We start from the raw sequence: 57671 nt of genomic DNA, 5'->3' as shown, positions 1-57671 counted from the left end.
AGGCGCATCAGGTTGCGCGCCCTCGTAGAGGGCCGCTTCCATTGACGCCAGACGACACATCGAAGCTTACGTCTTACCCAACCGTCCAATTCTTCGAGTGGTTTCCTGCTCTGGCTGAGCTTGAAGTAACCCGCCCAACCACGCAGCACCGGGTTGATCCGCTCAATGACGTTAGCCATCTTGTGGCCCCGGGCTTTACGCAGCAGTGCTCTGAGCCGATCGCGTAGGCGATCCAGGCTCATCGTCGCCACTCTTAGTCTCGGCTGTTGGTGCCAGCTCATCCCATAACCCAAGTAGTCACAGGCCCAGGGCCGTGCCACACGGCTCTTTTCCTGATTCAACGTCAATTTCAGGTGTTGATTCAGGAAGCGTTCAACCCCGGCCAGCACACGCTCGCCTGCGCGACGACTACGCACATAAATGTTCGCGTCGTCGGCATAGCGTACAAAGCGGTGGCCCCGTCGTTCCAGTTCACGGTCGAGTTCGTTGAGCAGGATATTCGACAACAACGGCGAGAGCGGACCGCCTTGCGGCGTCCCCTCCTGCCGTCGGCTGGCGATCCCACCCGACATGACTCCAGCCTCGAGGTAGCGACGGATCAGCCTGAGCACTCGCTTGTCTTCGACTTGACGTTCGATGCAGGCCATCAATACATCGTGGTTGACTCGATCAAAGAACTTCTCAAGATCAAGCTCCACGCACCAGCGGTTCCCCGCCGCCACATGGGCGCGAGCTGTTTCGATAGCTTGGTGAGCGCTTCTGCCCGGACGAAAGCCGTAGCTGTAATCCGAGAACAGAGGGTCGAAGATCGGTGTGAGCTGTTGCAGCAAAGCCTGCTGGATCAGGCGGTCCACTACACTGGGAATGCCCAGCTGTCGCGTTCCTCCCTTGGGCTTGGGGATTTCAACGGCGCGTACACCTTGCGGGTGATACTCACCGGCCAGCAACCGAGCCTTGAGGATCGGCCAATACTGATTCGTGTAGTCCGCCAATTGCTCGACCGTCATGCCATCGGCACCCGGCGCGCCCTTGTTGCTGACCACACGGTGATACGCACGCTTGAGGTTGACGGGTGCGAGCACCCGCGCCATCAGCGTGTCCGGCTCCGCTTTCGTCCGCGCCACAGACGCCGCCGATACCTCTGCGCTGTCAGCCGTCATCCTCGGATACTGTCCGGAACTCGGAGTAACAGTTTTCTCTGGGAGAAATTTCTGCATTTCGGTATTCAACGAGACTCTGACGCCTACCGGCGGCATAACCTGTTCAGCCCTTGATGACGTGGTTATTCGTCACTTACTACGGCCTCGGCTGACTTCTGCAGGTTCATCCCGTCGCCTCTCGACGCCCGGTAGCACAGTGGCAAACCTACAGATCTCCCAGGGTAATTCGCGCGACCTTCCTGCTTATGCCTGTCGGATCTACGTCGTAGCGTTCCGTGCAAGTATTGGGCTTTAACGATTTGCGCCGTCTTACCCCGCTACGCCGCCTCTATCCGCTTCCTGTTCGTCAGGCCAGCATTTTGCCTCGGGCTTCCTTCAGATTCGCAGTCACCCGCGACACCCTTGCCTCTGGCTAACACTTCCCCTTGCCGGGTGTGTAGAGGACTTTCACCTCCAAGTCACCAGCGTGGCCACCACAGCCAAGCTGGTTGCGCTTACGCGCAACGCGCCATGCCTGGCGCACGCAAAAAAAGCCCGCTGGGGCGGCGGGCTTGATATGCAACATTTGTAACGGATGAGGCTTCACCTTACGGATGGGGATGTGAATAAAGCGTGAAAAATATGTAAGAGAAAGTGTGAATTACACGGTGTCTCTTATTTGCGCGTGCATAAGGCATTTTTTCGGCGGATACCATCCGTCAGCACTGTCAATTCTGACAGGTACCACGTCTCTCCATTTGTTGTTTGATCAGCTCTGGCGCGTGCTTTGTTCGCATGCGGTTCAACACGGAGCTCAATCATGTCAACTCACCCCACCGATGCCGCACCTGAGTCAATCAAGCAGGCTGCCAGCCACGTTGTTGTTGGCAGGCCTCAGCCCGTAGTAAGAAAGCCCGCCGAGCCAAAGGAATCGGCCACCCAGCCCGGTGTCATGATTCTGGAAGACTTGGATTCTCCCTATACATCCCCGCTCCAGGTCGTGCCTGTGGAAGGTGCGAATTACGGCCTGGGCATTCGTCATCTTGAAGAAGGGCTGGATTTCGTCTTTGAACGCTGGTCGAGGCCCGTCAGTGTCGGCGACGAGTACCGATTGCGGATGAACGACGTCATTGTCGCCAACGACTTCGTGAAGGTTGGCGAAGAGGGTAATCAACGTTTCTATCTGAATGTTCCCCGAACCACCGTTGAGTTGGGTTTCGTCCATGATGTGTACGGTGAAGTCTTGAGAGTCGGTTCGGTAAATCCGAGCACCTCTGTTCCTCAAGTGGTATTTATCAAAGACACCCGTCCAGGTGGGGCTGATGATCGTCCTCATGAGCATTGGCACTCCAAGCTGATTCTGACGTTGTCAGATACGCTGATTGGCGCTGGTATGGATGTCACCGCCACGATCAAGGAATGGGAGCACATGCGGGTTAACGATCTGGTGATGTTCTCTTGGGGCCCAGAGCGGTTTGACGTGCCACCGATCACCGACGATCAGGTCGGCAAGGACCTGACTTTTACGATTGACAAAACGTTCATAGAGAAGGTCGGCAGCGGCAGTTATGTCGTGCAGTTCTACCTGTACGACGAGGTGCGAAATCGTTCCGGTGAGGTGGAGCCCTGGTGTAAACCGGTGCCGGTTCAGGTGGACCTGGACCTGAGGTTGCTGCAGCGACCGATCATCGTTGAAGCCGATGAGGCCACCGGGGTACTGGACGCTGATGCACTGGGGCAGGACCCTGCGACGGTGTTGGTGGAGGTGCCGTTCAGGAGCCCTAATTTCGCTGTGGGAGACTCTATTCTGCTTACCGTTTCCGGTACCACGCCGGACGGGAAATTTGTCAGTGAGTCGTTAGAGCTGCCAGTGGACAAGATCCCGAAATACTACGAATTTCCCGTCCGCAACGAATTGGTCAGGTCGCTGATCCAGAGCACGCTGACCGCTTTTTATGTGCGGCGAAGAACCAATGCGAATGACCTGCCCTCCAGAAAAAACACCGTGCAGGTCGGCGGCACGCGTTACGAATTGCCACGGCCGCTGGTGCGCGAAGCGAAGGGGCCATTCATTGAACCGGACTTGACGCGCATTACCGTGGAAATGCCGGACTACCAACCGCCAGGCAGTACGGCGGACCTGCTGACGGTCAACATTCTGGGGTTTCATCCGGATAATACTCAGGAACTGGTCAGTTCACGGAAGCTGGCCGGTTTACATGTACGCACCCGAGACTTTCTGAATGCCGAATACATGCGCTTTGATGGGCTGCGTGATACCAATGTCCATTACATCGTCACCGGCGCGACCGGCATCCGGGAGTCGGATCGCCGATACGTACAGATAGGGCGCCCGTCCCAAACCTTGATGCCGCCGATTATCCATGAAGCGATCAATGGCAATGTCGACCCAGCCACTGTCGGCAGTGTGGGCACCCTTGAGCTGCGTGCGCAGTTTCAGGCAGGGGACAAGCTGACCGTGCATTACCTGGGGTCTCTCAGCGGGAAGCAGGAATTCTATTACGACCTGTTCGTGGCGGCCGATAAGCTGCTGATAGACATTCCTCTTGAATTGTTTACCGACAATCTGGACGGAACGCTTACCGTGCTTTTCTGGATTGATCGTTACGGTGTCTTTGAATATTCCCAGGACCTGGTGGTGACGGTCGGCACCGCGCTGGGCGAATTGTTCCCGCCGCGGGTGTTGCAAGCCACTCAGGATCCGGATGAGCTGGACCCGGCGCTGGCCTGGCCGGGAGGGGCGACCGTCCGGGTCCGCTATGAACACATAAAAATTCGCGACAAAGTCGAGGTGTTCTGGACGGGGCTTCCAGGGCTTGGCACCCACAGTGAAATCAAGGAGGACCAGGTCGGAGACTTTATCGACTTTACGATCCCGACCGACGTCATTGGCTTTAACATCCATCCGGACGGCCGTGATGTTGAAGTGTCTTTCAACGTGATTCGCAACGGTTTCTCAACCCCATCACCGGTACTGGTCCTGCGCTTGCTGACCTTGTCAGACCTGCCTGGCCCATTGATCGACAGTATCGGCGACAACGCGGTGCTCGAAATTCCATTGCTTGAGGATTTCGACGAAACCCGCGTCGCTCCCTGGATGTATGCAGACAAGGGGCAGCGCATGTGGTTGCATTATCAGGGCACGCGCAACACTGGGGGCCCTTACGATAATTATGTGTACAGGGGCCGCGAGATTGACGACAGCGAGGTCACCAACGGCATCACCAGTGAAACGCCGGTCCTCGCGTTGCGTAACCTGGAAGATTTTTCTGATTTGTCTATCAGTTTTCTGACCACGTTCGACCACAGTGGCGACCTTCTCAACGCCGTGCCGTTTAATGTCCGTCATCATATCGTCCAGAAGGAAAAAAACACTTACCCGCATCCGGAAATCAAAGATTCCACGCCAGCCACCGGACCTGAGGTGTCGATCGACCCGCTGGTAGTGGAGAACAAATGCCAGGTGCTGGTCAGTTATCCCAATATGAATGCCGGAGGCACCGACAAGATAGAGTTACGCTGGATTCGTCCTGATGGCTCCATGCCCTACATCGCTCCTCAGGACGGCCTTGATGGCGGGACGGTGACCTTCAATATCAACAACGATATTCTGGCCTCCAGCGTGAACAGCACCATCACCCTGCAATACCGGGTGGAGTTGGGCAGGGGCGGAACGGCCTGTTCCGAAGAGCAAACGGTGAAGGTCGGTACGATTGCCGCAGCCAATTTGCCGAGGGCGCTGATCAATAACATCGCCAATGGCGGCACGCTCAACCCGCCAAACCTGACCGCCAATGCAAATGTCTCCGCGCAGAAATGGCGCTTGAGCATGAAGGGGCAACGCGTCTGGCTGAGAGTGTCCAGCCCGGGTCTCGCGACTCAGGTTTTGCTGGATGCGCACGCGTTGACGCCCGTTGAACAGGCTAATGGTCTGGCAAACATACAGCTCTCGCGTGCGTGGTTACTGGGTGTGCCCAATAACGGCAGTGTCACGGTTTCGCTGAAGGTGACATTTGACGGAAGCGAGGACGAGGCCCGAGCGATCAGTTTCCCCAGCACCGTATATACCGTACGGCTGACCAGCCCGTTGGTCTTTGATACGAGCGCCGTCTCCCTGAATGGACGTACTTACCTAATACCTGGAAATCCGAATGTCTTGCCGGCGTTTCACTCCGGTAACTCTATTCGCCGAACGGCATCCGGAGGCACACCGGATTACAGCTACTCTTCGAGTAACACTGGCGTTGCAGTCGTGGACAGCAGTGGGTATGTCACGGTGAGAGGCAACGGGGCGGCGATGATTACCGTACGCGACTCCTCTGTACCGGCGCAAACGAGGAGCTATTACGTGTATGTCGGCGGTGTCGTGCTGTGTTATGGCCTCGGGGCGGGATCCAAAACCGACATTAATGCGAGGGCTGCAAGTCAAGGCTTGCGCGTGGCTTCCCTGGGTGAGTTGCGCGAGTTAAGCGCTGCTTACGGTTCCAGGTGGCCGATGGGTAACGGGCAATATTGGTCCAGTACCTGGTCCCATAACTTCCTGTTTTTCGATTACTGGTGGACGAGAAATATCAATACGGGAGGGGAGGCTGTCTACAAGCAGTGGATAGGTAATAGCTCACTCTTGGGGGTTGGGTTCAGATAAAGGCATCATTCGCCAATGAACGGGACAACCTGTTGTTTAAGAAGGCTGTCCCGTTTTTTTACGTATGTATTCAGATCCTCCAGTACTTGGACGTCTTGACCAGCCTCTGGCGCATGCCTTCGGTGTTTTCCTTCAATTGCTGGGTCAGCAGTCGATACCCATCCAGCGTATCGCTGATGGGCGCTGCTAGCGCCAACTGAGGCGGCGGCATTTCACTGGTGCGCTCAAGACGCTCTGTCACCCCCGACTTCAACGCCCGCGCCATTCCCACCAACTGCACCCGAATCTGCCGATGCTCGGCCTTCAACATCACCTGCATGCGCGCCATCGCCTGCGCATCGCGCGGGTCCGGGCGGGTATTGCCGAGAATTTCCAGGGTACTGATGCACAGGCGCAAGTGCCGTTGGATCGCGTCCAGTTCGGTCATGGAGATCCGCACTTCCTTGGACACCGAAGGCATCAGCGAGCGCAGTTGCACCATCGCGGCATTCAGCCGGTTGAGCAGCTTGAGGTGTTCGTCGTCGGTAACCGACTGGCCGCTGATGATGCGGCTGTAGATCGCCGCGCAGTCACGCAAGGCGCTGGCCAGGTTGTAGCGCCACGAGTACACGGCGTACAGCGGCAGGGCGAAGGAAAACGCCAGGGCCAGCACGATGCCGATCAGGATATCCACGGTGCGCCACAAGCCATCCGAGATCGGATTGTCACCGTGGCCGGCGACGATAAACACCGTGATCGCCGACAGCAGCGCGATGTAGCCGCCCTTGCCGATGGCGTGATAGGAAAAGAACCCGCAGACCACCGACATCAACAAATAGGTCAGCAGGGGCAGGCCGAAGTAGGCCTGCTGCACCACCAGCAACAAACCGACACTGGCGCCGATCAAGGTGCCGTAGGCGCGCTCCACGGCCTTTTTGCCGATATTGCCGTGGTGCTGCAAGCCGCCGATGACGATCAGCATGGTCACCGAAGCCCATTCGCCATGGGGCAGGTTGATGCCGGTGGTCAGCAGGATCGTCGCCAGCAAGCCGATGGACACGCGCACGGCGTGGATCAGCTTGGCATGGCGATAGCGGCGGTACGGGTCGAGCAGCGGGCGCAACAGGCGCCTGGCGAAGAGTGGCAGATTCATCAGTACTAAAGTGGCCTCGGTTCAGGAGATGTACACAATCCAAATGTGGGAGGCATTGTGCTTAGAAGATGTAATCGGTGGTCAAAAAGCTCGAATCGCGGTTGCGCAGAATCTCGCTGACCAGTGCCTTGTTGCTCTCCTGGAACTTGGTCGCTACCAGTGTGCGGATCGAGAACACGCGCAGCGCGTCATGCACCGACAGCGTACCCTCGGCCGAGTTCTTGCGCCCGTTGAACGGGAAGGTATCCGGCCCGCGCTGGCACTGGGCGTTGATATTGATGCGGCCGACCTGGTTGGCGAAGGTATCCACCAGGCGCCCGACTTCCACGGCGTTGGTGCCGAAAATACTCAGCTGCTGGCCGAAATCCGAGTCGAGCACGTAATCGATCACCGTCTCCAGGTCACGGTAGGGCACGATCGGCACCACCGGACCGAATTGCTCCTCATGGTACACACGCATCCGCGGGTTCACCGGGTACAGCACCGCCGGGTAGAAGAACGAGCCCCGGCTGCTGCCGCCGTCGGCATTGACCACCTTGGCGCCATGCCGCGCCGCATCGGCCACCAGCTCGTTGAGGTAATCGACCTTGCCCACCTCCGGCAACGGCGTCAGTGCCACACCGTCCTCCCAAGGCATGCCGGGCTTGAGCGACGCCAGCTTGGCGTTGAATTTCTCGATAAAAGGGGCGACCACATCCTCGTGCACAAACAGGATCTTCAACGCGGTGCAGCGCTGGCCATTGAAGGACAGCGAGCCGGTGAGCGCTTCGCTGACAGCATTGTCCAGGTCCACCTCGGGCAATACGATGCCGGGGTTTTTCGCATCCAGGCCCAGCGCGGCGCGCAAGCGGTGCGGCTTGGGGTGCAGCTTTTTCAGGTCGCTGGCGGCCTTGTTGGTGCCAATGAACGCAAAGATATCGATCTTGCCGCTGGCCATCAGTGCGCTGACGGTTTCGCGACCGCTGCCGTAGATCACGTTGATCACCCCGGCCGGGAAGCTGTCGCGAAACGCCTCCAGCAAGGGGCGAATCAGCAGCACGCCGAGCTTGGCCGGCTTGAACACCACGGTGTTGCCCATGATCAGCGCCGGGATCAGCGTGGTGAACGTTTCGTTGAGCGGGTAGTTGTAAGGGCCCATGCACAGTGCCACGCCCAGCGGCACGCGGCGGATCTGGCCGAGGGTGTCCTGTTCCAGCTCGAAGCGGCTGCTGCGACGGTCCAGTTCCTTGAGGGCGTTGATGGTGTCGGTGATGTAGTCGCAGGTGCGGTCGAATTCTTTCTGCGAGTCCTTGAGGTTCTTGCCGATCTCCCACATCAGCAGCTTGACCACCGCGTCGCGTTGTTCGCGCATGCGCCGTAGGAACGCTTCGACGTGCTGGATGCGCTCGACCACGCGCAGGGTCGGCCAGGCGCCCTGGCCACGGTTGTAGGCACGCACGGCGGCGTCAAGGGCGGTGAGGGCGGTGTCGGCATCCAGCAGCGGCGTGCTGCCGATCACCACGCGCTGGTCACCCAGTTGCACCGGGCTCTGCACCTGGGCCAATGGGCCGTTCCAGACCTGCAACTGCCCATCGACCAGGTAATCACATTGTTCAATCGGGGCTTCGAGGCGAAATTGCTCGGGAATATCGGCCTCGACGGTGGGAAACAGCTGGGCGAGCAGGTTACTGGTGGTCATGTCGCTACCCCTGAAATAGTTGCAAAACATGACTAAAGAGTCACCCATCCCAGTGCTCTATGGCAAGGCTTGCGCGCTTTCTCCTACGCACGGTGGCGTGCGCCGGGTAAACTGCGCGCCTTTCTTGAAGGAGTTCACATGAGTCAGTACCAGCCGGGCATTCTTGCCGCACCGGTGCCTTTGCAGGCACGCCATCTGTTTTTTGCCGTGGATACGCTGGCAGCCGTGCCCGCTGCGCTGGACGCGCTGGTACAGATGACGGATTCGTCGGCGGTGGTCGGTTTGGGTGAGCCGCTGGTACACGCCCTGGGCGCGCACATTGACGGCCTGCGCGCCTTCCCGGCGCTCAGCGCTCCGGGCGCCCATAACCCGTCGACCCAGCAGGCGCTGTGGGTGTGGTTGCATGGCGTGGATCGCGGTGAACTGCTGTTGCGCAGCCGCGCCGTGGAAAAGGTCCTGGCCCCGGCGTTTCGCCTGGTGCAGTCGACCGAAGGCTTCCGCTACAAGACCGGTTTTGACCTCACCGACTACGAAGACGGCACCGAAAACCCCCACGACGACGCCGCCGTCGAGGCCGCCACCACCGACAGCGGCGCCAGCTTCGCCGCGATCCAGCAGTGGCAGCACGACCTGGATGGCTTCGCCGCGTTGCCCGCCCAGGAGCGCGACCACATCATCGGTCGCCGCCATGGCGACAACGAAGAGCTGGAAGACGCCCCCGAATCCGCACATACCAAACGCACCGCGCAGGAGAGTTTCACGCCCGAAGCCTTCGTGGTGCGCCGCTCCATGCCGTGGGCCGAGAACGGTCAGGCGGGCTTGATGTTCCTCGCTTTCGGCCATTCCTTCGATGCGTTCGAAGCGCAACTGCGCCGTATGAGTGGGCTGGAAGACGGGATTGTGGATGGCTTGTATCGCATCAGTACGCCGCTGACCGGGGGGTACTACTGGTGTCCGCCGGTCATCGAGGGGCGTCTGGACCTCAGTGCCCTGGCAAATATGAAATTGTCGTCAGCCGGATGATCGCCGGCTGAAATAAATCTGCGTTGGCCTTAATCTGGCGGCCTTTTCACCCGAGCGGATTACTCATGTCTTCAGTTGCCGATGGGCTGCCCCTCAGTAAACGCCTGCCTGCGGTGATCGCGATTTCCCTGGGGATCGGCATGGCGACCCTGGACACGGCCATCGTCAACACCGCATTGCCGACCCTGGCCGAGGGCATTGGCACCGATTCGGCCTCGGTGATCTGGGTGGTCAATGCCTACCAGCTGGCGATCATCGCCACGGTGCTGCCGTTCGCCTCGCTGAGCGATGTGTGGGGGCATCGGCGTGTGTACCTCGGCGGGTTGCTGCTGTTTATCGTCTCGTCGCTGTTGTGCGGGCTGGCCGGTTCGCTGGTCACGCTCACCGCCGCCCGTGTGGCGCAGGGATTGGGTGCGGCGGCGATCATGAGCGTGAATACGGCGTTGCTGCGGCATATCTACCCGTCGAAGATGCTCGGGCGTGGGCTGGGCTATAACTCGCTGGTGGTGGGGCTGGCCTTTACGCTGGGGCCGACGGCGGCGTCGGCGATTCTGTCGGTGGCGACCTGGCACTGGCTGTACCTGATCAATGTGCCGCTGGGGCTGTTGGCCCTGGCGCTGGGCCTGCGCTCATTGCCGACCCTGCCGATGACCGGGCATGCGTTTGACCGCCTGGCCGCCTTGCTGTGTGCCGGGCTGTTCGCCCTGCTGGTGCTGGGCCTGGGCACGGCAGTGCACGGCGCCCAAGGCCTGCTGACGCTGGGCCTGGTCTTCGTCGCCCTGGTGTGCGGTGCGTTGTTGCTGCGCCGCCAGGCCGGACACCCGGCACCGATGCTGGCCCTGGACCTGTTCAAGCGCCCGGTGTTTGCGTTGTCGTCCGTGACCGCGATCTGCGCCTTCAGTGCCCAGGGCCTGGCCTTTGTGTCGTTGCCCTTCCTGTTACAGGCGCGGCTGGGCCATAGCCAGGTGGAAACCGGTTTTCTGATGACGCCCTGGCCGGCGGTGGTCGCCGTGATGGCGCTGGTTGCCGGACGCCTGGCGGACCGCGTGTCCCTGGGTTTGCTGTGTGGCCTCGGTTTGTTGATGCTCAGTGTGGGCATGGCCGCGTTGGCGACATTGGACGCGGGTGCATCAACGTTCGATATCGGCTGGCGCATGGCCTTGTGCGGTGCCGGTTTCGGTTTCTTTCAGTCCCCCAATTTAAAGGCCTTGATGACCAGCGCACCGTTGGCGCGCAGCGGTGGTGCCAGTGGCATTGTGGCCATATCGCGGTTGTTGGGGCAGACGCTGGGGGCGTCGCTGGTCGCGTTGTGTTTCCACTTGTCGATGAGCAGCGGTCCGCATGCAGCGCTGTGGCTGGGCTGTATGTTTGCACTGGTGGGCAGTGTGGCCAGCGGTTTGCGTTTGCTGCCCTACGGGAAAAAGTCGTGATGGGACGTTGTAAAATCGGGCGCGGAAGGGCTACCGTGGCGACCTGAATATTTCGGGATGTTTCAGATTTATGACGAGCCAGGCCCAACGCACCGCCGACACCACCTCGCGCCGTGCCGCGCTGACCCTGGCGCTGTGCCTGCCCAGCGACGTGCTGCTTTATCTGCTGTTGCCCATGGAATCCCAGGCATTCGGCATCACCTTGGCCCAGGCCGGGGTATTGCTGGCGGCCAACCGGCTGGTGCGGATTTTCGGCTACCGGCATGTGCTCAATTTCTACGCGCGCAACGGCGACCGCCTGACCTGCATGATCGCTGCCGGCGCTGCGACGCTGTGCGCCCTGGGCAACTCGATGCTGTCTGGGTTCGCGGCGCTGTTGGGGCTGCGGCTGGTGTGGGGGCTGTGTTTCGCCGCATTGAACCTGTCCACCCAAGTCCTGGCCACCGCCGAGCCCGCCGGTGCCGCGCGCCGCGCCGGGCGTTCTCGGGCCCTGATCGCCTGGGGCCCGATGCTCGCGTTACCCCTGGGCGGCTGGCTGACGTTGTGGGCCGGGCCGCGTCCGATCTTTCTGATTTTGGCCGGTTGCTGTCTGGCGGGCTTGTGGGTCGCGCGCGGATTGCCGTCGGTCGGCCATGATTTGCACGGCACGCCGGGGCGGCGTTTCAAGTGGCCCGACAGTGTGGCGATGTGGTCGTTTATCGAAGGCGTGGCCTTGGATGGGCTGTTTATTTTTGGCCTGTCGATTCAGGCGCAGAAGCTGCTCGGGGGTGATGCGGTGCTGATTGCCGGCGGCTTGATGGCGCTGCGTTATGTCTCGGAAATGCTGTTGAGCCCACTGGGCGGTCACGCCGCGCAACGCTTTGGTGCCACCTCGATGCTGCTGCTGTTTTCGTTCCTGAGTGCTGTGGCCCTGACGGCCTTCGGCAGCTACTGGGTGATCGTCGGTGCGGCCGCGGTACTGGTGCTGCGCGCGCTGCAGCTGCCGCTGGTGACTACCCTGGTTGCCGAACGCAACCCAGGCTCGATGCGCGTATCGGCGCTGGCGTCGAATGCGGTATGGCGTGATATCGGTGCCGGCCTTGGCCCCTTGCTGGCGGGCCTGCTGTTGCCGGTGGCCTCGGCGCCCCTGGTATTTGGCGTGGCGGGGGCGGCGATTGCGGTGAGTGCGCTGTTCTGCTGGCGCGTTCGATGACTTACGCGCCTTTAAGGCCTTCCAGCCAGGCGGGGTCAAAGCGGGTTTGCTGCGTGTCGATCCCTTGCGCCTGCAGCTGTTCCTTGTGCGCCTGCATTTCTCCCTGCAGTTGCCCCTGTGCGCTGGAGTTGGCGTCCAGTTCGTGCATCTGCGTCAGCCCCAGGTGATAAAAGCGCAGCACCTTCATTGCGCCAGGGTCATTCGCCCGCACTCGCTCAGTGACCTTGTGCATCACATTTGTCACGCGCATCAGGTTGCGCTTGAGCTGCCAGCCATACACCGCCGCCGCCAGCCAGGGTTGCGTCCAGAAGGGGCCGCGCACCAGGGCGACGGTGATCAACGCCCCGGCGAACACACCGCCGACGTTGAAGCGAACATTGTCGCCGCCGGGCGAACCGAACAGCAGTACCGCCAGGCTTGAAAGCAACATGGCCAGGGCCAGAAACAGCACGGCCACGATCAGCGTGCTGCGCCGGGTCTGCTGGCGGTAGGTGATGGGGTCGCAGGGTTTGAGCTCGAACATCCGGGTAACGTCTCCAGGAGATGGCGGGGTGGCATCATCGCACGCTTGGGCAAACAAGTTGAACGATGGTGGTGGTGGCTTTCTCTAAAACCCTGTAGGCCGCCAACCCCCGTGAGGTGAACCATCATGCCCGAGTATAAACAACCGCCGCCCGGTACTCCGAACCCCAACCGCACACCCGGCGAAGAAGAGCGCGACAACGACGCGTTGCGTCCCAATGACCCGGCTGATCGCAACGAAGATGACGACGTGGATCGGGTCGAGCAGGACCTGGAAAACCTTCACGACAAAGCCCGTCCGCTTTAGCAGAGGCCATCGACATGAATCATTCGCCTAAAGGCCCGACGTCCAGCGAGCATGCCAGCGCCAAGGACGAGCTGGGTTTCGACCCGGACTCACCGGATGTTGCCGACCCGCAGGTCGACCCCATCGGCCCCGCCATTGCGCCGTTGGACAAAGACAAAAAACAGCAGACAGAAAAAAAGCCGCCCTACGATCCGTTGGGCGACTTGAAGAAGAAGTAGTGCGGGCCCCGCCATCGAGCGGGGCCTTGGTTTATTTGGGCGGCGTCCAGCTGACGTCGGTAATGCCGAACTTTTCCGCCCAGGGACGGGTGGTTTTCTTGACCTGCTCGTGGCCGACGCGGCCGATACGGCTGACATGGGCAATATCGGCATCGACCGCCGCCCAATGCCAGGCTTCGGCGTTGTTCATCACATCGGCGCGTACTACAAAGGACTTGGCCTTGCCGTGCAACTGATAGTGAATGGTGTAGATTTTAGCGGTACTCATGGTGCCTCCCTGTCTTGTTATAAGTGGATAGGGATGCGTTCTAAAAGGTTCATTCAAAATGACAACCTGCCCACCGAGCGGCATAGTGACGCCTTCGCCACGCGCTCAAGGATCGCGCCATGTCCCGGTTGACCCATAGCCATCTCTATCTGCAACGCCTGGGTTACGCTTGCGCGCCAGCGCCTACGCTGCAAACCCTGCAGGCGCTGCAACTGCGCCACGTGTGCACGTTCCCCTTCGAAAACCTGTCGACGCTGCTGCGCCTGCCGGTGCCGATCGACCTGCCCAGCGTCGAGCAAAAGGTCTTGTTCGACGGGCGCGGAGGCTATTGTTATGAGTTGAACCAGATGTTCCTGGCGCTGTTGCAGGCGCTGGGTTTCGAAGCGCGCGGAATCACCGGGCGTGTGGTGATGGGAGGGCCGGCGGATGCCCACACGGCTCGCACCCATCGCCTGAGCCTGGTGACCGTGGACGGTGTGCGCTACATCACCGATGTGGGCTTTGGCGGCATGGTGCCCAGTAGTCCGCTGCGGCTGGACACGCAGGCGGCCCAGCCCACCGCCCATGAACCGTATCGTGTGACCGGCGACGGGCAGGGCAGTTATACGCTGTGGGCTCGGGTCACCGAAGAGTGGCGTGGCTTGTATGTGTTCGACCTGCAAGAGCAGGCCGATGTCGACTACGAAATCGGCAACTGGTACGTCTCGACACATCCGGGCTCGCCGTTCCTCGGCCAGTTGAAAGCCGCGCGATTGGCACCGGGGGTGCGCCATACCCTGAACAATGCCAATTACGCGATTCATTACCTCGACCGGCCGAGCGAGAAGCGTGTGTTGAAGAGTGCCGATGAACTGCTTGAGGTGCTTGGCGCGGTCTTTGGTATTCGCCCACCCCTTCATCCAACGCTCGACGCCACGTTGGAGGCCTTAGTCGCGGTTGAGGCGTAGACGCTTGGTCTAGAGCCCTGGCTGAACCGTTTTATCTCAACACAGGTACAAATTTTTTCGAACCTTTGGCGCAAACCCGCGCTCGAACCGGTTCCTGAATAATTTGCCACCTGACAAGGAGATGTAAACGATGTCCAAAGTATTCGGAAAATTCCTCAAGCGTTCCTCATTGCTGGCGCTGGTCGCCGCGCCGGCGGTGGTGTTCGCTGCACCGTCCACCGACCCGATTTCCACCTTCGGGCTCCTGGGCAGCTACAACGACTTCAAACTTGAAGGCGGTAGCGAAAGCGATAAGGATCATATGCCGCAGGCGGGCCTGTTCTATAACTTCGGCAACAAGCTCACCGCCGAATCAGGCTTCATCTACCAGGCCGGTATCGAAGCCAAGTACGGCAAGAAGAACGACAATAAACTCAAGGAAGGCCAGGCCGACCTCGACCTCGGCTGGCGTGCCGCGCTGGATGCACGCAACTTTGTCGACGTGATCGTGGGCGGCGGTTACAGCTGGACCCGTTACGAGCTGGACTCCAATGACAACGACCTGGAGCTCACCAACAAATCGCCATTCGCCAAGGCTGCCCTGGGATACAACCACCAGTTCGACGACATGACCCTGCGCGTCGAAGCCGGTGCCCGCCGTACCCTCGATGGCCGCACCAGAATCAAGGTCGATGGCTTGGGCAGCGACACCGTGGACCTCAAGGATCGCACCAACCCGTATGCCGAAGTCAGCCTGTTGATGAACCAGAAGGGCGATCTGCCGGTGATGGCGGGCCTGTATTACACGCGCACCGAGTACAAGCTGGATGCCGACTCGGAAGTGGCCGATAACACCCGCCTCAAGCGTGATGAATATGGGGTCAAGGTAGGTATTGCGTTCTAAGGTAGCGCGCTGAAAAAAACGCCCCGACGTGATTCGGGGCGTTTTTTTTGCGTGCGCCAGGCATGGCGCGTTGCGCGTAAGCGCAACCAGCTTGGCTGTGGTGGCCACGCTGGTGACTTGGAGGTGAAAGTCCTCTACACACCCGGCAAGGGGAAGTGTTAGCCAGAGGCAAGGGTGTCGCGGGTGACTGCGAATCTGAAGGAAGCCCGAGGCAAAATGCTGGCCTGACGAACAGGAAGCGGATAGAGGCGGCGTAGCGGGGTAAGACGGCGCAAATCGTTAAAGCCCAATACTTGCACGGAACGCTACGACGTAGATCCGACAGGCATAAGCAGGAAGGTCGCGCGAATTACCCTGGGAGATCTGTAGGTTTGCCACTGTGCTACCGGGCGTCGAGAGGCGACGGGATGAACCTGCAGAAGTCAGCCGAGGCCGTAGTAAGTGACGAATAACCACGTCATCAAGGGCTGAACAGGTTATGCCGCCGGTAGGCGTCAGAGTCTCGTTGAATACCGAAATGCAGAAATTTCTCCCAGAGAAAACTGTTACTCCGAGTTCCGGACAGTATCCGAGGATGACGGCTGACAGCGCAGAGGTATCGGCGGCGTCTGTGGCGCGGACGAAAGCGGAGCCGGACACGCTGATGGCGCGGGTGCTCGCACCCGTCAACCTCAAGCGTGCGTATCACCGTGTGGTCAGCAACAAGGGCGCGCCGGGTGCCGATGGCATGACGGTCGAGCAATTGGCGGACTACACGAATCAGTATTGGCCGATCCTCAAGGCTCGGTTGCTGGCCGGTGAGTATCACCCGCAAGGTGTACGCGCCGTTGAAATCCCCAAGCCCAAGGGAGGAACGCGACAGCTGGGCATTCCCAGTGTAGTGGACCGCCTGATCCAGCAGGCTTTGCTGCAACAGCTCACACCGATCTTCGACCCTCTGTTCTCGGATTACAGCTACGGCTTTCGTCCGGGCAGAAGCGCTCACCAAGCTATCGAAACAGCTCGCGCCCATGTGGCGGCGGGAACCGCTGGCGTGGAGCTTGATCTTGAGAAGTTCTTTGATCGAGTCAACCACGATGTATTGATGGCCTGCATCGAACGTCAAGTCGAAGACAAGCGAGTGCTCAGGCTGATCCGTCGCTACCTCGAGGCTGGAGTCATGTCGGGTGGGATCGCCAGCCGACGGCAGGAGGGGACGCCGCAAGGCGGTCCGCTCTCGCCGTTGTTGTCGAATATCCTGCTCAACGAACTCGACCGTGAACTGGAACGACGGGGCCACCGCTTTGTACGCTATGCCGACGACGCGAACATTTATGTGCGTAGTCGTCGCGCAGGCGAGCGTGTGCTGGCCGGGGTTGAACGCTTCCTGAATCAACACCTGAAATTGACGTTGAATCAGGAAAAGAGCCGTGTGGCACGGCCCTGGGCCTGTGACTACTTGGGTTATGGGATGAGCTGGCACCAACAGCCGAGACTAAGAGTGGCGACGATGAGCCTGGATCGCCTACGCGATCGGCTCAGAGCACTGCTGCGTAAAGCCCGGGGCCACAAGATGGCTAACGTCATTGAGCGGATCAACCCGGTGCTGCGTGGTTGGGCGGGTTACTTCAAGCTCAGCCAGAGCAGGAAACCACTCGAAGAATTGGACGGTTGGGTAAGACGTAAGCTTCGATGTGTCGTCTGGCGTCAATGGAAGCGGCCCTCTACGAGGGCGCGCAACCTGATGCGCCTGGGGATCCATGAAGGACGTGCTTGCACATCAGCGTTCAATGGCAGAGGTCCTTGGTGGAACTCGGGAGCGTCACATATGAATCAGGCGCTGCCGAAGAAACTGTGGAACCAGCTCGGACTGGTCTCGATACTCGATACGATCAACGGCTTATCCGCATGACCTGAACCGCCGTATACGGAACCGTACGTACGGTGGTGTGAGAGGACGGCGGATGTAAATCCGCCTCCTACTCGATCTGAAAGAGTGTTCCTCAGAATGCAAAAACGGCGCCCGAAGGCGCCGTTTTGTTTACTGCATCAGCTATTCAAACACCCAATACCGCGTGCTGCACCAGAGTGAGCAACGGCTGTGGGTACACACCCAGGAAGAACGCGAGCAGGGCGATGGCCAGCAGCATTACGCCACCGGCTTTCTGTTCCCAGTGCAGCTCGGCATCCACGCGGCGCAGGTTCGGCTCGATCAGGTACAGGGTGACCATCACGCGCAGGTAGTAGAACACGCCGATGGCGCTGCCCAGTACCAGCGATGCAACCAGCCACCATTCGTGGGCTTCGACACCGGTGGCGACGATGTAGAACTTGCCGATAAAGCCGGCCGTCAGCGGGATACCGGCCAGGGACAGCATCATCACGGTCAGCACGGCGGTCAGGTACGGACGGCGCCAGAACAGGCCACGGTATTCGTACAGGGCGTCGGCGTCACGGCCTTTGTAAGGCGAGGACATCAAGGTGATCACACCAAACGCGCCGAGGCTGGTGATCACGTAGGTCACCAGGTACACGCCGATGGCTTCCACGGCCAGGCCTTTGCTCGCCACCAGGGCGATCAGCAGGTAGCCAAAGTGGGCGATGGACGAATAACCCAGCAGACGCTTGAGGTTGTTCTGGGTCAGGGCCAGCAGGTTACCGAACAGGATCGACGCGATGGCGATCACGGTCAGCACGTTGCTCAGCACGCCGGTGTTGGCGGCGGGGGAGATCTGGAACAGACGAACCATCACCGCAAACACCGCAACCTTGGACGCCGTGGCCAGGAACGCGGCCACCGGCGCCGGGGCGCCTTCGTACACGTCCGGGGTCCACAGGTGGAACGGCACCAGCGACAGCTTGAACGCCAGGCCGATCAGCATCATCGCCAGGCCCAGTTGGGCGATCGGCGCAGGGCTGTTGGTAGCGGCCAGGGCATGGCCGATACCGGTGAAGCTCAGGCTGCCGGCTTCAGCATAGAGCAGGGCCATACCGAACAACAGGAACGCGGAACCGGCGGCCGACAGCACCATGTACTTGATGCCGGCTTCCAGCGAGCGCTTGTTGAAGAAGGCATAGGCCACTAGGCCGTAGGTCGGGATCGACAGCAGTTCCAAACCGATGAACAAGCCGGCCAGGTGCTGCGCGCTGACCAGCACGATACCGCCGGCCGCAGCCAGCAGGATCAGCAGGTACAGCTCTTCGCGGTTGCCCGGGTAGCCGGTGCCGCCTTCGCCGAGGTAAGCATGGGCGAGGGTGACGCAGGCCAGGGTCGCGACCAGGATCAGCGCGATGTACAGCAGCGCGAAGTCATCGACCATCATCAGCGGGGTCACCGCCAGTGGCGCGACCTTGAGGGCCGGGATGATCGACAGCAGGGCCAGGTTCAAACCGGCACAGGACAGCAGGAACGTTTGCGAGTGATTGCGGCGCCAGGCGATCGCCAGCATCACCACCACGATGGTGAGGCTGGTGATCAGCAGCGGCGCAAGCGCGATAAAGTGTTGGATCGTGAATTCCATAGCGCTCTTACCGGGCCGAAGCGAGTTGAGAGAAGGCGGTGCCGAACCACTGCTGCACGCCATGCATCGTTGCGGCAGAAGTGTCCAGGAACGGCTGCGGGTAGACGCCGATGTAGATCAGCAGTACCGCCAGGCCGAGCACCATGATCAGTTCGCGCGCATCCATCCCTTTCAGGACGGTGTCGGACTTGGCCGGGCCGAAGTAGGCGCGGTGGATCATGATCAGCGAGTAGACCGAACCGAATACCAGGCCGGATGTGGCGATGGCGCTGATCCACGGCGTCTGCACGAAGGTACCCATCAGGATCAGGAACTCGCCGATGAAGTTGCCGGTACCCGGCAAGCCCAGGGATGCAGCGGCGAAGAACAGGCTGATCGCCGGCAGGTACGCGATACGCGACCACACACCACCCATTTCACGCATGTCACGGGTGTGCAGGCGCTCGTACAGCTGACCACTCAGGATAAAGAGTGCGGCGGCCGAGACGCCGTGGGCCAACATCTGGATCACCGCACCTTGCAACGCCAACTGGCTACCGGAGTAGATGCCGATCAGTACGAAGCCCATGTGGGAAACGGACGAGAAGGCAATCAGACGCTTGATGTCGGTTTGGGCGAAGGCCAGGAACGCACCGTAGAAGATCCCGATCAGACCCAGGGTCATGGCGATCGGCGCGAATTCGGCCGAGGCATTCGGGAACAGCGGCAGGGCGAAACGCAGCAGGCCATAGGCCGCCGTCTTCAACAGGATACCGGCGAGGTCGACGGAACCGGCGGTCGGCGCCTGGGCGTGAGCATCCGGCAGCCAGGAGTGGAACGGCACCACCGGCAGCTTCACCGCGAAGGCGATGAAGAAGCCCAGCATGAGGATGTACTCGGTGGTCAGGGACATCTTGGTTTTCAACAGGTCGGCGTAGTTGAACGTAATCACGCCTGTGCTGTTGAAGTTGACCAGTACCAGACCCAGGATCGCCACCAACATGATCAGGCCGGAAGCCTGGGTGAAGATGAAGAACTTGGTCGCCGCGTAGATCCGGGTTTTCTTGCCGTCCGAAGAACTGTGACCCCAGAGCGCGATGAGGAAGTACATCGGCACCAGCATCATTTCCCAGAAGAAGAAGAACATGAACAGGTCGAGGGCGAGGAACACGCCGACAACGCCGCCCAGGATCCACATCAGGTTCAGGTGGAAGAAGCCCACGTGACGCTGAATCTCTTTCCAGGAGCAGAGTACCGAGAGGATACCCAGCAGGCCGGTCAGCAGGATCATCAACAGCGAGAGGCCGTCGAGGGCCAGGTGCACGTTGATGCCGAAACGCTGGATCCACACGTGCTTGAATTCAAGCGCGAAGGTCGGATCGACGCCCGGTGCCGGAGCGAATGAATAGTCACCATGGGCCCACAGCCAGAGGCCGAGCGCGAGTTCCAGGGACATGGTCAGCAACGCAATCCAGCGGGGGAGGGTGGCGCCGAAGCGTTCACCCATCCAGCAGAGCAGGCCGCCGATAAAGGGGATCAGGATTAGCCAGGGCAGAATCATGACAGGCTCGTTTCCTTTCGCAGGTTTGCAAAGTTCGCAATGTACGCAATGTGCATGGACATAGTCAGACCGCCACGACAACGATGGCGCCGATCACCAGCACGGCACCGACCGCCATGGACGCTGCATACCAACGCAGTTGGCCGGTCTCGCTGCGGCTCAGGGCGGTATGACCGGCCTTGGCGGCACGCGGGATCAGGCCGATGGTCTGGTCGAGCGGGTCTTTGCGCAGTACATGGCTGATGGCGAGGTAAGGCTTGACGAACAGTTTGTCGTAGATCCAATCGAAGCCCCAGGCGGCGAACCACCAGGCCGACAGGAAACGGCCAATGCCACTGTTGGCCACGGCGGTCACGAAGCGACGCTTGCCGAGGAACAGCAGGGCCGCCAGCAGGATACCAGCGATGGCAATGGCGCCCGAGGCGATTTCCAGGCTGTGCTGGGCTTCGCCGCCGGCATGGCCGACGCTTTGTGGCAACACACCGTGCAGAGGCGGGGTGATCATCGCGCCGACGAAGGTCGACAGGATGATCAGCACCGACAAGGGCAACCAGTGGGAGATGCCGTGGCCTGCGTGCGCTTCGGTCTTGGCTTCACCGTGGAAGGTGATGAAGATCAGGCGGAAGGTGTACAGCGAGGTCATGAACGCACCCACCAGGCCTGCGTACAACAGGTTCTGGTTACCGCTGGCAAAGGCTTCCCAGAGGATTTCGTCCTTGGAGTAGAAACCGGCGGTCACCAGCGGCAGGGCGGCCAGGGCGGCACCACCGACGATGAAGCTGGCGTAGGCCAGTGGCAGTTTCTTCCACAGGCCGCCCATCTTGAAGATGTTCTGCTCGTGGTGGCAGGCGACGATCACCGCACCGGAAGCGAGGAACAGCAAAGCCTTGAAGAAGGCGTGGGTCATCAGGTGGAAGATCGCCGCGTCCCAGGCGCCAACGCCCAGGGCCAGGAACATGTAGCCGATCTGGCTCATGGTCGAGTAGGCGAGGATACGCTTGATGTCGGTCTGTACCAGGGCAGCGAAGCCGGCCAGTACCAAGGTCACGCCGCCAACGATACCTACAAGATGCAGGATGTCCGGCGCCAGGGTGAACAGGCCGTGGGTACGGGCGATCAGGTAGACACCGGCGGTGACCATCGTTGCGGCGTGAATCAGTGCCGACACCGGCGTAGGGCCGGCCATCGCATCCGCCAGCCAGGTTTGCAGCGGCAGTTGCGCGGATTTACCCACGGCGCCGCCCAGCAGCATCAGGGTGGCGAGGGTGATCCAGAAGTCGCCGACCTGGAATTTCTGCGGTGCCAGCACCAGCAGTTCCTGGATGTTCAGCGTGCCCACCTGTTGGAACAGGATGAACAGGCCGATGGCCATGAACACGTCGCCGATGCGCGTGACGATAAACGCCTTGAGTGCCGCGTTACCGTTGTTGCGGTTGCTGTAGTAGAAACCGATCAACAGGTACGAGCACAGGCCCACGCCTTCCCAACCGAAGTACAGGAACAACAGGTTATCGCCCAGCACCAGGAACAGCATGCTGGCGATAAACAGGTTGGTGTACGAGAAGAAGCGCGAGTAGCCCGCTTCACCGCGCATGTACCAGGACGCGAACAGGTGGATCAGAAAGCCTACACCCACCACCACGCCAAGCATGGTGATCGACAGGCCGTCGACGTAGAGGGCGAAGTTGGGCTTGAAGCCTTCCACCGACATCCACTGCCACAGCACCAGGGTGTAGTGACCGCCTTCCGGCGGCGCCACGTTGAATTGCCAGATGACGTAGGCGGCCACGATGGCCGACAGGCCGATCGAGCCCACGCCGACCAGGGCAGACAGGTTTTCCGACCAGCGTCCACGGGAGAACGACAGCAGCAGGAAACCGATCAGGGGAAATACGAAAGTCAGAAAGATCATGTTCATCCGCGCATCTCACTGGCAGCGTCGATATCAAGCGTGTGGAAGCGACGGTACAGCTGCAGCAGGATCGCCAGGCCAATACTGGCTTCGGCGGCTGCCAGGCTGATGACCAGGATGAACATGACTTGTCCATCCGGCTGGCCCCAACGTGCGCCCGCCACGATGAATGCCAGTGCCGCGGCGTTCATCATGATTTCCAGGCTCATCAACACGAACAGAATGTTACGGCGAACCATCAGGCCGACCAGGCCAAGGCAGAACAGGATGCCGGCGACCGCCAGACCATGCTCCAAAGGGATAGCAGGCATCGTCATTGCTCCTTGGCTTCGTTGCGGCCCAAGTGGAAGGCAGTGATGGCTGCGGCGAGCAGCAGCATCGAAGCCAGTTCGACCACCAGCAGGTACGGGCCGAACAGGCTGATGCCCACGGCTTTCGCGTCTACGGTGGTGTGGCCGATGGCCTGGCCGCTCTGGTGAGCGAACAGCACATACAGCAGTTCACCCAGCAGCAGGGCGGCGAGGACAACCGGGCCGAGCCAGATGCCGGGCTTGAGCCAGACGCGTTCCTGGGCGACCGAAGCCGGCCCCAGGTTAAGCATCATCACCACAAACACGAACAGCACCATGATGGCGCCGGCGTAGGCGATCACTTCCAGCACGCCGGCGAACGGTGCGCCGAGGCTGAAGAAGGTCATGGCCACGGCGATCAGCGAAATGATCAGGTAGAGCAGGGCGTGCACGGGGTTGGTGTTGGTGATCACGCGAAGCGTGGACACAACCGCGATACCCGATGCGAAATAGAAAGCGAATTCCATCTTTCTTCCTTAAGGCAGCAAGCTCTTCACGTTGATCGGCTCGGCTTCGTTTTGTGCGGCGCCTTTGGGCTTACCGGCAACGGCCATACCTGCAACACGATAGAAGTTGTAATCAGGGTTTTTACCGGGACCGGAGATCAGCAGATCTTCTTTCTCGTACACCAGGTCCTGACGTTTGAACTCGGCCATCTCGAAATCCGGCGTGAGCTGGATCGCGGTGGTCGGGCAAGCTTCCTCGCAAAGGCCGCAGAAAATGCAGCGCGAGAAGTTGATGCGGAAGAAGTCCGGGTACCAGCGACCGTCTTCGGTTTCAGCTTTCTGCAGGGAAATACAACCCACCGGGCACGCCACGGCGCACAGGTTGCAGGCTACGCAACGCTCTTCGCCATCGGGGTCGCGGGTGAGTACGATGCGGCCGCGATAGCGCGGCGGCAGGTACACCGCTTCTTCCGGGTATTGCAGGGTGTCGCGTTTGCGAAAGCCATGGCCGAAAACCATCACCAGGCTTCGCAACTGGGTACCGGTACCCTTAACGATGTCGCCAATATATTTGAACATGGGTCAAATCCTCACTGAACCGCGGCAGCTGGCGTGTTCAACAACACGACGGCAGCCGTCACCAGCAAATTGATCAGGGTCAGCGGCAGGCAGAATCTCCAGCTGAAATCCATCACCTGGTCATAGCGTGGGCGCGGAATCGAGGCGCGCAGCAGGATGAACAGCATGATGAAGAACGCGGTCTTCAGGAAGAACCAGAAGAAGGCCAACTGCGGCAGGATGCCGAACGGACCGTGCCAGCCGCCGAAGAACAGCGTCACCAGCAGGGCCGAGATCAAGATGATGCCGATGTACTCACCGACGAAGAACATGCCCCATTTCATGCCGGCATATTCAATGTGGTAACCGTCGGCCAGTTCCTGTTCCGCTTCCGGCTGGTCGAACGGGTGACGGTGAGTCACGGCCACGCCAGCGATGAAGAACGTACAAAAGCCAAAGAACTGCGGAATGATGAACCACAGGTTCTGTGCCTGGTACTCGACGATATCGCGCATGTTGAATGAACCAACCTGCACCACGATGCCCATCAGCGCCAACCCCATGAACACTTCATAGGATACGGTTTGCGCCGAGGCACGCAAGCTGCCCAGCAGGGCGAACTTGTTGTTGCTCGACCAACCGGCGAACAGCACCGCATAGACCGACAGGCCGGCCATGGCGAAGAAGAACAGCAGGCCGATGTTCAGGTCCGCCACGCCCCAGGTCGGGGTGATCGGGATGATCGCGAAAGCGATCAGCAAGGCGCTCATGGCCACGACCGGTGCCAGGGTGAAGATCACCTTGTCGGCAAACGGCGGGGTCCAGTCTTCCTTGAAGAACATTTTCAGCATGTCGGCGGCGATCTGGAACATGCCGAATGGGCCAACGCGGTTCGGACCGTAACGGTCCTGCCACCAGCCCAGCAGGCGACGTTCGACGAAGCTGAGCAGGGCGCCCGCCACGACCACGGCCAACAGGATAACGATGGCCTTGACCACCGAGATGATCACGTCAATTACTTCCGGCGTGAACCAAGTCATTGCGCTGCCTCCTGCAGACCGTCAACGGTAAGGCCTGCAATCGCAGGCGGGATGCCGGCGATGCCTTTTGGCAATGCAACCAGGCCGGCGCCCAACTCATCGTTGATGCGCAGCGGCAGACGCAGGGTCTGGCCGGCTACGTTGAGGCTGAGCAGGGCACCGTCGTTGACGCCCAGGCGATCGGCTTCGGACTTGGCCAAGGACACGTAAGCGGCGGGAATGCGCTGTTGAACCGGCGCGGCCTTGGAAGAGGTTTCTTCGCTGCCGAACAGGTGGAAGAACGGCACGACCTGCCAGGTGCCCGGTGCCGGGTTGAACGGGCGCGGTACGGCGCAGAACCAGTTCAGCGAGTCACCGCTGGTTTCGATCAGGCGGGTGCCTGGGTCGCCTGCGCGGATATGCCCACCGACTTCGTCCTGGAACTTGTTCCAGGCCTGCGGCGAGTTCCAGCCCGGCGACCAGGCGAACGGCACCTGCTGACGCGGTTCGGCCGAACCCGAGTAACCTTCCATGGAGAAGGCGAACGCGGTGTCGTTGTCTTGCGGGGTACGCGGTTCGTGCACGCTGATGTCGGCGCGCATGGCGGTCCGACCGGAGTAACGCAGCGGCTCACGCGCCAGCTTCAGGCCCTTGATGCGGAACGACGCGGACGGCGCGGCATCGACGATACGCGCCAGCTGCGGGGCACTGGAGGCCACGGCAGCGGTCACGTGGTCGAGCTGGGTCCAGTCGATCGGCTGGTTCAGCAGGGTGGCGCGCAGGGCATGCAGCCAGCGCCAGCCTTCGTGAACCAGGATGCTGGCGTCCATGTACTTCGGATCGAACACCTGGAAGAAGCGCTGGGCGCGGCCTTCCTGGCTGACCAGCGTGCCGTCGCCTTCGGCGAAGGTGGCGGCTGGCAGGACCAGATGGGCACGGTCGCTGGTGGCGGTCTTCTGGTGGTCGGCCACGATCAGCACCTTGGCGGCGTTGAGTGCAGCGTCGACCTTGGCCGCAGCGGTGCGGGTGTACAGGTCGTTTTCCAGCACCACGATGGCGTCGGCACGGCCGTCGGTCACTGCTTGCAGCGCAGCGTCCACGGACTCGCCACCGAGCATGGCCAGGCCAAGGCTGTTGGCTTCCGGCACCACCAGGCTGATGGAGCCGTTCTTGTCGCGCAGCTTCAAGGCCTTGGCGATGTTGGCGGCGGCTTCGATCAGTGCTTTTGAACCCAGGGAGGTGCCGGCGATGATCAGCGGGCGTTTGGCCGCCAGCAGGGCGTCGGCAATGCGTTGGGCCAGTTCGACGGCTTCAGTGTCCAGGCCTTCGACGGCAGGCGCGCTGGCGTCGAGGGCGTGGGCCACGGCGAAACCGATGCGCGCCAGGTCGTCCGGGGCGGCGTGCACGCACTCTTCGGCGATGTCGTCGAGCTTGGTTTCAGCCAGGCTTGCGATAAACAGCGGGTTCAGCGCGTGCTGGCCGATGTTCTTCACGGCGGCGTCGAGCCAAGGCTGTACGCGCATGGCGTCGGCCATTTCTTCGGCCTTGCCTTTGACCGACTGACGCAGGGACAGCGCAATACGCGCGGCGGTCTGGGTCAGGTCTTCACCGAGCACGAAGATGGCATCGTGGTCTTCGATGTCGCGCATGTTCGGCACGGGCAACGGGCTGTCGTTCAGCACTTGCAGGACCAGGCGGATGCGTTCCAGCTCACCGGCTTCGATGCCGCTGTAGAAGTGCTCGGCACCCACCAGTTCGCGCAACGCGTAGTTGCTTTCGAGGCTGGCGCGCGGCGAACCGATCCCCACGATGTTGCGGCCGCGCAGCAGGTCGGCGGCTTTATCCAGTGCCTCGTCCAGGCTCAGCTTGGCGCCATCGGCCAGCAATGGCTGGCGTGGACGGTCTTCGCGGTTGACGTAGCCATAGCCGAAACGGCCACGGTCGCACAGGAAGTACTGGTTGACCGAACCGTTGAAGCGGTTTTCGATACGACGCAGTTCACCGTAGCGCTCGCCCGGCGAGATGTTGCAACCGCTGGAGCAGCCATGGCAGATGCTCGGGGCGAATTGCATGTCCCACTTACGGTTGTAGCGCTCGGAGTGGGTCTTGTCGGTGAACACACCGGTCGGGCAGACCTCGGTGAGGTTGCCGGAGAACTCGCTCTCGAGCACGCCGTCTTCGACGCGACCGAAGTACACGTTGTCGTGGGCGCCGAATACGCCCAGGTCGGTACCGCCGGCGTAGTCTTTATAGAAACGCACACAGCGGTAGCAGGCGATGCAGCGGTTCATCTCGTGGGAAATGAACGGGCCGAGGTCCTGGTTCTGGTGAGTACGTTTGGTGAAGCGATAGCGGCGCTCGTTGTGGCCGGTCATCACCGTCATGTCTTGCAGGTGGCAGTGGCCGCCTTCCTCACAGACCGGGCAGTCGTGGGGGTGGTTGGTCATCAACCATTCGACAACGCTGGCGCGGAACGCCTTGGATTCTTCATCGTCGATGGAGATCCAGGTGTTGTCGGTGGCTGGGGTCATGCAGGACATGACGATACGACCACGGGTGTCGTTTTCGTCGGTGTATTGCTTGACCGCACACTGGCGACAGGCACCGACGCTACCGAGCGCGGGGTGCCAGCAGAAATACGGGATGTCGAGGCCGAGTGACAGACACGCCTGTAACAGGTTGTCCGCCCCATCGACTTCGAGCGCTTTGCCGTCTACGTGGATAGTGGCCATGGTTCAAAGTTCTTCGTTGGCCCGTTGTCAGCGGGCGTGGCTAATGGAATCTTGTTATTCATGTGCATCTACACAGCCTTTACGGCGTCAGCACATGAGCAAGGCGAAGAGCACGGGCCCTTCGCCTGTCTAAGCGTTACGCGCCGACTACGATCGGCCTCGCCAGAGGCGGGACGGCGGCGCTGGTTGGCGCGATGCCGGCTTCGAACTCCGAGCGGAAGTATTTGATTGCGCTGCCCAACGGCTCCACAGCGCCCGGTGCGTGAGCACAGAACGTCTTGCCTGGGCCGAGAAAACCGACCAAACCGAGCAGGGTTTCGATATCACCCTCGCGGCCTTCGCCGTTTTCCAGGGCCATCAGCAGCTTGACGCTCCATGGCAGGCCATCGCGGCATGGGGTGCAGAAGCCGCAGGATTCACGGGCAAAGAACTGCTCCATGTTGCGCAGCAGCGAGACCATGTTCACCGTGTTGTCGACCGCCATCGCCAGGCCGGTACCCATCCGGGTGCCCACCTTGCCGATGCCGCCTGCATACATTTGTGCGTCCAGGTGCTCGGGCAACAGGAAACCGGTACCGGCGCCGCCTGGCTGCCAGGCTTTCAGGGTGTAGCCGTCGCGCATGCCGCCGGCGTAGTCCTCGAACAGCTCGCGTGCGGTCACGCCGAACGGCAGCTCCCACAGGCCTGGGTTCTTGACCTTGCCGGAGAAGCCCATGAGCTTGGTGCCCATGTCTTCGCTGCCTTCGCGGGCCAACGATTTGTACCAGTCCACGCCGTCGGCGATGATCGCCGGCACGTTGCACAGGGTCTCGACGTTGTTCACGCAGGTCGGCTTGCCCCACACGCCGACGGCGGCGGGGAAGGGCGGCTTGGAGCGCGGGTTGGCGCGGCGGCCTTCGAGGGAGTTGATCAGTGCGGTTTCTTCGCCGCAGATATAACGCCCGGCGCCGGTGTGCACGAACAGTTCGAAGTCGAAACCGGAACCGAGGATGTTCTTGCCCAGCAGGCCGGCAGCCTTGGCTTCTTCCACGGCACGGTTGAGGTGCTTGGCGGCGGTGGTGTATTCGCCGCGCAGGAAGATATAGCCACGGTAGGTTTTCAGCGCGCGAGCACTGATCAGCATGCCTTCGATCAGCAGATGGGGCAGTTGCTCCATCAGCATGCGGTCTTTCCAGGTGTTGGGCTCCATTTCATCCGCGTTGCACAGCAGGTAACGGATGTTGATGGATTCGTCCTTGGGCATCAGGCCCCACTTCACGCCCGTGGGGAAGCCTGCACCGCCGCGGCCCTTGAGGCCGGCGTCTTTCACGGTCTGGACGATATCGTCCTGGGCCATGTCGGCGAAGGCTTTGCGCGCGGCGGCGTAACCGTTCTTGGCCTGGTATTCGTCGAGCCATACCGGCTCGGCATCGTCGCGCAGGCGCCAGGTCAGCGGATGGGTCTCAGGCGAACGCTTGATCAGGTTGGCCGGGCCGAAAGAAGTCAGGGTCATGGGTAGCCCTCGAGCAATTGGGTCACGCCAGCAGGCTGCACGTCACCGAATGTGTCGTCGTCGATCATCAACGCCGGCGCCTTGTCGCAGTTGCCCAGGCAGCACACCGGCAGCAGCGTGAAGCGGCCATCCGGGGTGGTCTGGCCGAGGCCGATGCCCAGCTTGTTCTGGATCTCGCTGACCACGGATTCGTGGCCGCCGATGTAGCAGACCATGCTGTCGCATACGCGAATGATGTGGCGGCCGACCGGCTGGCGGAAGATCTGGCTGTAGAACGTCGCCACGCCTTCAACGTCGCTGGCGGGGATGCCGAGGATCTCGCCGATGGCGTAGAGGGCGCCGTCGGGCACCCAGCCACGTTCCTTCTGGACGATCTTCAAGGCTTCGATCGACGCCGCGCGCGGGTCTTCGTAGTGATGCAGCTCGTGCTCGATGGCCGAGCGCTCGGTTTCACTCAAGGTGAAACGGTCTGTCTGGATAAGCGTGCTGTTCATGCTTAGCGGTCCACGTCGGCCATAACGAAATCGATACTACCCAGGTACGCAATCAAGTCCGCGACCATCTCGCCTTTGATCACCGAAGGGATCTGCTGCAAGTGGGCAAAGCTTGGGGTACGGATCCGGGTGCGGTAGCTCATGGTGCCGCCATCGCTCGTCAGGTAATAACTGTTGATACCCTTGGTCGCTTCGATCATCTGGAAGGATTCGTTGGCCGGCATCACCGGGCCCCACGAAACCTGCAGGAAGTGCGTGATCAGGGTTTCGATGTGTTGCAGCGTGCGCTCTTTGGGCGGCGGCGTGGTCAGCGGGTGATCCGCTTTGTAAGGACCTGCCGGCATGTTGCGCATGCACTGCTCGATGATCTTCAGGCTCTGGCGCATTTCTTCGACACGCACGATGCAGCGGTCGTAGGCATCGCCATTGGCCGCCAGCGGTACTTCGAATTCGAAGTTCTCGTAGCCGGAGTACGGGCGCGCTTTACGCAGGTCGAAGTCGCAACCGGTGGAACGCAGGCCTGCACCGGTGACGCCCCATTCCAGGGCCTCTTTGGTGTTGTACTGTGCGACGCCGATGGTGCGGCCTTTGAGGATGCTGTTGTCCAGGGCGGCTTTCTGGTACTCGTCCAGACGCTTGGGCATCCAGTCGATGAATTCCTTGACCAGGCGCTCCCAGCCGTTCGGCAGGTCGTGCGCCACGCCGCCGATACGGTACCAGGCCGGGTGCAGGCGGAAACCGGTGATGGCTTCGATGACCTTGTAGGCGCGCTGACGATCGGTGAAGGTGAAGAACACCGGGGTCATGGCGCCGACGTCCTGGATATAGGTACCCAGGAACAGCAGGTGGCTGGTGATCCGGAAGAACTCGGCCATCATGATGCGGATGGTGTCGACGCGGTCTGGCACCTTAATGCCGGCCAGCTTCTCGACCGAGAGCACGTACGGCAGGTTGTTCATCACGCCGCCGAGGTAGTCGATACGGTCGGTGTACGGGATGAAGCTGTGCCAGGACTGACGCTCGGCCATCTTCTCGGCACCACGGTGGTGGTAGCCGATGTCCGGTACGCAGTCGACGATTTCTTCGCCGTCCAATTGCAGGATGATACGGAAGGCGCCGTGAGCCGAAGGGTGGTTCGGGCCCAGGTTGAGGAACATGTAGTCCTCGTTGGTGCCGGAGCGCTTCATGCCCCAGTCTTCCGGACGGAAGCGCGCGGCTTCCTCTTCCAGCTGTTGCTTGGCCAGGTTGAGGCTGAACGGGTCGAATTCGGTGGCGCGGGCAGGGAAGTCCTTGCGCAGCGGATGACCTTCCCAGGTCGGCGGCATCATGATACGCGTCAGGTGCGGGTGGCCCGGGAAGTCGATCCCGAACATGTCCCAGACTTCGCGCTCGTACCAGCTGGCGTTCGGCCAGATACCGGTCACGGTCGGGACGCTCAGGTCGCTTTCGCTCAATGCGACCTTGATCATCACGTCGCTGTTACGTTCCAGCGACATCAGGTGGTAGAACACGGTGAAGTCGGCGCCGCTCGGCAAGCCCTGGCGCTTGGTGCGCAGACGCTCGTCCACGCCATGCAGGTCATAGAGCATGACGTACGGCTTGGGCAGGTTGCGCAGGAAGGTCAGGACTTCGACGAGCCTGGCACGCGCCACCCACAGCACCGGCATGCCGGTGCGTGTGGCCTGGGCGGTGAAGGCGTCAGGGCCAAAACGGTTATTGAGTTCGACAACCACATCCTGGTCGTCTGCCTTATAAGGCGGGATGTACAGAGCACTGCCTGTAGTCATGGTTTTTTATCGCTTTCGGTCAACGTAAAGAATGAGGCCAGGTTTTCGTTCTATAAAAGAAGCGGGCTGGATCAGACTTCGTCGGGGCTGCGCAGGTTGGTGACTGCGATTCGCTGTTCGCGGCGCTGTTCCTTTTGGGACGGCATCTCGGCGCGGTAAACGCCTTGATCGCCGACGACCCAGGACAGTGGGCGACGCTCCTTGCCAATCGATTCCTGCAGCAGCATCAAGCCTTGCAGGAATGCTTCAGGGCGGGGCGGGCAGCCAGGCACGTAGACGTCCACGGGCAGGAACTTGTCCACCCCTTGAACGACGGAGTAGATGTCGTACATGCCACCGGAGTTGGCGCACGAACCCATGGAGATAACCCATTTAGGTTCGAGCATTTGCTCATAGAGACGCTGGATGATCGGCGCCATCTTGATGAAGCAGGTACCGGCGATAACCATGAAATCCGCCTGGCGCGGCGATGCCCGGATAACCTCGGCGCCAAAGCGCGCGATGTCGTGGGGCGCCGTGAAGGCGGTGGTCATTTCCACGTAGCAGCACGAAAGGCCGAAGTTGTACGGCCACAGGGAGTTTTTACGCCCCCAGTTGACCGCGCCACTCAGCACGTCTTCCAGCTTGCCCATGTAGATGTTTTTGTGGACTTGATCTTCTAACGGGTCGGAAACGGTTTCCCGTTCGCCGATGGGGTACTGCTCGTTAGGAGCATCCGGGTCGATCCTGGTGAGATTGTATTGCATCGCCAAAGCCTCATTGTTTCAGCTTCGCTTGCCGCTTACGACGAGCTTCCGGAGCCCAGTCAAGGGCGCCCACTCGAAATAGGTAGACAAGGCCTGCCAACAGAATTGCTATGAAAACGAGGGCTTCGACGAATCCGGTCCAGCCGCTTTCGCGGACGGACACAGACCAGGCAAAGAGAAAAAGGGCTTCGATATCGAAGATCACGAACAGCATCGCGACCAGATAGAATTTGGCTGAGAGCCGCAAGCGGGCGCCACCTGTAGGTAGCATGCCGGATTCGAACGGTTCGTTTTTGCTGCGGCCCCAGGCTTTTGACCCGAGGAGGCTGGAGACGCCAAGCATGAAGGCGCAGAGGCCGACAACACCGAGGAGGAAAATGGCAAAGCCCCAGTTGTGGGCCATGAGTCCTGTCGCTTCGGTCATGCTGGAAATCCTTAACAGAGAGCAAAGGTCTCTGAGCTCGAAAAAGTAATGATGCAGTGACGATATGTCGCAGCGCAGTCAATCGCGTTGATTTTATGGCTAAACACCGGGCAAGTAAAATTGCGATAGCGAAATTATTCGTTGGAATAAGGACATAGTGCACCTCGATGGGGCTGCAACCCTTGCATGGTGGGCATTAGCGGGCATTTAATCAAATGTGTTTTGTTTAACCGGTAACGAAGCTTTTAAGCGCTAAATGATAATGAATATTGTTTGCGCGGAGGTTTAAGCGAATGTTTCTCGTGTGGCGCGGGAAGTTGCCGTTACTTGGTTGATTGTCGCTAGTTGCCGGAGCGGATCTTTTAACTGATTTGTCTGCAGTGAATACCGCTCTGGATCAAGGTTTGCGCAAAATTTTCAGGCAGATCACATTGGGGGCTCGCTGAAGCAGACAGGTACAGGCAAAAAAACGCCCCGAACCAGTCGGGGCGTGATTGTCGTGCGGCACGGCGGTTAGCTTTTTAACGGGTCCGCCGTGGCCGTGTACTCAGTGCTTAGTGGAACTGTTCTTCTTCGGTCGAGCCGGTCAGCGCGGTCACGGACGAGGTGCCGCCCTGGATCACGGTGGTCATGTCGTCGAAGTAGCCGGTGCCCACTTCCTGCTGGTGCGCTACGAAGGTGTAGCCTTTGGCGGCGTCGGCGAACTCCTGCTCCTGCAGCTTCACGTAGGCGGTCATGTCGTTGCGGGCGTAGTCGTGCGCCAGGTTGAACATGCTGTGCCACATGTTGTGAATGCCGGCCAGGGTGATGAACTGGTGCTTGTAGCCCATGGCGGACAGTTCGCGCTGGAACTTGGCGATGGTCGCGTCGTCCAGGTTCTTCTTCCAGTTGAAGGAAGGCGAGCAGTTGTAGGACAGCAGTTGGTCCGGGTATTCCTTCTTGATCGCTTCGGCGAAACGACGGGCCTCGTCCAGGTCCGGCTTGGCGGTTTCGCACCAGATCAGGTCGGCGTACGGTGCGTACGCCAGGCCGCGAGCGATAGCCTGGTCAAGGCCGGCGCGTACCTTGTAGAAGCCTTCCTGGGTGCGCTCGCCTGTCACGAACGGCTGGTCGTACGGATCGCAGTCCGACGTCAGCAGGTCGGCGGCGTTGGCATCGGTACGCGCCAGGATGATGGTTGGCGTGCCGGCGACGTCTGCCGCCAGGCGGGCGGCGGTGAGCTTCTGTACGGCTTCCTGGGTTGGAACCAGTACTTTGCCGCCCATGTGGCCGCATTTTTTCACGGATGCCAGTTGGTCTTCAAAGTGAACGCCGGCGGCGCCCGCTTCGATCATGCTTTTCATCAGCTCGTAGGCGTTCAGTACGCCACCAAAACCGGCTTCGGCGTCAGCCACGATCGGTGCGAAGTAGTCGATGTAGCCTTCGTCACCTGGGTTCTTGCCGGCTTTCCACTGGATCTGGTCGGCGCGACGGAACGAGTTGTTGATGCGCTTGACCACGGTCGGAACCGAATCCACCGGGTACAGCGATTGGTCGGGGTACATGGATTCGGCGGAGTTGTTGTCCGCCGCCACTTGCCAGCCGGACAGGTAGATCGCCTGGATACCGGCTTTCACCTGTTGGACTGCCTGGCCACCGGTCAGGGCGCCCATGCAGTTGACGAAATCTTTGTCGGGACGGAAGGAAGGCTTGGCACCTTGGGTGACCAGGTTCCACAGCTTCTCGGCGCCGAGTTTTGCAAAGGTGTGCTCGGGTTGAACCGAGCCACGCAGGCGGACGACGTCAGCAGCGGAATAAGCGCGGGTCACGCCTTTCCAGCGTGGGTTTTCAGCCCAGTCTTTTTCGAGGGCTGCAATTTGCTGTTCGCGTGTCAGTGCCATGGGGAAAAACCTCGTCGCATAGGTCTAGGTGGAGAAATCCTTTTGCCAGCCGCGCAATCGTTGCGGTGCATGGCTGCTCGCTGACCAGAAGCAGAGGCGGTCAAGTCAGGTTCGACGGGGGAGGCGACGGGATGAACGAAGGGCTCAAGGGAGGGGCGAGCAGGTAGAGGCGGGCCAAGAACAGTCTTCGGGCGTCGTGGGCCCTTGGGCATTCTGCAGCGTGTTGCCGGGTTACCTGGTTAGCTTCCGTCCCTCGGGACAACTTCGTTCCAGTCGCAACCAAAGTCAAACACACCTTGTGGGCGGTACAGACACGAATCGGCTCGGGTGGGTAGCTTGGAGCGACGATCCGAAGGCCCTTGCCAGGGCCCCTGATTAGCGGGAGCGAGGCCATCATGCCCATGCTTTTTTGGATCGTCAAATGTTTTGTAGTGCTTTTTTTGCAGCACTACATCTTTAGTCTAATACGACTCATCAGTCAGTTTTTGGTGCTTCAGTTCAGGGTATCGACTTTGACCCGCACAGTCAGGTCATCGCGGCCCTGAGTAGAGTAGCTGCGGGTTGTAGAGGATTTGTCGGCCAGGGTCTGACGATTGATGCCGGCCAGGGGGATCCATTCGCCAAGACGTCCGCTGACGGTTGTGTCGGTACTTTGCACATTCACTACATCGGGACGTTCCTGGCTCATGCGGTCACGGTTGGTACTGATCGCCAGGTGTACGGTCTCGCCAGTGACGCTGGCGGTGACGTAAAAACCTTGGGTCACGTTGCGATACTGGGTCTGGTTTTGCGGGCGGCCGTAGGCGTCGGGCTGAGTGGTGGTCAATGGCACGCTCTGGCCGACCTGAATCAGCGCAGGTATGCCTTCGCTGGCCTGGATCTGCTGGATGCCGCCGTCGCGGCTCTCGGTGCTGTAGGTGATGACGTGGCTGTTGGTTTGTTGGTTGTTCTCGTCGGTATCGACAGTGATCAGCAGGCGTCTGGCCGGCGTGTCGAGTTGGGCGAGCAAGGCGCGCAGATCTTCGATCTTGCCGGGCTCGGCTTTAACAATAAGCTGGTTGCCATAAGCGCTGACGGTGCCGTCCTTGCCGATGAAGTTCTGCGCCACCGGCAGCAGGTCGGCGCTGGTGCGGTTGCTCAGGTTGACGACCTGGGTGTCGGCCATTGCCGAGCAACTGGCAGTGAGGAGGAGGGCGGTGAGCAGGGTGCGTAGGGACATGTCCGTTATCTCTGCGAGTCATTTGGGCTTGATAGTGCCAGTTTGTCGGCCTGGCAGGTCGCAAATTGAATCGTAGACGGCAAAATGCCCTGGCATGGCAGGGCATTCTGGGGGTGTGGTTGAGATGGCTATCGGGAGCAAGCCCCCTCCCACATTTTGACCGTGTACTCATGCTGGAACTCGGTCAAATGTGGGAGGGGGCTTGCTCCCGATGGCGGCGACTCGGTCTTGGATCAGCCCCCGCGCACCATATCCACATGGGGAATCCCGACTTCCAGGAATTCCTCACTGACAATCTTGAAACCCAGTCGCTCGTAGAACGGTGCCGCATAGACCTGCGCGCTGAGGAACTGTCTGGTCTGGCCACGTTGCTCGGCCACACCAATCACCGCTTCCATCAGCTTGTCGCCGACCTTCAGCCCACGCCAGTCCTTGAGCACCGACACGCGGCCGATTTCGCCGCTGGGCAGCAGGCGCGCGGTGCCTATCGGAAAATCACCTTCGAACGCCAGGAAATGCACGGCATCTGCGTCGTCCGCGTCCCATTCGAGTTCCGGTGGGACCGATTGTTCAGCGATAAACACCGCTTCACGAATGCGCCGAATCTCGTCGATATCCTTTCGCCAGTCCGCGACACTTACGTGAATCCTATTCATCGGCAAATCCCAGGCTGCCTTGCTTGACCAGTTCGCACAGAAGCGCGCGGCCGTCTTCGTCAGCGAGCCACTCGCTGAGGTTTTCGCTGTGCAGTGCGTCGGCGGAGCATACGAGTTTCAACAGCTCGCGCAGCTTGCCCGGCAGGTAACGGCTCTGGCCGCTGGCGAACAGCAGCACGTCGTCGTCGACTTCGGACCAGGCCATGCGCGCGCTTGGGTTGCGCACCAGGATCGCACCGTCTTGCACGCTGGCGATGAAGTCATCTTCACCCAGCTCTTCGCCGGCCACCAGTTCCGGGTAGCGTGGCTCCGTCATGAATTGGCCGAACCAGGTCAGCAGCATGCGCTCGTCGCTCATGTGCTCGGCCAGCAGGCTCTTGAGGCGGTCGAGAGCGTCGCTCTGGATCTGGTGCGGGTCGCTGACGGGCTGGGCGTCGGCGTCGGTGTAGCGCTCTTCGTCCGTCAGGTACTGGGCGAGGAAGTCGGTGAAGTGGGTCAGTACTTCGGCAGCGCTCGGCGCGCGGAAGCCGACCGAGTAGGTCATGCAGTCATCTTCGGCGATGCCGTAGTGCGCCAGGCGCGGCGGCAGGTAGAGCATGTCGCCCGGTTCCAGCACCCATTCGGCGCTTTCTTCGAATTCGGCGAGGATGCGCAGGTCGGCGTGTTGCAGCAGCGGGCTTTCGGAGCTGCACATCTGGCCGATCTTCCAGTTGCGCTTGCCCTGGGCTTGCAGCAGGAACACGTCGTAATTGTCGAAGTGCGGCCCAACGCTGCCGCCAGGGGCGGCGAAGCTGATCATCACATCGTCGATGCGCCAGCTGGGCAGGAAGCGGAACTGCTCCAGCAGCTCGGCCACTTCCGGCACGAATTGGTCAACCGCTTGCACCAGCAGGGTCCACTCGCGTTCAGGCAGGGTGCTGAAGGCGTCTTCGGCAAACGGGCCGCGGCGCAGTTCCCACGGACGCTCGCCGTGTTCGATCACCAGGCGCGATTCGACTTCTTCTTCCAGTGCCAGGCCTGCCAGTTCGTCGGCGTCGATCGGGCTTTCGAAGTCAGGGATGGCCTGGCGGATCAGCAACGGTTTTTTCTGCCAGTAGTCGCGCAGGAATTCACGTGCCGTGATGCCGCCCAGAAGTTGAAGAGGGATGTCAGGATTCATGTGTAACCTATTGAAAAAAAGCACTTTTCAGACTGGAATAAAAACGCCCGGCGCGGCCGGGCGTCTCAACGGGGCGCGCAATGATCAGATGCGCTTGGCTTGCTCTACAGCGTTGCCGATGTAGTTAGCCGGCGTGAGCAATTTCAGCTCGGCCTTGGCGGCGGCTGGCATGTCCAGGCCGTCGATGAAAGTTTGCAACGCTTCAGGGCTGATGCCCTTGCCACGGGTCAACTCTTTGAGCTTCTCGTAAGGGTTTTCGATGTTGTAGCGGCGCATTACGGTCTGGATCGGCTCGGCCAGCACTTCCCAGCACGCGTCCAGGTCGGCGGCGATCTTCTGCTCGTTGAGCTCGAGCTTGCTGATGCCCTTGAGGCTGGCTTCGTACGCGATCACGCTGTGGGCAAAGCCCACGCCGAGGTTGCGCAGTACGGTGGAGTCGGTGAGGTCGCGCTGCCAGCGGGAGATCGGCAACTTGCTGGCCAGGTGCTGGAACAGCGCGTTGGCGATGCCGAGGTTGCCTTCGGAGTTTTCGAAGTCGATCGGGTTGACCTTGTGCGGCATGGTCGACGAGCCGATTTCACCGGCAATGGTGCGCTGCTTGAAGTAGCCCAGGGAGATGTAGCCCCAGATATCGCGATCGAAGTCGATCAGGATGGTGTTGAAGCGCGCAATCGCGTCGAACAGCTCGGCGATGTAGTCGTGCGGTTCGATCTGCGTGGTGTAGGGGTTGAAGCCCAGGCCCAGTTCGTCTTCGATGAAGGCGCGGGCATTGGCTTCCCAGTCGATCTCAGGGTAGGCCGACAGGTGGGCGTTGTAGTTGCCTACCGCGCCGTTGATCTTGCCCAGCAGCGGTACCGCTGCCACTTGAGCGATCTGACGCTCCAGGCGGTACACCACGTTGGCCAGTTCTTTGCCCAGGGTGGTCGGCGACGCCGGCTGGCCGTGGGTGCGCGACAGCATCGGCACCGCAGCGAAGCGGATCGCCAGTTCGCGGATGGCTTCGGCGGTCTGGCGCATCAGTGGCAGCATGACGTCATCACGGCCTTCGCGCAGCATCAGGGCGTGGGACAGGTTGTTGATGTCCTCGCTGGTGCAGGCAAAGTGGATGAATTCGCTGACCTGAGCCAGTTCCGGCAGCTTGGCGGCCTGCTCCTTGAGCAAGTATTCGATGGCTTTTACGTCGTGGTTGGTGGTGCGCTCGATCTCTTTGACACGCTCGGCGTGCTCCAGGGAGAAATTTTCCGCCAGGGTGTTGAGCACAGCGTTGGCCTGCGCGGAAAACGCCGGCACTTCGCTGATGGCGGGGTGAGCGGCCAGGCGCTGGAGCCAGCGCACTTCAACCAGTACACGAGCACGGATCAGGCCGTATTCGCTGAAAATAGGGCGCAGGGCCTGGGTTTTGCCGGCGTAGCGGCCGTCAACAGGGGAAACCGCAGTGAGCGAAGAGAGCTGCATGGGGTGTTCTCGGACAGTCGGGCAACGAAATGGGGCGCGTATCATACATGAAAAAATCCGCCGGTCCGTTGCCAACTGACCGACGTATTACGCGTAACGGCTTGAAAATAGTCTGCTGGTGCGACTTATTCGTTGCGCATCAACGGGTAAAGCTCTTTGAGCAATTTGCGCCGGCTGATCACCAGTTGCCAACGATGACCGCCCAACTGCCGCCACAACCGCGCCGAACGAATACCCGCCAACAGCAGGGCGCGGATTTTCGAGGCGTTGTTCGGTTGCTGCAGGTTGCGCATGTCGCCGTGCACCTGGATCCGCTGGCGCAAGGTGCTCAGGGTGTCCTGGTACAGTGCGCCACAGGCGGCGATCACGTTTTCGTGGGCTGCACCGAAGTGTTCAACCTGGGACTGGATTTGCGGCAGGCGCTTGCCGATGGTTTCCAGCATGTCTTCGCGCTTGGCCAGTTGACGCTCGAGGCCGAGCATCGACAGGGCGTAGCGCAAAGGTTCGCGCTGCAAGGTGCTCGGGTCGCGCTCCAGCGCGCCGATCAGCGCACGGTAGCCTTCACGCAGCGCCAGGTCGTCGCCGCCGTAGACTTCCAGGGTGTCCTTGGGGTCGCGGATCAACAGGCTGCCGAGCATGCAGGTCAGGCCCGCTTCGGTGACCTGGCCGGTCTTGGCGATCTTGTCCACCAGCACGGCGGCCAGAAATACACCGCCAAGCGCCGTCAATTGCTCCTGGGTCGGGCTCATGCCAGGTTGCTCCAGGGCTCTGCCACTTCAATCACGCCGCCGCCCAGGCAGATCTCGCCGTCATAGAACACCACGGACTGACCGGGAGTGACGGCGCGTTGCGGGTCGTCAAAGGTCGCACGGTAGCCGCTGGCGGTTTTTTCCAGCGTGCACGGCTGGTCGCTCTGGCGATAGCGCACTTTGGCGGTCAGGCGGCGCGGCACGCTCAGGTCGATCGGGTTGACCCAGTAGATTTCCGACGCGAGCAGGGCGCCGGAGAACAGCAACGGATGTTCATTGCCTTGGCCGACGACCAGTACGTTGTTTTCCAAGTCCTTGACCAGCACGTACCACGGCTCTTCGCCTGCGTCTTTCAGGCCGCCGATGCCCAGGCCCTGGCGCTGGCCGATGGTGTGGTACATCAGGCCGTGGTGACGGCCGATCACTTCACCTTCGGTGGTCTTGATCTCGCCCGGTTGTGCCGGCAGGTACTGCTTGAGGAAGTCGCTGAAGCGACGCTCGCCGATAAAGCAGATCCCGGTGGAGTCCTTTTTCTTGGCGGTAGCCAGGCCGTGTTGCTCGGCGATCCTGCGCACTTCGGGCTTTTCCAGCTCGCCGACCGGGAACAAGGTCTTGGCGATCTGTTCGCCACCAACGGCGTGCAGGAAATAGCTCTGGTCCTTGTTCGGGTCCAGGCCCTTGAGCAGCTCGGTGCGGCCGTCGATGTCACGGCGGCGCACGTAGTGGCCAGTGGCGATCAAGTCGGCGCCGAGCATCATGGCGTAGTCGAGAAACGCCTTGAACTTGATCTCGCGGTTACACAGGATGTCCGGGTTCGGCGTGCGGCCGGCCTTGTATTCGGCCAGGAAGTGCTCGAACACGTTGTCCCAGTACTCGGCGGCGAAATTGGCGGTGTGCAGCTTGATACCGATCTTGTCGCACACGGCCTGGGCGTCCGCCAGGTCGTCCATGGCGGTGCAATATTCTGTTCCATCGTCTTCTTCCCAGTTCTTCATGAACAGGCCTTCCACCTCATAACCCTGCTCCATGAGCAGAACGGCGGAAACGGAAGAATCCACGCCGCCGGACATGCCGACGATGACGCGCTTCTTTTGTGTGTCAGAAGGGGCTGGATCACGCATAGGGTTTCAACGGGTGTCTTGAAAAAGGACGCGATTCTAACAGGCTCACGCCCGCAAGGCTAAAGAGAAGGGCGGATCAATTCGAGGCTGTGACGCTGGCCGGCCAGATAATCATCGATACAGCGGATGATCAGCTCGCTGCGCCAGTCGTCGCGCACGGCCATCAGCTCGTCACGGCTCAGCCAGCGGGCGCGCAGGATGCCTTCGTCGAGTTGATAGTCCGGGTGGTGTTTCACGGCTTTTGCAATGAAGCATACGCGCTGGTAGGTCACGCCGTTGCTGGGGGCGGTGTACAGGTAGATGCCGACGATGCCCGTGGGCTCCACGTCCCAGCCGGTTTCTTCGAGGGTTTCGCGCACGGCGGCCTCGGTCAGGGTTTCATGCGGATCGAGGTGGCCGGCGGGCTGATTGAGCACGGCGCGGCCGCCCTTGAGTTCTTCGACCATCAGGAACTTGCCGTTGTCTTCGACGAGGGTGGCGACGGTGATGTGGGGTTGCCAGGTCATGGAGTACCTCTTGATTCAGGGGGGGGGCTACACCCCTCCCACATTTGAATTCGGTTTCGTCAATTGAGCGCTGGAAACAGAAACCCCGGCACAGGGCCGGGGCTTCGTTGCATCCTTACAACCTTACTTCAACTTGGCAATCGCCGCGTTGAGGGTGTTGCTTGGGCGCATCGCCTTGCTGGTCAGCTCAGGGTTCGGCGCGTAGTAGCCGCCGATGTCCACTGGCTTGCCCTGTACGGCGTTGAGCTCGGCAACGATGGTTGCTTCGTTCGCGGCCAGGGTTTTTGCCAGTTCGCCGAACTGCGCTTGCAGGGCAGTGTCTTCGGTCTGGGCGGCCAGGGCCTGGGCCCAGTACAGCGCCAGGTAGAAGTGGCTGCCGCGGTTGTCGATGTTGCCGACTTTGCGCGATGGCGACTTGTTGTTGTCCAGGAACTGGCCGGTGGCCTGGTCCAGGGTCTTGGACAGTACCAGCGCTTTCGGGTTGTTGTACGTCACACCCAAATGCTCAAGGGAGGCGGCCAGGGCCAGGAACTCGCCCAGGGAATCCCAGCGCAGGAAGTTCTCTTCCAGCAGTTGCTGTACGTGCTTGGGGGCCGAACCGCCGGCGCCGGTTTCGAACAGGCCACCGCCGTTCATCAGCGGCACGATCGACAGCATCTTGGCGCTGGTGCCCAGTTCCATGATCGGGAACAGGTCGGTCAGATAGTCGCGCAGTACGTTGCCGGTCACCGAGATGGTGTCCAGGCCCTTGCGGGTGCGCTCCAGGGTGAACTTCATCGCGTCGACCGGCGACATGATGCGGATGTCCAGGCCTTCGGTGTTGTGGTCTTTGAGGTAAGCCTGAACTTTCTCAACCACGACGCCATCATGCGCGCGCTGTGGGTCCAGCCAGAAAATGGCCGGGGTGCCGCTGGCGCGGGCACGGTTGACGGCCAGCTTGACCCAGTCCTGGATCGGTGCGTCCTTGGTCTGGCACATGCGGAAGATGTCGCCGGCTTCGACGCTCTGTTCCATCAGCAGGTTGCCCTTGCTGTCGGTGACGCGGACCACGCCGTCAGCCTTGATCTGGAAGGTCTTGTCGTGGGAACCGTACTCTTCGGCTTTTTTCGCCATCAGGCCAACGTTCGGCACGCTGCCCATGGTGGTCGGATCGAACGCACCATTGGCCTTGCAGTCTTCGATGACGGCTTGGTAAATGGTTGCGTAGCAGCGATCCGGGATCACGGCCTTGGTGTCGTGCAGCTGGCCGTCGGTGCCCCACATCTTGCCGGAGTCACGGATCATGGCCGGCATCGAGGCGTCGACGATCACATCGCTCGGCACGTGCAGGTTGGTGATGCCTTTGTCGGAGTTGACCATCGCCAGGGAAGGGCGAGCGGCATAGACCGCCTGGATGTCAGCTTCGATCTGCGCTTGCTGGTCGGCCGGCAGCGCTTTGATGCGCGCGTACAGGTCGCCGATGCCGTTGTTCAGGTTGAAGCCGATCTGCTCCAGCACGGCAGCGTGCTTGGTCAGGGCGTCTTTATAGAACTCGGCAACGATCTGGCCGAACATGATTGGGTCGGAGACCTTCATCATGGTGGCTTTGAGGTGAACCGACAGCAATACGCCTTGTTTCTTGGCGTCTTCGATTTCAGCGGCGATGAACGAACGCAGGGCGTTTTTGCTCAGTACGGCGCTGTCGAGGATTTCGCCTGCTTGAGCGGTGGTCTTTTCTTTCAGGACAGTGGTGGTGCCATCCTTGCCGACCAGCTCAATTTTGACAGCATCGGCCGCTTCGATCTGTACGGCTTTTTCGCTGCCGTAGAAGTCGCCGTTGCTCATGTGGGCAACGTGGGACTTGGAGTCGGCAGCCCAGGCGCCCATTTTGTGGGGGTGCTTGCGTGCATAGTTCTTGACCGACAGCGGTGCGCGGCGGTCGGAGTTGCCTTCGCGCAGAACCGGGTTCACGGCGCTGCCCTTGACCTTGTCGTAACGTGCACGGGTTTCTTTTTCCGCGTCGGTGGTTACGGTTTCCGGGTAGTCCGGCAGGGCATAGCCCTGGGCCTGTAGTTCTTTGATCGCAGCTTGCAGCTGCGGGGTCGAGGCGCTGATGTTAGGCAGCTTGATGATGTTGGCTTCAGGCGTAACGGCCAGGGCGCCCAGTTCGGCGAGGTGGTCCGGTACGGCCTTGGTGCCCAGTTGCTCGGGGAAGCTTGCGAGGATGCGCCCGGCGAGGGAAATGTCGCGGGTTTCCACAGCAATATCAGCGGAAGCGGTGAAGGCCTCTACGATAGGCAGCAGTGAATAGGTGGCGAGGGCTGGGGCTTCGTCGGTGAAGGTGTAGATGATCTTCGAGCGGGTGGGCATATTCGGATTAACTCTCTTCTTTGCTGAAAGCGTGCGCAGAAACTCGAGATGCGCCGGGTGGAGCGCGTTCGTTCAAAGTCATCCATGAGCGAAAGGTCGAGGTTTCTTCGCGGTGATGTTGGGTTGCATCAGTCGAGCGTCAAGCGGGTGGACTATTGTAGTAGTCCTGCTTTTGGCGGAAGGCCTCGCTCTTTATTTCCAGAAGCTGGAGCGGTCCGCCATCGTGACTCTTTGGTCAGCGGCGGCATTATACATAGGTCGCTATGCTTACGCCGAGCCTTCATACAAAAGGTGTGTCGTCCATTGGTCTAAAGGTCGCAGGTACCGGGTTACGCCTAAAGTCGCACGATGTGCTCAAGATTGGCGCTTTTCCCTTTGCTTTCAGGCTTGTAGGCGACAATTTATGCTGTTTTCGATGCAAATGAGCGTGGCGTGAGGTTTAAGTCGCCATTTATCTGGAGTAGGCTCGAACGCAGCCAGATGTTCAATCCATAGATGGAGTTCAGCATGGGATACAAGAAGATTCAGGTTCCGGCAGTCGGCGACAAAATCACCGTCAATGCAGACCATTCTCTCAATGTTCCTGACCAACCGATCATTCCTTATATCGAAGGTGACGGTATTGGCGTCGACATCAGCCCGGTGATGATCAAGGTGGTCGACGCAGCTGTTGAAAAGGCCTACGGCGGCAAGCGCAAGATCTCGTGGATGGAGGTGTATGCGGGCGAAAAGGCCACCCAGGTCTACGATCAGGACACCTGGCTGCCCCAGGAAACCCTGGATGCGGTCAAGGATTACGTGGTGTCCATCAAGGGCCCGTTGACCACGCCGGTGGGTGGCGGTATCCGTTCGTTGAACGTGGCCCTGCGTCAGCAACTCGACCTGTATGTGTGCCTGCGCCCGGTGCGCTGGTTCGAGGGCGTGCCCAGCCCGGTCAAGAAGCCTGGCGACGTGGACATGACCATCTTCCGCGAAAACTCCGAAGATATTTACGCCGGGATCGAGTGGAAAGCCGGCTCGCCGGAGGCCACGAAGGTGATCAAGTTTCTCAAGGAAGAAATGGGCGTCACCAAGATCCGTTTCGACCAGGATTGCGGGATTGGCATCAAGCCGGTATCGCTTGAAGGCACCAAGCGCCTGGCGCGCAAGGCCCTGCAATATGTGGTGGATAACGACCGCGACTCGCTGACCATCGTGCACAAAGGCAACATCATGAAGTTCACTGAAGGTGCCTTCAAAGAGTGGGCCTACGAAGTGGCGGCCGAGGAGTTCGGCGCGACCCTGCTCGATGGCGGGCCGTGGATGCAGTTCAAGAACCCCAAGACCGGCAAGAATGTAGTGGTCAAGGACGCGATTGCCGACGCCATGCTCCAGCAGATCCTGTTGCGTCCGGCCGAATATGATGTGATTGCGACTCTCAACCTCAATGGCGACTACCTGTCCGACGCGCTGGCGGCGGAGGTGGGCGGTATCGGTATCGCGCCAGGGGCCAACCTGTCCGATACCGTGGCGATGTTCGAAGCCACCCACGGTACTGCGCCCAAGTATGCGGGCAAGGATCAGGTCAACCCGGGGTCGTTGATCCTGTCGGCGGAAATGATGCTGCGCCACATGGGTTGGACCGAGGCGGCCGACCTGATCATCAAAGGCACCAATGGCGCTATTTCGGCCAAGACCGTGACCTACGACTTCGAGCGGTTGATGGACGGCGCCAAGCTGGTGTCGTCGTCGGGTTTTGGTGATGCGCTGATTTCGCATATGTAAGGCTCAAGCAATAAAAAAACGGCCGCCCCACATGATTGGGGTGGCCGTTTTTTTGCTAGTTACACGCTCTACGGTAGGTCAGGCCGTTTGTTTCTTTTCATTATGAGCGTTGGCTGCGTTTTGTTCCGTTGGTTCGGCTTTCACTGCATCGATATTCACTGCGTGCAGCCCTTTCGGTCCTTGAATGATTTCAAAGCTCACAACTTGACCAGCTTTCAGCGTTTTGTAGCCATCCATGATGATGGCCGAGTAATGCGCAAAAAGATCCTCAGTCTTTCCATCCTCATTCACAAAGCCATATCCGTTGGCATTGTTGAACCACTTGACCTTGCCACTGATCTTGACGCCAGACATAAACCATTTCCTTCTGCACCAGACTCCATCACTGGAGTATCATCCAGTTTATCCGTCCTAACCCGAATAAATAAGGTTGACTGCGCGGACCTTTTTTACCCACTGTGGGTTCTATTGTTTGTAACACCGTTTTGCCGATAGTCAAGGCGACCAGTCAGTCAGTGTTGAAATTCTGACAGCTCGCCCCCACCACTGTATTTGAACCACTGACGAACCTTTCTTTCCATGCATGCATTCAGCCAGATTCGACTAACATTCAATCAGGATCGACCGGATCACGAACACGATGACGACGGTTCTGCAGGCATTGCTGTCAAAGAGGCCAAGCCTGCTTTACAGGCGCCGCCGATGTACAAGGTGGTTTTGTTCAATGATGACTACACACCGATGGATTTCGTCGTCGAAGTGCTCGAGGTGTTTTTCAACCTGAACCGAGAGTTGGCGACCAAGGTAATGCTGGCCGTTCACACAGAAGGACGGGCAGTATGTGGAGTGTTTACCCGTGACATCGCCGAGACAAAGGCCATGCAGGTCAACCAGTACGCCAGGGAAAGCCAGCATCCGCTACTCTGTGAAATCGAGAAGGACGGTTAACGCCGACCACTTGGGTATGAGGTGAAGCTATGTTAAACCGCGAGCTCGAAGTCACCCTCAATCTTGCCTTCAAGGAGGCTCGTTCGAAGCGTCATGAATTCATGACCGTCGAACACCTGCTGCTGGCACTTTTGGACAATGAAGCTGCCGCCACCGTGTTGCGTGCGTGCGGCGCCAACCTCGATAAACTCAAGCATGATCTGCAGGAGTTCATCGACTCCACCACGCCACTGATTCCCGTGCATGACGAGGATCGCGAAACCCAGCCAACCCTGGGGTTCCAGCGGGTGTTGCAGCGTGCCGTGTTCCACGTACAGAGCTCCGGTAAGCGTGAAGTCACAGGCGCCAATGTGCTTGTGGCGATTTTCAGCGAGCAGGAAAGCCAGGCCGTGTTTCTGCTCAAGCAGCAGAGCGTTGCCCGTATCGATGTCGTCAACTACATTGCCCACGGTATCTCCAAGGTGCCCGGGCACGGCGATCATTCCGAAGGTGAGCAGGATATGCAGGACGACGAGGGCGGTGAGTCTTCTTCTTCAAGCAATCCGCTGGACGCCTATGCCAGCAATCTCAATGAGCTGGCGCGCCAGGGGCGGATTGATCCGCTGGTGGGGCGTGAGCTGGAGGTTGAGCGTGTCGCGCAGATCCTGGCGCGTCGTCGCAAGAACAACCCATTGCTGGTGGGCGAGGCGGGCGTGGGTAAAACCGCGATTGCCGAAGGCCTGGCCAAGCGCATCGTCGACAACCAGGTGCCGGACCTGCTGGCCAGCAGTGTCGTCTACTCGCTTGATCTGGGCGCGTTGCTCGCCGGGACCAAGTACCGTGGCGACTTCGAGAAGCGCTTCAAGGCGCTGCTCGGCGAATTGAAAAAACGCCCGCAGGCGATCCTGTTTATCGATGAAATCCACACGATCATTGGCGCCGGTGCGGCATCCGGTGGGGTGATGGACGCTTCCAACCTGCTCAAGCCATTGCTGTCGTCGGGCGACATCCGTTGCATCGGCTCGACTACGTTTCAGGAATTTCGCGGCATCTTCGAAAAAGACCGTGCCCTGGCGCGTCGCTTCCAGAAGGTCGATGTGTCCGAACCGTCCGTTGAAGACACTATCGGCATTCTGCGCGGGCTCAAGGGGCGCTTTGAAGCGCACCATGGCATCGAGTACACCGATGAGGCCCTGCGTGCCGCCGCAGAGCTGGCGTCGCGCTACATCAATGATCGTCATATGCCTGACAAGGCCATCGACGTGATTGACGAGGCGGGTGCCTATCAGCGCCTGCAGCCGGTCGAGAAGCGTGTGAAACGCATCGATGTGCAGCAGGTCGAGGACATCGTGGCGAAGATCGCGCGGATTCCGCCTAAACACGTCAACAGCTCCGACAAGGAACTGCTGCGTAACCTGGAGCGTGACCTGAAGCTGACCGTGTTCGGCCAGGATGCGGCCATCGATGCGCTGTCCACCGCGATCAAGTTGTCGCGCGCGGGCCTCAAGTCGCCGGACAAGCCCGTCGGTTCGTTCCTGTTCGCCGGCCCGACCGGCGTCGGCAAGACCGAGGCCGCGCGGCAGTTGGCCAAGGCCATGGGGATCGAGCTGGTACGCTTCGACATGTCCGAGTACATGGAGCGCCACACTGTGTCGCGCCTGATCGGTGCGCCTCCGGGCTATGTCGGTTTCGACCAGGGCGGTCTGTTGACCGAAGCGATCACCAAGCAACCGCATTGCGTATTGCTGCTCGATGAAATCGAGAAGGCTCACCCGGAAGTCTTCAATCTGCTGTTGCAGGTGATGGATCACGGGACCCTGACCGACAACAACGGGCGCAAGGCGGACTTCCGCAACGTGATCGTGATCATGACCACCAACGCCGGTGCCGAAACCGCCGCGCGGGCTTCGATCGGCTTTGCGCATCAGGATCACTCTTCCGATGCGATGGAAGTAATCAAGAAGAGCTTCACGCCAGAGTTCCGCAACCGTCTGGACACCATTATCCAGTTTGGTCGCCTCAGTCATGAGGTCATCAAGAGCGTGGTGGACAAGTTCCTTACCGAGCTTCAGGCGCAGTTGGAAGACAAGCGCGTGCAGCTGGACGTAACCGACGCGGCGCGCAACTGGCTGGCAGAGGGTGGTTACGACGCGGCAATGGGCGCTCGTCCGATGGCGCGTCTGATCCAGGACAAGATCAAGCGGCCGCTGGCCGAAGAGATCCTGTTTGGCGAACTGTCCGACCATGGTGGCGTGGTGCATATCGATCTGAAGGACGGCGAGCTGACCTTCGAGTTCGAAACCACGGCTGAAATGGCCTGATAGCTAACCGCAACAAAGCAAAAGGCGCCGAGAGGCGCCTTTTTGCTGCCTTGGAATACGGTCATCAAAACAATCACATATCAATGTGGGAAGGGTGTTGCATACATAAATGGCGCACACAAAAACGCCCGGCATAACCGGGCGTCTTGTATTGACTTGCTTAGCGAGCGCGGTAAGTGATGCGCCCTTTGCTCAAGTCATAGGGCGTCAGCTCGACGCGCACTTTGTCACCGGTAAGAATACGAATGTAGTTCTTGCGCATCTTGCCGGAGATATGCGCGGTTACGACGTGCCCATTTTCCAACTCCACACGAAACATGGTGTTGGGCAGGGTGTCGACGACAGTGCCTTCCATTTCGAAGCTGTCTTCTTTCGACATGCAGTAAAGCCCTCGGTATCCAGTGAATGGCCCGGTGCAACTGCGCCAGGCAAAAGCGGCGTGCATTGTGCCCGAAAAAGGGTGTTTAAGCCAAGGGGTTCTAGTTAAGCACGACCCATCTTTGATTAATCAGCAGTTCAATCGGCCGATATTGGGTCTTGTAGCTCATCTTTTTGCAGTTTTTTATCCAGTAGCCGAGGTACACGGCCTCCAGTTCCTGGCGCAGTGCTTCGCCGATTTGCCAGAGGATCGCGAAACGTCCCAGGCTGCGGCGTTCTTCGTCGGGGTCATAGAAGGTGTAGACGGCCGATAGGCCATTGGGCAGTAAATCGGTCACGGCGACGGCCAGCAGGCGGCCGTCCGCACGAAACTCATAAAAGCGCGAAAAGGGCAGGTCGCGCACCAGGAAGGTGGAGAATTGGTCGCGGCTGGGCGGGAACATATCGCCGTCGGCGTGGCGTTGCTCGATGTAGCGCTGGTAAAGGTCGAAATATTCTTCGGTAAACCGCGGCTTGCTCGCAGTGACCGTCAGGTCGGCGTTGCGTTTAAAGATGCGCTTCTGGTTGCGGTCCGGCAGAAACTGCGCCACGGGGATGCGGGCTGGCACGCAGGCATTGCAGTTCTGGCAATGGGGCCGGTACAGATGATCGCCGCTGCGCCGAAAGCCCATTTCCGAAAGGTCGGCATACACATGCACGTCCATCGGCTGGCTGGGATCGAGGAACAGCGTGGTGGCCTGCTCATCGGGCAGATAGCTGCAAGAGTGGGCTTGAGTGGCATAAAACTTCAAGCGCGCCAGCTCGGTCATGATCAACCCTCGGGATAAGCTTTGAAATAAGTGTAAGCCAGGTACGCGCAAGTCGCTTAAGAAACCCACGGTCCAGCGGTGGGCTGATCCAAATGCTCTTGCAGCAAGCCTGCGAATTCGCTGCGGGGAATGGCGCGGGCGCCCAGGCTGTGCAGGTGGTCGTTGGGCATCTGGCAGTCGATCAGGACAAAACCCCAGGCCTTCAATTGGCCGACCAGCGTGGCAAAGCCGAATTTCGACGCGTTGTCGGCGCGGCTGAACATCGATTCGCCAAAGAACAATCGACCCATTGCCAGGCCATACAAGCCGCCCACCAGCCTGTCGTCGTCCCATACCTCTACCGAATGGGCGTAGCCGCGCTTGTGCAGCTCCAGGTAGGCGTTCTGGATGCCTTCGGTGATCCAGGTGCCGTCGGCGTAGGCGCGGGGCGCGGCGCAGGCCAGGATGACGGCGGCGAAATCCTGATCGAACGTGACCCTGTAACGCTGTTGGCGCAACAGTTTGCCCAAGCTGCGTGACACGTGCAATTCGTCGGGAAAGATCACTGTGCGCGGGTCGGGCGACCACCAGAGGATCGGCTGGCCCTGCGAGAACCATGGAAAACAGCCGTGGCGATAGGCTTGCACCAGTCGCTCGGCCGACAGGTCGCCGCCGGCGGCGAGCAGCCCGTTGGGTTCGCGCATGGCTTTGGCCAGCGGCGGGAAGGTCAATGAATCGCGTTGCAACCAGGTCAGCATCGGCATCCAGGCTTGTGGGAAGGGGAGGGGAGTGGCAGGGATGACACCTGCGTTCAAGCTGTGATTATTGTCGACGCGGCGCTCTGGGGCCAGCCCGAACAGGGCGTTAACGTCGCTGGGCATTTCTGCAACTCTAGGCTGGGGGTGTGGTCGTAATCGGGTCTGCCCCATGCAGGCCATTTGCCAAGCTGCTCTGGATTGGTAAAAACCACGCATAAGCCTTTGTCAGCAAAGACAATGCATGCTCAAATTGAACATGTTGTGACACTTGGGTTTAGCCGGCTGCGCGGTGACAGGCAGGGGCGTGGCATCGCAGACACAAACCCGTACAATGCGGCCTGTGTGGCGTTATCGCCATTTCATCGTTCAAGCGCTGAGTGTTAAAAGTAGATTCAACGCCGTTCGTTCATTTTTCAGCTGCTCGGATTGGGCAGTGTGTGCAGTCATTCAATAGATGGACGCGCCAAAGGCGCAGGAAAAGACCCGTTTTGAAGAAATCCACCGCAACACCCAAAGCAGCAGTTGTGCCGGCCTGGCGTCAGCACCTGCATTATCGACTCAAGGAAGGCGCGCTGATCGCCATCGGCGCACTGTGCCTGTTCCTGATGATGGCATTGTTGACGTACGGCAAGGACGATCCAGGCTGGAGCCACAACAGCAAGATCGATGACGTGCAGAACTTCGGAGGGCCTGTAGGCTCCTACAGCGCCGATATCCTGTTCATGGTGCTGGGTTACTTCGCCTATATCTTCCCGTTGTTGCTGGCGATCAAGACCTGGCAGATTTTCCGCCAGCGTCACGAGCCGTGGCAGTGGAGCGGCTGGCTGTTTTCCTGGCGCCTGATCGGTCTGGTGTTCCTGGTGCTGTCCGGTGCGGCGCTGGCCCATATTCATTTCCATGCACCCACCGGTCTGCCGGCGGGTGCGGGCGGGGCGCTGGGTGAAAGCCTTGGCGACCTGGCGCGCAAGACCCTGAATATCCAGGGCAGCACCCTGATGTTCATCGCACTGTTCCTGTTCGGCCTTACGGTATTCACCGACTTGTCGTGGTTCAAGGTGATGGACGTGACCGGCAAGATCACCCTCGACCTGCTGGAGTTGTTCCAGGGCGCGGCCAACCGTTGGTGGGCGGCCCGTGTCGAGCGCAAGCGCATGGTCGCCCAATTGCGCGAGGTCGATACCCGCGTCAACGAGGTCGTGGCTCCGAGCACGCCGGATCGCCGTGAGCAGGCCAAGGTCAAGGAGCGCCTGATCGAACGCGAGCAGGCCCTGAGCAAGCACATGTCGGACCGCGAGAAGCAGCTGCCGCCGGTGATCGCGCCCGCGCCACCCAAAGCGCCCGAGCCGAGCCATCGCGTGCAGAAAGAGAAACAGGCGCCGCTGTTCATCGACAGCGCGGTCGAAGGCACCTTGCCGCCGATCTCGATTCTTGACCCGGCCGAAAAGAAACAACTCAACTATTCGCCGGAATCCCTGGCTGCCGTCGGCCATCTGCTGGAAATCAAGCTCAAGGAATTCGGCGTCGAAGTGTCGGTGGACTCGATCCACCCCGGCCCGGTGATTACCCGCTACGAAATCCAGCCGGCTGCCGGTGTGAAAGTCAGCCGCATTTCCAACCTCGCCAAGGACTTGGCCCGCTCCCTGGCCGTGACCAGCGTGCGTGTGGTGGAAGTGATCCCCGGCAAGACCACCGTGGGTATCGAGATTCCCAACGAAGACCGCCAGATCGTGCGCTTCTCGGAGGTGCTGTCGACGCCGGAATACGACAACTTCAAATCGCCGGTCACCCTGGCTCTGGGCCACGACATCGGCGGCAAGCCGGTCATCACCGACCTGGCGAAGATGCCCCATCTGCTGGTGGCCGGTACCACCGGTTCGGGTAAGTCGGTGGGCGTGAACGCGATGATTCTGTCGATCCTGTTCAAGTCCGGCCCGGAAGACGCCAAGCTGATCATGATTGACCCGAAGATGCTCGAACTGTCGATCTACGAAGGCATTCCGCACCTGCTGTGCCCGGTGGTCACCGACATGAAGGACGCCGCCAACGCCCTGCGCTGGAGCGTCGCCGAGATGGAGCGCCGCTACAAGCTGATGGCGAAGATGGGCGTGCGAAACCTCTCGGGCTTCAATGCCAAGGTCAAGGAAGCCCAGGACGCCGGCACGCCGCTGACCGATCCTTTGTACAAGCGCGAAAGCATCCACGACGAAGCGCCGCTGCTGAGCAAGCTGCCGACCATCGTAGTGGTGGTCGACGAATTCGCCGACATGATGATGATCGTCGGCAAGAAGGTTGAAGAGCTGATCGCGCGTATCGCCCAGAAGGCACGTGCGGCCGGTATCCACTTGATCCTGGCGACCCAGCGTCCGTCGGTGGATGTGATCACCGGCCTGATCAAGGCGAACATCCCGACACGCATGGCGTTCCAGGTATCGAGCAAGATCGACTCGCGGACCATCATCGACCAGGGTGGAGCCGAACAGTTGCTGGGCCATGGCGACATGCTCTACATGCCGCCCGGCACCAGCCTGCCGATTCGTGTTCACGGCGCCTTTGTTTCCGACGATGAAGTCCACCGCGTGGTGGAAGCCTGGAAACTGCGCGGCGCGCCGGAATACAACGACGATATCCTCGCAGGCGTAGAAGAGGCCGGCAGTGGTTTTGACGGCGGCAGCAGCGGTGGCGACGATGACGCCGAGACCGACGCGCTGTACGACGAAGCCGTGGCCTTTGTGCTGGAAAGCCGCCGCGCCTCGATTTCTGCGGTGCAGCGCAAGCTCAAGATCGGTTACAACCGCGCGGCCCGTATGATCGAAGCCATGGAAATGGCCGGCGTCGTCACTGCAATGAATACCAACGGCTCGCGTGAAATCATTGCCCCCGGGCAGATGCGCGACTGATCCCGTGCCGCGTGGCAGCACGCGGCGCGCCCTGACTACTCAACGAGGACTCCCATGCGCTTTATCCGCATGCTGTTGTTGCCGGCATTGGCCCTGACCGCTGTTTCGGCTCACGCCGACCCGGCTTCCGTCGCCAGCCTGAAGAACCTGTTGGACAAATCCCAGACTCTGACCGCACGTTTCTCCCAGCTCACCCTGGATGCCGGTGGCACCCAGTTGCAGGAAACCGCGGGTGAGATGGCCGTGCAGCGCCCAGGGCTGTTCTACTGGCACACTGAAGGCAAGGCCGAACAGACCATCGTTTCCGATGGCCAGAAGGTTACGCTGTGGGACCCGGACCTGGAGCAGGCGACCATCAAGAAGCTCGACCCGCGCCTGAACCAGACCCCGGCATTGCTGCTGTCGGGCGATGTGTCGAAAATCAACGACAGCTTCGACATCACCTCCAAGCAAACCAGCAACGTGATCGAGTTCACCCTCAAACCCAAATCCAAGGACACGCTGTTTGACACATTGTCCCTGTCGTTCGGCAACGGCGTGATCAATAACATGCGCCTGGTCGACAGTGTCGGCCAGCGCACCGATATCCTGTTCAGCGGGGTCAAGGCCAACCAGCCGGTGCCTGCGTCCAAGTTCAAGTTCGACATCCCCAAGGGTGCCGACGTGATCCAGGAATAAACTGCCCAGAGGTTTCAAACGCTGCCCATGGACCTGTTTCGAAGTGACCCGATTGCCCAGCCATTGGCCGCGCGTTTGCGTTCGACCAACCTGGATGAGTACGTCGGTCAGGAACACCTGCTCGCTCGCGGCAAGCCTCTGCGCGAAGCGCTGGAGCAGGGTGCGCTGCACTCGATGATTTTCTGGGGGCCGCCGGGGGTGGGTAAAACCACCCTGGCGCGCCTGCTGGCGAAAGTCTCGGATGCGCACTTCGAAACGGTGTCGGCGGTGCTGGCCGGGGTCAAGGAGATCCGCCAGGCGGTCGAGGTGGCCAAGCAGCAGGCCGGGCAGTACGGCAAGCGCACCATTCTGTTTGTCGACGAAGTGCACCGTTTCAACAAGTCGCAGCAGGATGCGTTCCTGCCGTATGTCGAGGACGGCACGCTGATCTTTATCGGTGCCACCACCGAAAACCCTTCTTTCGAACTGAACAACGCCTTGCTCTCGCGGGCGCGTGTCTACGTGCTCAAGAGCCTCGATGAAGCCGCGATGCAAAAGCTGCTGCACCGCGCCTTGAGCGAAGACAAGGGGTTGGGCAAGCGCCAGTTGAGTGTCAGCGAGGAAGGTTTCAAGATCCTGCTGACCGCCGCCGACGGTGATGGGCGACGCTTTCTCAACCTGCTGGAGAACGCGTCCGACCTTGCCGAGGACGGCGGCGAGATTGGCGTCGACCTGCTGCAAAGCCTGCTCGGTGATACACGCCGTCGCTTCGATAAAGGCGGCGAAGCGTTCTACGACCAGATCTCGGCACTGCACAAATCCGTACGCGGTTCCAACCCGGACGGTGCGCTGTACTGGTTTGCGCGGATGATCGACGGCGGTTGCGACCCGCTGTACCTGGCGCGCCGCGTGGTGCGCATGGCCAGCGAAGACATCGGCAACGCCGACCCGCGCGCACTGAGCCTGTGCCTCGCCGCCTGGGACGTGCAGGAGCGCCTCGGCAGCCCCGAAGGCGAGTTGGCGGTGGCCCAGGCCATCACTTATCTGGCCTGCGCGCCAAAAAGCAACGCGGTGTACATGGGCTTCAAGTCGGCCCTGCGTGCGGCGGCCGAACACGGCTCCCTCGAAGTGCCGATGCACCTGCGCAATGCGCCGACCAAACTGATGAAACAACTGGGCTACGGTGATGAATACCGCTACGCCCACGATGAACCGGATGCCTATGCCGCCGGTGAAGACTACTTCCCCGATGAGCTTGAGCCGTTGCCGCTCTACCAGCCGGTGCCCCGTGGCCTTGAGCTGAAGATCGGCGAGAAGCTCAATCATCTGGCCGCACTCGATCGTTTAAGTCCCAGACAGCGGAGAAAATCATGATTCCCTTGGTGGCCGCCGTCTCGGCGGGTGGTATCGCGGGTACACTGCTGCGCTTTGCGACGGGTAATTGGATCAACGCGAATTGGCCCAAGCACTTCTATAGCGCGACGCTGGCCGTTAATATCGTGGGCTGCCTGTTGATCGGCGTTTTATATGGCCTGTTCCTGGTGCGTCCCGAAGTACCGATTGAGGTGCGCGCCGGGCTGATGGTTGGCTTTCTTGGCGGCCTGACGACCTTTTCATCCTTTTCACTGGATACCGTACGCCTGCTGGAAAGCGGGCAAGTGCCGCTGGCGATTGGCTACGCTGCCATCAGTGTATTCGGCGGGCTGCTCGCCACCTGGGCCGGCCTGTCCTTGACCAAACTTTGATAAACGAGAGACCGACATGCTCGATTCCAAACTGTTACGTAGCAACCTTCAGGACGTAGCGGACCGCCTGGCATCCCGTGGCTTTGCCTTGGATGTTGCGCGCATCGAAGCGCTGGAAGAACAGCGCAAGACCGTCCAGACCCGCACCGAAGCACTGCAGGCTGAGCGTAATGCGCGTTCCAAATCCATTGGTCAGGCCAAGCAGCGTGGCGAAGACATCGCGCCGTTGATGGCGGACGTCGAGCGCATGGGCACCGAGCTGTCCGACGGCAAGGTCGAGCTGGACAAGATCCAGTCCGAGCTGGATTCGATCCTGCTGGGCATCCCCAACATTCCACACGAGTCCGTGCCGATTGGCGCAGACGAAGACGGCAACGTCGAAGTGCGCCGCTGGGGCACGCCAAAAGCCTTTGATTTCGAGATCAAGGACCATGTTGCCCTGGGCGAATTGACCGGCGGCCTGGATTTTGAAACCGCCGCGAAAATGTCCGGCGCACGTTTTGCCCTGCTGCGTGGCCCGATTGCGCGCATGCACCGTGCCCTGGCCCAGTTCATGATCAACCTGCACACCGCCGAACACGGTTACGAAGAGGCTTACACCCCGTACCTGGTGCAGGCGCCGGCGCTGGTGGGCACCAGCCAGTTGCCGAAGTTCGAAGAGGACCTGTTCAAGATCAGCCGCGATGGCGAAGCTGACCTGTACCTGATCCCGACGGCCGAAGTGTCGCTGACCAATATCGTCGCCGGCGAAATCCTCGACGCCAAGCAACTGCCGATCAAGTTCGTCGCTCACAGCCCGTGCTTTCGCAGTGAAGCCGGTGCGTCGGGGCGTGACACTCGCGGCATGATCCGCCAGCACCAGTTCGATAAAGTCGAGATGGTCCAGGTGGTCGAGCCGTCGACCTCCATGCAGGCCCTTGAAGGCCTGACCGCCAACGCCGAACGCGTCCTGCAATTGCTGGAGCTGCCGTACCGCGTACTGTCACTGTGCACCGGCGACATGGGGTTCAGCGCGGTGAAGACCTACGATCTGGAAGTGTGGGTGCCGAGCCAGGACAAGTACCGCGAAATTTCGTCGTGCTCCAACTGCGGCGATTTCCAGGCCCGTCGCATGCAGGCGCGTTTCCGCAACCCGGAGACCGGCAAGCCGGAACTGGTACACACCCTTAACGGCTCCGGCCTGGCGGTAGGCCGTACCCTGGTCGCGGTGCTCGAAAACTACCAGCAGGCCGACGGTTCGATTCGCGTGCCTGAAGTGCTCAAGCCTTACATGGCAGGCGTTGAGGTCATCCGCTAAATGGAATTTCTGCCGCTGTTTCATAACCTGCGCGGCAGCCGTGTGCTGGTGGTCGGTGGCGGGGAAATTGCCTTGCGCAAATCCCGGCTGCTGGCCGACGCCGGCGCCGTGCTGCGGGTGGTGGCGCCCCAGATCGAAGACCAACTGCGTGCATTGGTGCTGGGCAGTGGCGGGGAACTGATTTTGCGCGGTTATCAGGAGGCCGACCTCGACGGCTGCACCCTGGTCATCGCCGCGACCGACGACGAGCCCCTGAATGCGCAAGTGTCCAGTGACGCCAAGCGTCGCTGCGTGCCGGTCAATGTGGTGGATGCGCCGGCCCTGTGCAGCGTGATCTTCCCGGCGATTGTCGACCGCTCGCCCTTGGTGATTGCCGTGTCCAGTGGCGGCGATGCGCCGGTGCTGGCACGCCTGATCCGCGCCAAGCTGGAAACCTGGATTCCATCCACCTACGGTCAATTGGCCGGGTTGGCGGCGCGCTTTCGTGCCCAGGTCAAAGGTTTGTACCCGGATGTGCAGCAGCGCCGTGCGTTCTGGGAAGAAGTGTTCCAGGGCCCGATTGCCGACCGCCAGTTGGCCGGGCAAGGCGATGAGGCCGAGCGCCTGTTGATCGACAAGGTCAACGGTGCACCGCCGCATG

General features: G+C 60.4%; 49 protein-coding genes (2 of these 49 only partly in view). 18 read left to right on the top strand and 31 right to left on the bottom strand.

Annotation, left to right across the window (positions count from 1 at the left end):
• On the bottom strand, positions 1 to 1256 hold the 5' portion of the coding sequence (gene ltrA / locus PSH66_RS18505) for a group II intron reverse transcriptase/maturase (RefSeq protein WP_305427415.1). 160 nt of this gene lie to the left of the window's left edge; the window shows 1256 of its 1416 coding nt (coding positions 1–1256); its start codon is at positions 1254 to 1256; its stop codon lies off the left edge, out of view.
• 703 nt (positions 1257 to 1959) lie between these two features.
• Between ltrA (PSH66_RS18505) and PSH66_RS18500 the strand changes: the two genes are divergently transcribed.
• A complete protein-coding gene (locus tag PSH66_RS18500; protein ID WP_305427414.1) occupies positions 1960 to 5805 on the top strand; it encodes a hypothetical protein in 3846 nt (1281 codons plus the stop codon).
• Between the two features lie 70 nt (positions 5806 to 5875).
• On the opposite strand, the gene PSH66_RS18495 is transcribed toward PSH66_RS18500, so the two are convergent.
• Positions 5876 to 6937, bottom strand: coding sequence for an FUSC family protein (locus tag PSH66_RS18495; RefSeq protein ID WP_305427413.1), 1062 nt, complete (start codon positions 6935 to 6937; stop codon positions 5876 to 5878).
• Between the two features lie 61 nt (positions 6938 to 6998).
• Positions 6999 to 8615, bottom strand: coding sequence for an NADP-dependent glyceraldehyde-3-phosphate dehydrogenase (locus tag PSH66_RS18490; RefSeq protein WP_305427412.1), 1617 nt, complete (start codon positions 8613 to 8615; stop codon positions 6999 to 7001).
• A 138-nt stretch (positions 8616 to 8753) separates the two neighbouring features.
• Between PSH66_RS18490 and PSH66_RS18485 the strand changes: the two genes are divergently transcribed.
• From PSH66_RS18485 to PSH66_RS18475, 3 genes are all read left to right on the top strand, one after another.
• Positions 8754 to 9638 (top strand): Dyp-type peroxidase, encoded by an 885-nt coding sequence (locus PSH66_RS18485; protein ID WP_305427411.1) that lies wholly within the window; start codon positions 8754 to 8756, stop codon positions 9636 to 9638.
• A gap of 65 nt (positions 9639 to 9703) precedes the next feature.
• Positions 9704 to 11068 carry an MFS transporter gene (locus PSH66_RS18480; RefSeq protein WP_305427410.1) on the top strand — a complete coding sequence of 455 codons (1365 nt, stop codon included), beginning with the start codon at positions 9704 to 9706 and terminating at the stop codon, positions 11066 to 11068.
• A 70-nt stretch (positions 11069 to 11138) separates the two neighbouring features.
• Complete coding sequence (locus PSH66_RS18475) at positions 11139 to 12260, top strand: MFS transporter (RefSeq protein ID WP_305427409.1); 1122 nt, start codon at positions 11139 to 11141, stop codon at positions 12258 to 12260.
• Position 12261: 1 nt separating this feature from the next.
• Here PSH66_RS18475 and PSH66_RS18470 read toward each other — a convergent pair whose 3' ends face one another.
• Entirely contained in the window at positions 12262 to 12783 is a 522-nt protein-coding gene (locus PSH66_RS18470) for a DUF3087 family protein (protein WP_305427408.1), read from the bottom strand.
• A 126-nt stretch (positions 12784 to 12909) separates the two neighbouring features.
• On the opposite strand from PSH66_RS18470, the gene PSH66_RS18465 reads away from it, so the two are divergent.
• Both PSH66_RS18465 and PSH66_RS18460 read left to right on the top strand, forming a co-directional pair.
• Positions 12910 to 13089 (top strand): hypothetical protein, encoded by a 180-nt coding sequence (locus PSH66_RS18465; RefSeq protein ID WP_003174736.1) that lies wholly within the window; start codon positions 12910 to 12912, stop codon positions 13087 to 13089.
• Between the two features lie 14 nt (positions 13090 to 13103).
• Positions 13104 to 13307 (top strand): DUF6021 family protein, encoded by a 204-nt coding sequence (locus tag PSH66_RS18460; protein WP_003174735.1) that lies wholly within the window; start codon positions 13104 to 13106, stop codon positions 13305 to 13307.
• Positions 13308 to 13338: 31 nt separating this feature from the next.
• On the opposite strand, the gene PSH66_RS18455 is transcribed toward PSH66_RS18460, so the two are convergent.
• Positions 13339 to 13575, bottom strand: a complete 237-nt coding sequence (locus tag PSH66_RS18455; protein ID WP_003174734.1) for a DUF6555 family protein — start codon at positions 13573 to 13575, stop codon at positions 13339 to 13341.
• Positions 13576 to 13694: 119 nt separating this feature from the next.
• On the opposite strand from PSH66_RS18455, the gene PSH66_RS18450 reads away from it, so the two are divergent.
• The 3 genes from PSH66_RS18450 to ltrA (PSH66_RS18440) all read left to right on the top strand — a co-directional run bounded on the left by PSH66_RS18450 (position 13695) and on the right by ltrA (PSH66_RS18440) (position 17296).
• Entirely contained in the window at positions 13695 to 14522 is an 828-nt protein-coding gene (locus PSH66_RS18450) for an arylamine N-acetyltransferase (RefSeq protein WP_305427407.1), read from the top strand.
• 130 nt (positions 14523 to 14652) lie between these two features.
• Positions 14653 to 15405 (top strand): outer membrane beta-barrel protein, encoded by a 753-nt coding sequence (locus tag PSH66_RS18445; RefSeq protein WP_141064415.1) that lies wholly within the window; start codon positions 14653 to 14655, stop codon positions 15403 to 15405.
• A gap of 478 nt (positions 15406 to 15883) precedes the next feature.
• Positions 15884 to 17296 carry a group II intron reverse transcriptase/maturase gene (gene ltrA / locus PSH66_RS18440; RefSeq protein ID WP_305427406.1) on the top strand — a complete coding sequence of 471 codons (1413 nt, stop codon included), beginning with the start codon at positions 15884 to 15886 and terminating at the stop codon, positions 17294 to 17296.
• Positions 17297 to 17441: 145 nt separating this feature from the next.
• On the opposite strand, the gene nuoN is transcribed toward ltrA (PSH66_RS18440), so the two are convergent.
• From nuoN to PSH66_RS18330, 22 genes are all read right to left on the bottom strand, one after another.
• Positions 17442 to 18905 carry an NADH-quinone oxidoreductase subunit NuoN gene (nuoN, locus tag PSH66_RS18435; RefSeq protein WP_003174731.1) on the bottom strand — a complete coding sequence of 488 codons (1464 nt, stop codon included), beginning with the start codon at positions 18903 to 18905 and terminating at the stop codon, positions 17442 to 17444.
• Between the two features lie 7 nt (positions 18906 to 18912).
• Positions 18913 to 20445: an NADH-quinone oxidoreductase subunit M gene (gene nuoM / locus PSH66_RS18430; protein ID WP_305427405.1), complete on the bottom strand. Its 1533-nt coding sequence runs from the start codon at positions 20443 to 20445 to the stop codon at positions 18913 to 18915.
• Between the two features lie 64 nt (positions 20446 to 20509).
• The gene (gene nuoL, locus PSH66_RS18425) at positions 20510 to 22363 is read right to left on the bottom strand and encodes an NADH-quinone oxidoreductase subunit L (protein ID WP_141064413.1); all 1854 of its coding nucleotides are present in this window, start codon (positions 22361 to 22363) and stop codon (positions 20510 to 20512) included.
• A complete protein-coding gene (gene nuoK, locus PSH66_RS18420; protein WP_003174727.1) occupies positions 22360 to 22668 on the bottom strand; it encodes an NADH-quinone oxidoreductase subunit NuoK in 309 nt (102 codons plus the stop codon). Before nuoK ends, nuoL begins: the two co-directional genes overlap by 4 nt.
• A 2-nt stretch (positions 22669 to 22670) precedes the next feature.
• Complete coding sequence (nuoJ, locus tag PSH66_RS18415) at positions 22671 to 23174, bottom strand: NADH-quinone oxidoreductase subunit J (RefSeq protein ID WP_003174726.1); 504 nt, start codon at positions 23172 to 23174, stop codon at positions 22671 to 22673.
• 9 nt (positions 23175 to 23183) lie between these two features.
• Positions 23184 to 23732 (bottom strand): NADH-quinone oxidoreductase subunit NuoI, encoded by a 549-nt coding sequence (gene nuoI, locus PSH66_RS18410; RefSeq protein ID WP_003174725.1) that lies wholly within the window; start codon positions 23730 to 23732, stop codon positions 23184 to 23186.
• 11 nt (positions 23733 to 23743) lie between these two features.
• A complete protein-coding gene (gene nuoH / locus PSH66_RS18405) occupies positions 23744 to 24751 on the bottom strand; it encodes an NADH-quinone oxidoreductase subunit NuoH (RefSeq protein WP_003174724.1) in 1008 nt (335 codons plus the stop codon).
• Positions 24748 to 27462, bottom strand: a complete 2715-nt coding sequence (nuoG, locus tag PSH66_RS18400) for an NADH-quinone oxidoreductase subunit NuoG (protein ID WP_305427404.1) — start codon at positions 27460 to 27462, stop codon at positions 24748 to 24750. Before nuoG ends, nuoH begins: the two co-directional genes overlap by 4 nt.
• Positions 27463 to 27598: 136 nt before the next feature.
• Positions 27599 to 28954: an NADH-quinone oxidoreductase subunit NuoF gene (nuoF, locus tag PSH66_RS18395; protein WP_003174722.1), complete on the bottom strand. Its 1356-nt coding sequence runs from the start codon at positions 28952 to 28954 to the stop codon at positions 27599 to 27601.
• Positions 28951 to 29448: an NADH-quinone oxidoreductase subunit NuoE gene (nuoE, locus tag PSH66_RS18390; RefSeq protein ID WP_003174721.1), complete on the bottom strand. Its 498-nt coding sequence runs from the start codon at positions 29446 to 29448 to the stop codon at positions 28951 to 28953. The genes nuoF and nuoE overlap by 4 nt, the downstream gene beginning before the upstream one ends.
• Before the next feature lie 2 nt (positions 29449 to 29450).
• Complete coding sequence (nuoC, locus tag PSH66_RS18385) at positions 29451 to 31235, bottom strand: NADH-quinone oxidoreductase subunit C/D (protein ID WP_027606326.1); 1785 nt, start codon at positions 31233 to 31235, stop codon at positions 29451 to 29453.
• A gap of 71 nt (positions 31236 to 31306) precedes the next feature.
• The gene (locus PSH66_RS18380; RefSeq protein ID WP_003174719.1) at positions 31307 to 31981 is read right to left on the bottom strand and encodes an NADH-quinone oxidoreductase subunit B family protein; all 675 of its coding nucleotides are present in this window, start codon (positions 31979 to 31981) and stop codon (positions 31307 to 31309) included.
• 10 nt (positions 31982 to 31991) lie between these two features.
• A complete protein-coding gene (locus tag PSH66_RS18375; RefSeq protein ID WP_003219575.1) occupies positions 31992 to 32405 on the bottom strand; it encodes an NADH-quinone oxidoreductase subunit A in 414 nt (137 codons plus the stop codon).
• 554 nt (positions 32406 to 32959) lie between these two features.
• The gene (aceA, locus tag PSH66_RS18370) at positions 32960 to 34285 is read right to left on the bottom strand and encodes an isocitrate lyase (protein ID WP_003174717.1); all 1326 of its coding nucleotides are present in this window, start codon (positions 34283 to 34285) and stop codon (positions 32960 to 32962) included.
• A gap of 493 nt (positions 34286 to 34778) precedes the next feature.
• Positions 34779 to 35504 carry a secretin N-terminal domain-containing protein gene (locus tag PSH66_RS18365; RefSeq protein ID WP_003174716.1) on the bottom strand — a complete coding sequence of 242 codons (726 nt, stop codon included), beginning with the start codon at positions 35502 to 35504 and terminating at the stop codon, positions 34779 to 34781.
• Between the two features lie 233 nt (positions 35505 to 35737).
• Entirely contained in the window at positions 35738 to 36160 is a 423-nt protein-coding gene (locus tag PSH66_RS18360; protein ID WP_078825203.1) for a GNAT family N-acetyltransferase, read from the bottom strand.
• The gene (locus PSH66_RS18355; RefSeq protein WP_042944936.1) at positions 36153 to 37319 is read right to left on the bottom strand and encodes a cupin domain-containing protein; all 1167 of its coding nucleotides are present in this window, start codon (positions 37317 to 37319) and stop codon (positions 36153 to 36155) included. The genes PSH66_RS18360 and PSH66_RS18355 overlap by 8 nt, the downstream gene beginning before the upstream one ends.
• 84 nt (positions 37320 to 37403) lie before the next feature.
• Entirely contained in the window at positions 37404 to 38774 is a 1371-nt protein-coding gene (gene purB / locus PSH66_RS18350) for an adenylosuccinate lyase (protein WP_012724947.1), read from the bottom strand.
• A 125-nt stretch (positions 38775 to 38899) separates the two neighbouring features.
• The gene (hflD, locus tag PSH66_RS18345) at positions 38900 to 39523 is read right to left on the bottom strand and encodes a high frequency lysogenization protein HflD (RefSeq protein WP_003174711.1); all 624 of its coding nucleotides are present in this window, start codon (positions 39521 to 39523) and stop codon (positions 38900 to 38902) included.
• Complete coding sequence (mnmA, locus tag PSH66_RS18340; RefSeq protein ID WP_003174710.1) at positions 39520 to 40644, bottom strand: tRNA 2-thiouridine(34) synthase MnmA; 1125 nt, start codon at positions 40642 to 40644, stop codon at positions 39520 to 39522. Before mnmA ends, hflD begins: the two co-directional genes overlap by 4 nt.
• 59 nt (positions 40645 to 40703) lie before the next feature.
• The gene (locus PSH66_RS18335) at positions 40704 to 41150 is read right to left on the bottom strand and encodes an NUDIX hydrolase (RefSeq protein ID WP_003174709.1); all 447 of its coding nucleotides are present in this window, start codon (positions 41148 to 41150) and stop codon (positions 40704 to 40706) included.
• 123 nt (positions 41151 to 41273) lie between these two features.
• Positions 41274 to 43499: an NADP-dependent isocitrate dehydrogenase gene (locus PSH66_RS18330; protein WP_003174708.1), complete on the bottom strand. Its 2226-nt coding sequence runs from the start codon at positions 43497 to 43499 to the stop codon at positions 41274 to 41276.
• 507 nt (positions 43500 to 44006) lie between these two features.
• Between PSH66_RS18330 and icd the strand changes: the two genes are divergently transcribed.
• Positions 44007 to 45263: an NADP-dependent isocitrate dehydrogenase gene (gene icd, locus PSH66_RS18325; RefSeq protein ID WP_027606337.1), complete on the top strand. Its 1257-nt coding sequence runs from the start codon at positions 44007 to 44009 to the stop codon at positions 45261 to 45263.
• A 78-nt stretch (positions 45264 to 45341) separates the two neighbouring features.
• Here the strand turns inward: icd and cspD are convergent, their stop codons facing one another.
• Positions 45342 to 45617 (bottom strand): cold shock domain-containing protein CspD, encoded by a 276-nt coding sequence (gene cspD, locus PSH66_RS18320; RefSeq protein WP_305427403.1) that lies wholly within the window; start codon positions 45615 to 45617, stop codon positions 45342 to 45344.
• Between the two features lie 225 nt (positions 45618 to 45842).
• Between cspD and clpS the strand changes: the two genes are divergently transcribed.
• A complete protein-coding gene (gene clpS / locus PSH66_RS18315) occupies positions 45843 to 46211 on the top strand; it encodes an ATP-dependent Clp protease adapter ClpS (protein ID WP_003174705.1) in 369 nt (122 codons plus the stop codon).
• Positions 46212 to 46240: 29 nt separating this feature from the next.
• The gene (clpA, locus tag PSH66_RS18310) at positions 46241 to 48511 is read left to right on the top strand and encodes an ATP-dependent Clp protease ATP-binding subunit ClpA (RefSeq protein ID WP_078733691.1); all 2271 of its coding nucleotides are present in this window, start codon (positions 46241 to 46243) and stop codon (positions 48509 to 48511) included.
• A gap of 160 nt (positions 48512 to 48671) precedes the next feature.
• Here clpA and infA read toward each other — a convergent pair whose 3' ends face one another.
• From infA to aat, 3 genes are all read right to left on the bottom strand, one after another.
• Positions 48672 to 48890: a translation initiation factor IF-1 gene (infA, locus tag PSH66_RS18305; RefSeq protein WP_002553999.1), complete on the bottom strand. Its 219-nt coding sequence runs from the start codon at positions 48888 to 48890 to the stop codon at positions 48672 to 48674.
• Positions 48891 to 48990: 100 nt separating this feature from the next.
• Complete coding sequence (locus PSH66_RS18300; RefSeq protein WP_003174703.1) at positions 48991 to 49698, bottom strand: arginyltransferase; 708 nt, start codon at positions 49696 to 49698, stop codon at positions 48991 to 48993.
• 56 nt (positions 49699 to 49754) lie between these two features.
• Positions 49755 to 50435, bottom strand: coding sequence for a leucyl/phenylalanyl-tRNA--protein transferase (gene aat, locus PSH66_RS18295; RefSeq protein WP_305429630.1), 681 nt, complete (start codon positions 50433 to 50435; stop codon positions 49755 to 49757).
• Positions 50436 to 50923: 488 nt separating this feature from the next.
• Between aat and ftsK the strand changes: the two genes are divergently transcribed.
• The 6 genes in view from ftsK to cysG are tightly spaced (at most 54 nt apart) and all read left to right on the top strand, a layout consistent with a single transcriptional unit that may run on beyond the window.
• Complete coding sequence (ftsK, locus tag PSH66_RS18290) at positions 50924 to 53332, top strand: DNA translocase FtsK (RefSeq protein WP_078825196.1); 2409 nt, start codon at positions 50924 to 50926, stop codon at positions 53330 to 53332.
• Positions 53333 to 53386: 54 nt separating this feature from the next.
• Entirely contained in the window at positions 53387 to 54010 is a 624-nt protein-coding gene (gene lolA / locus PSH66_RS18285; protein ID WP_003174700.1) for an outer membrane lipoprotein chaperone LolA, read from the top strand.
• 27 nt (positions 54011 to 54037) lie between these two features.
• Positions 54038 to 55363 (top strand): replication-associated recombination protein A, encoded by a 1326-nt coding sequence (locus PSH66_RS18280; RefSeq protein ID WP_003174699.1) that lies wholly within the window; start codon positions 54038 to 54040, stop codon positions 55361 to 55363.
• Positions 55360 to 55734, top strand: coding sequence for a fluoride efflux transporter CrcB (gene crcB / locus PSH66_RS18275; RefSeq protein ID WP_003174698.1), 375 nt, complete (start codon positions 55360 to 55362; stop codon positions 55732 to 55734). Before PSH66_RS18280 ends, crcB begins: the two co-directional genes overlap by 4 nt.
• 16 nt (positions 55735 to 55750) lie before the next feature.
• Positions 55751 to 57031: a serine--tRNA ligase gene (gene serS, locus PSH66_RS18270; RefSeq protein ID WP_003174697.1), complete on the top strand. Its 1281-nt coding sequence runs from the start codon at positions 55751 to 55753 to the stop codon at positions 57029 to 57031.
• Positions 57032 to 57671 carry the 5' end (the start) of a siroheme synthase CysG gene (gene cysG, locus PSH66_RS18265; protein WP_305427402.1) on the top strand. It continues 755 nt past the right edge of the window, so the window shows 640 of its 1395 coding nt (coding positions 1–640); its start codon is at positions 57032 to 57034; the stop codon falls past the right edge of the window.

The organism is Pseudomonas sp. FP597, from assembly GCF_030687435.1.
In the GTDB taxonomy this organism is placed as follows: domain Bacteria; phylum Pseudomonadota; class Gammaproteobacteria; order Pseudomonadales; family Pseudomonadaceae; genus Aquipseudomonas; species Aquipseudomonas lactucae.
The sequence above is the reverse complement of the archived record's forward strand: the minus strand, read 5'-3'. Positions and strand labels throughout refer to the sequence as shown.

Coding starts and splice junctions, on each gene's coding strand:
- PSH66_RS18360 (WP_078825203.1), bottom strand. CDS start 36,160: ATGAATAGGATTCACGTAAGTGTCGCGGACTGGCGAAAGGATATCGAC.
- infA (WP_002553999.1), bottom strand. CDS start 48,890: ATGTCGAAAGAAGACAGCTTCGAAATGGAAGGCACTGTCGTCGACACC.
- crcB (WP_003174698.1), top strand. CDS start 55,360: ATGATTCCCTTGGTGGCCGCCGTCTCGGCGGGTGGTATCGCGGGTACA.
- nuoF (WP_003174722.1), bottom strand. CDS start 28,954: ATGACCCTGACTTCTTTCGGCCCGGCCAACCTGATCAAGCGTTCGCCT.
- PSH66_RS18480 (WP_305427410.1), top strand. CDS start 9,704: ATGTCTTCAGTTGCCGATGGGCTGCCCCTCAGTAAACGCCTGCCTGCG.
- PSH66_RS18485 (WP_305427411.1), top strand. CDS start 8,754: ATGAGTCAGTACCAGCCGGGCATTCTTGCCGCACCGGTGCCTTTGCAG.
- purB (WP_012724947.1), bottom strand. CDS start 38,774: ATGCAGCTCTCTTCGCTCACTGCGGTTTCCCCTGTTGACGGCCGCTAC.
- ltrA (WP_305427406.1), top strand. CDS start 15,884: ATGCCGCCGGTAGGCGTCAGAGTCTCGTTGAATACCGAAATGCAGAAA.
- icd (WP_027606337.1), top strand. CDS start 44,007: ATGGGATACAAGAAGATTCAGGTTCCGGCAGTCGGCGACAAAATCACC.
- PSH66_RS18455 (WP_003174734.1), bottom strand. CDS start 13,575: ATGAGTACCGCTAAAATCTACACCATTCACTATCAGTTGCACGGCAAG.
- clpA (WP_078733691.1), top strand. CDS start 46,241: ATGTTAAACCGCGAGCTCGAAGTCACCCTCAATCTTGCCTTCAAGGAG.
- PSH66_RS18355 (WP_042944936.1), bottom strand. CDS start 37,319: ATGAATCCTGACATCCCTCTTCAACTTCTGGGCGGCATCACGGCACGT.
- PSH66_RS18470 (WP_305427408.1), bottom strand. CDS start 12,783: ATGTTCGAGCTCAAACCCTGCGACCCCATCACCTACCGCCAGCAGACC.
- clpS (WP_003174705.1), top strand. CDS start 45,843: ATGCATGCATTCAGCCAGATTCGACTAACATTCAATCAGGATCGACCG.
- PSH66_RS18365 (WP_003174716.1), bottom strand. CDS start 35,504: ATGTCCCTACGCACCCTGCTCACCGCCCTCCTCCTCACTGCCAGTTGC.
- PSH66_RS18490 (WP_305427412.1), bottom strand. CDS start 8,615: ATGACCACCAGTAACCTGCTCGCCCAGCTGTTTCCCACCGTCGAGGCC.
- nuoI (WP_003174725.1), bottom strand. CDS start 23,732: ATGTTCAAATATATTGGCGACATCGTTAAGGGTACCGGTACCCAGTTG.
- nuoL (WP_141064413.1), bottom strand. CDS start 22,363: ATGAACATGATCTTTCTGACTTTCGTATTTCCCCTGATCGGTTTCCTG.
- nuoJ (WP_003174726.1), bottom strand. CDS start 23,174: ATGGAATTCGCTTTCTATTTCGCATCGGGTATCGCGGTTGTGTCCACG.
- nuoC (WP_027606326.1), bottom strand. CDS start 31,235: ATGACTACAGGCAGTGCTCTGTACATCCCGCCTTATAAGGCAGACGAC.
- PSH66_RS18500 (WP_305427414.1), top strand. CDS start 1,960: ATGTCAACTCACCCCACCGATGCCGCACCTGAGTCAATCAAGCAGGCT.
- mnmA (WP_003174710.1), bottom strand. CDS start 40,644: ATGCGTGATCCAGCCCCTTCTGACACACAAAAGAAGCGCGTCATCGTC.
- PSH66_RS18450 (WP_305427407.1), top strand. CDS start 13,695: ATGTCCCGGTTGACCCATAGCCATCTCTATCTGCAACGCCTGGGTTAC.
- nuoN (WP_003174731.1), bottom strand. CDS start 18,905: ATGGAATTCACGATCCAACACTTTATCGCGCTTGCGCCGCTGCTGATC.
- nuoM (WP_305427405.1), bottom strand. CDS start 20,445: ATGATTCTGCCCTGGCTAATCCTGATCCCCTTTATCGGCGGCCTGCTC.
- PSH66_RS18330 (WP_003174708.1), bottom strand. CDS start 43,499: ATGCCCACCCGCTCGAAGATCATCTACACCTTCACCGACGAAGCCCCA.
- PSH66_RS18335 (WP_003174709.1), bottom strand. CDS start 41,150: ATGACCTGGCAACCCCACATCACCGTCGCCACCCTCGTCGAAGACAAC.
- PSH66_RS18475 (WP_305427409.1), top strand. CDS start 11,139: ATGACGAGCCAGGCCCAACGCACCGCCGACACCACCTCGCGCCGTGCC.
- PSH66_RS18445 (WP_141064415.1), top strand. CDS start 14,653: ATGTCCAAAGTATTCGGAAAATTCCTCAAGCGTTCCTCATTGCTGGCG.
- PSH66_RS18380 (WP_003174719.1), bottom strand. CDS start 31,981: ATGCAATACAATCTCACCAGGATCGACCCGGATGCTCCTAACGAGCAG.
- aat (WP_305429630.1), bottom strand. CDS start 50,435: ATGCTGACCTGGTTGCAACGCGATTCATTGACCTTCCCGCCGCTGGCC.
- nuoE (WP_003174721.1), bottom strand. CDS start 29,448: ATGAACAGCACGCTTATCCAGACAGACCGTTTCACCTTGAGTGAAACC.
- hflD (WP_003174711.1), bottom strand. CDS start 39,523: ATGAGCCCGACCCAGGAGCAATTGACGGCGCTTGGCGGTGTATTTCTG.
- nuoK (WP_003174727.1), bottom strand. CDS start 22,668: ATGCCTGCTATCCCTTTGGAGCATGGTCTGGCGGTCGCCGGCATCCTG.
- lolA (WP_003174700.1), top strand. CDS start 53,387: ATGCGCTTTATCCGCATGCTGTTGTTGCCGGCATTGGCCCTGACCGCT.
- nuoG (WP_305427404.1), bottom strand. CDS start 27,462: ATGGCCACTATCCACGTAGACGGCAAAGCGCTCGAAGTCGATGGGGCG.
- PSH66_RS18495 (WP_305427413.1), bottom strand. CDS start 6,937: ATGAATCTGCCACTCTTCGCCAGGCGCCTGTTGCGCCCGCTGCTCGAC.
- cspD (WP_305427403.1), bottom strand. CDS start 45,617: ATGTCTGGCGTCAAGATCAGTGGCAAGGTCAAGTGGTTCAACAATGCC.
- nuoH (WP_003174724.1), bottom strand. CDS start 24,751: ATGACTTGGTTCACGCCGGAAGTAATTGACGTGATCATCTCGGTGGTC.
- PSH66_RS18280 (WP_003174699.1), top strand. CDS start 54,038: ATGGACCTGTTTCGAAGTGACCCGATTGCCCAGCCATTGGCCGCGCGT.
- PSH66_RS18300 (WP_003174703.1), bottom strand. CDS start 49,698: ATGACCGAGCTGGCGCGCTTGAAGTTTTATGCCACTCAAGCCCACTCT.
- serS (WP_003174697.1), top strand. CDS start 55,751: ATGCTCGATTCCAAACTGTTACGTAGCAACCTTCAGGACGTAGCGGAC.
- PSH66_RS18460 (WP_003174735.1), top strand. CDS start 13,104: ATGAATCATTCGCCTAAAGGCCCGACGTCCAGCGAGCATGCCAGCGCC.
- aceA (WP_003174717.1), bottom strand. CDS start 34,285: ATGGCACTGACACGCGAACAGCAAATTGCAGCCCTCGAAAAAGACTGG.
- PSH66_RS18375 (WP_003219575.1), bottom strand. CDS start 32,405: ATGACCGAAGCGACAGGACTCATGGCCCACAACTGGGGCTTTGCCATT.
- PSH66_RS18465 (WP_003174736.1), top strand. CDS start 12,910: ATGCCCGAGTATAAACAACCGCCGCCCGGTACTCCGAACCCCAACCGC.